Below are 57671 nucleotides of genomic sequence, written 5' to 3' on the forward strand. Positions count from 1 at the left end.
GCAGTTTCGTACAAATCGTACAAGAGGAGTCAGACAGTGGGCCAGGTCAGCGCGAGCAGTTCGATCACCGTCGCAGCCACACCGGAGAAGGCGCTCGCGGCTTTGACGGACTACGAGACGGTGCGTCCGCGCATCCTCTCGGAGCAGTACCTGGACTACCGCGTCCTCGAGGGCGGGCAGGGCGACGGCACCGTCGCGCAGTGGACGCTGAAGGCCACCGAGAAGCGGTCCCGCGACATCAAGGCGACGGTCACCGTGGCGGGCAACACGATCACCGAGACGGACGCGAACTCGTCGCTCGTCACCACCTGGGTCGTCGCGCCGAGCGGCAGCGGGTCGACGGTCACCACGACCACCGAGTGGAAGGGTGCGGGCGGCATCGGCGGCTTCTTCGAGAAGACGTTCGCCCCGCTGGGTCTGAAGAAGATCCAGGGGCAGGTGCTGGCGAACCTCGAGCGCGAACTCGGCTGACCCGGTCCCGTTCGCTCCGGCGCCGTCGACGGGATTCGCACGACGGCGTCGGCGCCGGACCGCGCTGACGGTCACGGTCTACGCTGGCAGGGGAAACAGCAGAAAGGACCACGTCAGTGCAACCAGGTGGACAACCCGACATGTCGCAGCTCCTCGCGCAGGCGCAGCAGATGCAGCAGCAGCTGATGGCCGCGCAGCAGGAGATGGCCGAGGCCGAGGTCACCGGGCAGGCCGGTGGCGGACTCGTGACCGCGACGGTCAAGGGGACAGGTGAAGTGGTCGGTCTGAAGATCGATCCGAAGGTCGTCGATCCCGACGACGTGGAGACTCTGCAGGACCTCGTGATCGGTGCGATCGAGGACGCGTCGAGCAAGGCACAGGAGATCGCGGCGCAGAAGCTCGGTCCGCTCGCGGGTGGATTCGGTGGGGGCGGCCTGCCTGGCCTCCCCGGTTTCTAGAGGCGCGGCGTGTACGAAGGTCCGGTTCAGGATCTGATCGACGAGCTGGGCAAGCTGCCCGGCGTCGGGCCGAAGAGCGCGCAGCGCATCGCGTTCCACCTGCTCAGTGTCGAGCCGCCGGAGATCGACCGGCTCAAGAACGCGCTGCAGCGGGTGCGTGACGGCGTCCAGTTCTGCGTGGTGTGCGGCACGGTGTCCGACAAGGAGCACTGCCGCATCTGCGCCGATCCGCGCCGCGACCGCACGGTGATCTGTGTGGTCGAGGAGCCGAAGGACGTCCAGGCCGTGGAGCGCACCCGCGAGTTCAAGGGCCGCTATCACGTTCTGGGCGGCGCGCTGGATCCGCTGTCCGGGGTGGGCCCCGACCAGCTGCGGATCCGGGAGTTGCTCGCGCGCATCGGTAATCAGGAGGACGGCGTCGACGTCTCCGAGGTGATCATCGCGACCGATCCCAACACCGAGGGCGAGGCCACCGCGACGTATCTGGTGCGGATGCTTCGGGACTTCCCCGGTCTCACGGTCAGCCGGCTCGCGTCGGGTCTGCCGATGGGCGGCGACCTCGAGTTCGCCGACGAGCTCACGCTGGGCCGGGCGTTGTCGGGGAGGCGCACGCTGTGACGTCGGATCCGGGCACCGCGGCGCCGGTGAAGCGGACGGCCGAACAGTCGCGGTCGCTGATCGTCGACGCTGCGGGCCGGGCGTTCGCGACGCGTCCGTATCGGGAGATCACGCTCAAGGACATCGCCGAGGACGCGGGGGTCAGCGCACCGCTGATCATCAAGTACTTCGGGTCGAAGGAGCAGCTGTTCGACGCCCTCGTCGACTTCCGTGCCGCCGCGGAGCTGCTGTTCAGCGGTCCGCTGGACGGTCTCGGTGAGCGGATGGTGTCGATGTTCGCGCGGCCGCTCGAGCCGTACAAGCCGTTGTCGCTGAGCATCCTGTTCATGAGCGGGCCGAGCGAGGAGGCCAGCCGGAAGCTGCGGGCCAATTATTCGACGCAGATGATCGACACGCTGGCCGAACGACTGCCCGGGTCGGGTGGCCGGCTGCGCGCGGAACTGGTGATGTCGATGCTGACGGGTCTCGCCGTCATGCGCCGCAAGATGATGCAGGAGCATGCGACGGGCACCCCGGACGAGGTCGTGGCGCAGTACGCCCCGCTGGTGCAGGAGTTGCTCGACGGCTGAGGGCGGATTGTCGGGCTTGCGGGGTAAATGGTTGTTCACCTAATGTGGTGAACAACCATTTACCAGCTGCGCGAGGGGTGACATTTGACGATCTCGTTGCCGCGCCCGCTCTCGGCGCTCGCGGATCACCCGGGCGCGCAACCCGCATCGGCCAACGGATCGCGTTACCTCTTCCCGATTCTCGCGTTCGCGGGCGTGTTCCAGGCCGTCCTGCAGACGGTCATGGTGCCCCTCCTGCCCAGCATGCCGACGTTCACCGGCGCGAGTCAGACGTCGGTGTCCTGGCTGATCACCACCACCCTCCTGGTCGGCGCGGTGGTCACCCCGATCTTCGGCAGGCTCGCCGACATGTTCGGCAAGAAGCGGATGCTTCTCGTCGCCTTCGCGTTCATGACGATCGGCGCGTTGATCTGCGCCGTGACGTCCGACATCGCCTTCCTGATCTTCGCGCGGGGACTGCAGGGGGCGGGCGCCGCCGTCATCCCGGTCGGAATCTCGATCCTCCGCGACGAACTGCCGCGTGAGAAGGTCCACGGCGCCATTGCCATGATGAGTTCGACCCTCGGGATCGGCACCGCGCTCGGACTGCCGTTCGCGGCGGCCGTCGCCGAGTACTCCAACTGGCACGTGCTCTTCTGGGTCATCGCGGGAATCGGGCTCGCGGTCACCGTGGCCGCGGTGCTGTTCATCCGCGAGTCCGAGGTGCGGTCGGGCGGGCGGTTCGACGGGGTCGGCGCCGTCGGCCTCACCGCCGCGCTCGTCTGCCTGCTCGTCCCGATCACCCAGGGCAGCTCGTGGGGCTGGGGAAGTCCCGCGGTGCTCGGCATGTTCGGGTCCGCGGTGTTCCTGTTCGCGCTGTGGGGATATCAGCAGCTACGCAACCGGAACCCGCTCGTGGACCTGCGGGTGTCGGCGCGACGGTCGGTGCTGCTGCCCCACGTCACGGCGCTGCTCGTCGGCTTCGCGTTCTACGGAAACGCCCTCATCACCACGCAGCTGCTTCAGGCGCCCCGTGGCGACGCCGGCTACGGCCTGACCATCCTCCAGGCCGCGGTGTGCCAGCTCCCGACGAGCCTGTCGATGATTGTGTTCGCGCAGGTCGGCGCCCGGGTGTCCGAGCGCTACGGGTCCAAGGTGACGATCCTGTCGGGCGCGATCTGCCTGGTCCTCGGCTACGCACTGCACACCGTGCCGCACAAGGAGCTGTGGCTGGTGATCGCGGCTCTCGGGGTCGCGGCCACCGGCACGGCGCTGGTGTACAGCACGCTGCCGATGCTGATCGTCCGTGCCGTGCCGTCCACGCAGATGGCCGCGGCCAACGGCGTCAACGTGTTGCTGCGGACGATGGGCACGACCATGTGCAGTGCGGTCGTCGCGACGGTCCTGGCGGCGAGCATGGTGGGCGGGGTCGCATCCGCCGCCGGATTCTCGATCGCCTACGGGGTGTGCGCCGTGATCGCGGTCCTGGTGTTCGCGGTATCCCTGACCCTGCCCGGGCACGATCGGACGAAGAAAAGTCCGGTGGAACCCCTTGTGACGTAGATCACTCGCGTGTATCGTCAGTGATGCGGATCGAGGAAATGTACCTGTGAGCAGAGAAAACTCGAGAAGCAGAGATCCGGCCGAGAATGCAGAAGCATTCCCGGCCGAACCCCTGTCTGGGGTCTTTACTCCTCCATCGATTCCGCGATCTCCTTGATGGCGGCCAAACGACGGTCCCACTCGGCCCCGATCCGCTCCAGCGTCCGCGCCGTCTTGTTCAGTTCGGCGCCCAGCGCGCGGTAGCGGATCTCGCGGCCCACCTTCACCGACTCGACCAGCCCGCACGCCTGTAGCGCGGTCAGGTGCTTCGCGATGGCCTGCCGCGACACCGGAAGTCGCGTGGCCAGCGACGACGCCGACTGGTCTGATCGCCCCAGTTCGGTCAGGATCTCCCAGCGGGTCTCGTCGGACAGCGCCGCGAACACCGAGGCCAGTTCGGCATACGTGCCCACCGTCATGCCTTCACGCCGTGCAGGTACGCGACCAGTTCGTCGAGTTCGGCATGCCAGCCCTGGACGTTGGCCTCGCGGGCCCGCTTCTGGTCGGCAACGTCGCGGTCGAGGTCGTCGAATCCGGTTTCGACGACGGTCAGTTCGGTGCCGGCGGCGTGCTCGGACAGCGTGAACCGCACCAGAGTCGAGTTGCCGATCACCGGGTCGGCGTCGATGTCGGCGGCCCAGCGGAAGCCGAACGCGTTCGGTTCGTCGACCTCCGTGACGACGGCGCGGGCGGTGCCGTGCTCGTCCCACGTGAAGGCGGCCTCGCCGCCGACGCTGAGATCGAGCGATGTGCGCTGCCCGAACCACTGACTGATCTTGTCGGGATCCGTGATCGCCGCCCACACCGCCGATCTCGGGGCGTTCACGACAACGGTCCGGGTGATGCTGCTCGATGCGTCCATGACGGCCACCTTCCTCGCGGGTTATTCTGCAACTCCATGGTTGCACATGTCGCTCGCTTTGTGCAACTGCCAGGTTGCACTGATGCGTGAGTGGCAAAGCGTGCCCCAGGACGCTTTGCCACTCACCTGGTTTATGCACAGCCTGTGGATAACTGGGTCTGCGGGACCGATCCTTGTCGGAGCGGGCCGACACCGTTTCCGGCATGGAACACGACTCTTGGCAAGCACTTCTCGACGCCCAGGACGGCGTCGTCACCACGGCACAGCTACGGGCGCACGGCGTCAGTGCCACCGCACTCCGGCACCGGGTGGTCACCGGGCAATGGTTAAGGGTGTTTCCCCGGGTAATCGCGGTGACCAACGGCCCGCTCACACGCCCGATGGCCCTCTCCGCCGCGCTCCTCTACGGTGGCGGGCGCGCGATCCTCAGTCACCGGACCGCGGCCGAGGAGTGGGGGATGCTCCGCATCGACGACCCGTCCGCTCCCGTCCACATCACCGTGCCCTACAAGTGCTCGGCGGTGAACCAGGGGCCGACGGTACGTGCACCGGGCGGTCCACGCCCGACCTCCGCCGGCAACGCCGTCGTGCACGGCGGCGTCGTGGTCCATAGGTCCCGGGCGTTCGGGCACATCGCCGTCCCGTTCCGCCAACCCCGAACATCGAAGGCCGACACGGTGTTCGACCTCGCTGTGTCCGAGGCAACCCCGAAGGAAGCGGCCGCGCGATTGATCGAAGCGGCCACCAACGGCAAGGTCCACGTCGACGCCCTCCGTCGGAAACTCGAGCTGCGGCGCCCGTACCGGCACGCGACGGACATCGCCGACGCCGTGACGCTGCTCGGCGACGGCGTCCAATCCGTCCTCGAACACCGATATGCGCTCGACGTCGAGAGGTCGCACGGACTGCCGACGGGGAAACGCCAGATGCCGCACGTCGTGGACGGCCGGATTCTGTACGAGGACGTCGACTACAGCCCGACGGGAGTCCCGCTGATCGTCCGGCTCGACGGGCAGCAGTACCACAGCGGCCGGCAGTCCCGCTTCCGTGACCGTCGACGTGACAATGCCGCGGAACTCGCCGATCGTCCGCGGTTGGTCTACGGGTGGGACGAGACCACCCGCGACCCGTGCGGGGTGTTCGAGGAGGTGCGCCGGGTGCTGGTCCGTGAGGGCTGGGCCGACACGACGCACCGCTGTCCCGCCTGCCCACGTGAGTGAAAAAGAGTGTCCGGGGACGCTTTCCCACTCACCTGCGCAGGTGAGTGGAAAAGCGTGCGGGACCACGCTTTGGCGCTCACCTAGACGCGCAGGCGCTCCCGGCGCAGCTGCTCGACCTCGGGCAGGTCGAGGGGCGCGAGTTCGTCGACGCCCAGCGCCCGCTTCAGCAGCAGGTCGGCGAGTTCGGGGTTGCGGGCGAGCGCGGGTCCGTGCATGTACGTGCCGATCACGGAACCCTGCACGACGCCTTCGAGCCCGTCCCCGACACCGTTGCCGACGCCGTGCGTGACCCGGGCGAGACCGCGGGCTCCGGCGCCGAGTGTGGTTCCGCCGCGGTGGTTTTCGAACCCCGTCAGCGGCTGCGTCAACCCGTCGATCTGCGGGGCCGTGATCACCTCGCCGATGGACCGCGTCGCCTGCGGGGACGTGGTGACGTCGAGCATCGACACACCGTCGACGCGTTCGCCGCTCGACGTCTCGTACCAGTTGCCGAGCACCTGGATGGCGGCACAGATCGCCAGGACGGGGGCGCCGCGTTCGGCGGCCTTCTGCAGTCCGGGGTACTTGGCGAGGTGCCGGGTGGCGAGGCGCTGCGCCGAGTCCTCGGCGCCGCCGAGCGTGTACACGTCGAGGGACTCCGGGACCGGGTCGTTCAGCGTGATCTCGACGATCTCCGCGTCGTAGCCGCGCATCCGCAGTCGCTGCCGGAGGATCAGGGCGTTGCCGCCGTCGCCGTAGGTGCCCATCACGTCGGGCAGCACCAGGCCGATGCGGACGGTCGAGTCAGGCATTGCGCGCCTCCTTCGCGATGGCGGTGTTGAGGTCGCGGAACGCGGTGTAGTTGGCGAGTACCTCGACGCGTCCGGGCGGGCAGGACGCGATGGCCCGCAACGGGTTCGGGTCAAGGGTGTGCTCGACTCCGGCGTACGTGAGGCGGACGGCCAGGTCGGTGCCGCGTTCGCCGGCCGCCACCACCTTGACGCCCTCGAAGTGCTCGAACCGCACGTCCCACAGCCAGGACAGGTCCTCGCCGTCGGGGACCTGCCCGTTGACGGCGATCACGAGGCCGTCGACGGTGGGGTCGATCATCGACAGCGCTTCCTGCCAGCCGGCGGGGTTCTTGGCGAGCAGCATGTGCACGGAGTGCGAACCGACCTCGACGGTGCTGTAGCGGCCCGCGACCTCCTGCACGGTGGCCGCGGCGGCGACCGCGTCCTCCGCCTTGGCGCCCATCGCGACGGCCGCCGCGACGGCCTGCGCGGCGTTGCCGCGGTTGGCGCGCCCGGGTAGGGCGAGCGTCATCGGGATCTTCAGACCGTCGGGCCCGTACAGGTTTTCGTCGTCCAGCCACCAGTCGGGGGTGGGGCGCGCGAAGTCGGAGCCGGTGCTGCGCCAGTGGGAGCCCTCCCAGACGATGGGTTCGCCGGTGCGCGGACAGCTGGCGGCGTCGCTGGCCCAGCCGCCGCCCGCGGCGACCCAGACGACGTTCTTCGCGTCGTAGGCGACCGAGGTGACGAGGACGTCGTCGCAGTTGGCGATCACGACGGACTCCGGGTGCGCGGCGACGCAGGCGCGGAGTTTGCGTTCGATCATGTTGATCTCGCCGACGCGGTCGAGCTGATCGCGGCTGAGATTGAGCAGAACGAGGGCTTCGGGGTTGACGGCGTCGCTGACGTGCGGGACGTGCAGTTCGTCGACCTCGAGGGCGGCGAGGGGCGCGTGGACGCGGGTGCTGAGCGCGGCGACGATGCCGGCGTCCATGTTGGCGCCGTCCGCCTGCGTCGCGACCTCACCGAGCGTGGAGAGCGCCGCCGCTGTCATCCGGGTGGTGGTGGACTTGCCGTTGGTGCCGGTGATCACCGCGGTGCGCCGGTGGGCGCCGAGCTGTTCCATCAGGGTCGGGTCGATCTTGAGGGCGATCAGTCCGCCGATCATCGAGCCCTTGCCGCGCCCGGCCTTCTGCGACGCCCACGAGGCCGCGGCCGCTGCGCGCAGGGCGACCTTGCCGCGCGTCGTGATCCCAGTTCCAGTACTCACTCCGCGAGTTTTGCACAGGGTCCGGTCAGACGCCGACTCGCGCGGGGGCACGTGAGTGCGAAAGTGTGCTCGGACGCACTTTGCCACTCACCTGGGTGGCGGTGGCACCGGCGATGACGACGGCCCCGCCGATCAGCGATAGGACGCTCGGCTCCTCGTGCAGCACCAGCCAGGACGCCCCGATCCCGACGATCGGGACCAGCAGGGAGAACGGCGCGACCATCCCGGCGGGGTAGCGGCTGAGCAGCGCCGTCCACAGACCCGAGCCCGCGACCGTGCCGAGGATCACGATGTAGGCGAGGCCCGCGAGCGCCAGCGGGCCGGCGCCGTGCAGCGAGGACGTCAGGGAGTCCCAGCCGGCCGACGGGCCCTCCACACCGAGCGACAGCGCCAGCATCGGCAGCGGTGGGATGACGCACATCCACAGCATCAGACGCATCGGCTGATCCGACGCGGCCTTGCGATTGCCGATGTTGCCCAGCGCCCACGACAGTCCCGCGAGCAGGGTCAGGGCCACCGGCAGCAGCGCGGCGTGCTGGGCGCGGTCCCAGCCGATGAGGGTCATCCCGGCGATCGCCACGAGCAGCCCGCCCACCTGCGTCGGCCGCAGCCGCTCCCGCAGCGCGGCCGCGCCGAGGACCACCGTGAACGGCGCCGAGGACTGCAGCACCAGCGACGCCAGCCCGGTCGGCATCCCGACGTGCATGGCCCAGAACAGGAACGCGAACTGGCCGACGCCGAATCCGAGGCCGTACACGAGCAGCCATTTCAGCGGGACCTGCGGACGGGGAACGAACAGGATCACCGGGATCGCGATGACGAAGAATCGCAGGGCCGCGAAGAAGAACGGCGGGAAGTGGTCGAGGCCGGCGCGGATGGCGAGGAAGTTGAGCCCCCACAGGACGACGACGGTGAGTCCGAGCAGCCGGTCGCGGGAGGTCATGCATTCCATCGTGAGGGCGGGAAACAATCAGGACAAGCGCATTAAAGTGCACCATCGATGTAGTTTTGCTACATGGATGCGACCCGGTTGCGCGTGCTCCGCGAGCTCGCGGACCGCGGGACGGTGGCGGCGACCGCGCAGGCGTTGTCGATGACGCCGTCGGCGGTGTCGCAGCAGCTCAAGATCCTCTCGCGGGAGGCCGGGGTGACGCTGCTCGAACCGGCAGGCCGCCGGCTGCGGCTCACCGATGCCGGTCAGGCCCTCGTCGTCCGCGCCGACGACGTCGTGGCCGCCCTGGACCGCGCGGCGGCGGAGATGAGCGCCTACCGCGGTTCGCCGCGCGGCCGGGTGCGGGTGGCGCTGTTCCCGTCCGGCGCCGCGCTGCTGCTGCCCGGACTACTGGACGCGCTCGCGGGAAGCGGGGTGGATGTGCAGGCGCGGGACGAGGACCTGCCCGCGGCCGCGGTGCCCGCACTGCTCGCCGATTACGACGTGGTGCTGACCCACCGCGACGAGCGGGCCCCGGACACGTCGTCGCCGCGGGTGACGGCCGAGCCGCTGATGCGCGAGCCCATCGACCTCATCCTGCCGCCCGGCCATCCGCTCGCCGGACAGGACGCGGTCCGGCCGGACCAGCTGGCGGACGAGCGGTGGATCAGTGTGCGCGGCGGATTTCCCGTCGACGACGTGCTGATGTCGGTGGCCGCCGCGACCGGTGTGCAGCCGCACGTGGCGATGCGCATCAACGACTTCCGGGTCATCGAGGAACTCGTCGCCGGCGGTCACGGCGTGGCCCTGCTGGCCCGGCACGCGGTGACCAGCCGCGCGGTGGTCCAGCTTCCCCTGGCCGGGGTGCGCGCCGCCCGCATCTACGAACTGGCGCGCAGACCCGCAGCCGACGACGTTCCCGCCGTCGCCACCGTGCTGCAGGCGTTCCGGGACGTCGCGGCCCGGATCGCGGAGTGAAGGGACCGGAAACGGAAGAAGGCCCGCCGGGCAGGCGGGCCTTCATCGGGGCGGGCGCTCAGCTGCTCAGCGCCTTCGCCTTCAGCGTGTCGTATTCCGCCTGCGTGATGGTGCCCGCGTCGAGGAGGGCCTTCGCGTCCGCGATCTGCTCGGCCGAGGACTTGCCCGCGACGGAACGGATGTAGCTGTCCTGCGCCTGCTTCGCCTCCTGCGCGGCCGCCATCGACCGCTCGGCCATGCTCTTGCTCCGGGTGATGAGGTACACGAGCGCGGTCAGCAGCGGGACGAAGAACAGGAAGACGATCCAGATCGCCTTCACCCAGCCCGACGTCTTATGGTCGCGGAACAGGTCGGTGATGATGGAGAACAACAGGATCAGGTAGGCCACGAAGCCGAAGGTGACGATGATCACCCAGAGAAAGTCCCAGAAAGAGTCCATAGCAGCGCTCCATTCACAGTCGAATTCACTCTGCGCTGACTATCGCACCGGGTCGGGGCGCCCGCGTCATCCGAAACAGGTGAAATGCGGGCCGACCTGACGCCACGCCCGCGAACGCCGAACGGCCGCGACACCGGTAGGTGCCGCGGCCGTTCGGGTGGGGACTACTTGCCGGCTTCGACCGCCCGGCGCATGCCGCGCTCGACCGCACCGATGATGTACGGACGCAGCTCCACGGCGGGGATGACGGCGTCGACGGAGCCGACCCGCTGTGCCCGCTGGATGTTGTGCACGGCCTCGAACTCGGCCGCGACCTCACCGAGCTTCTCGTTCCGCACCGCAGCCTGCTGGGCCGCCAGCTCCACCCGCAGGTGAGCCTGCTGGGCGTCGTTCTGGGCGCCCGCCAGGTTGGCCTCGAGCTCCCGGATCGACGGGTCCGCCGCCACCCGCGAGTTGACCTCACGGGTGAAGACGACGGCCGCGGCGGGGGCGCCACCGAGGACCGAGGCGAACGAGCCCTCGACCGCCAGCACCTCCATGTTGTCGTTCAGTGCTCCGGAGAACACCACGAACGCGCCACCGTGGTAGCGGGAGACGACGCAGAACACGATCGGGCCGTCGAAATTGACGATGGCGCGGCCGATCTCGGCGCCGTACTCGAGCTGGATGTGCCGCAGCGAGTCCGGGGAACCGTCGAATCCGGACAGGTTGGCCAGCACCACGAGCGGCCGGCTGCCGCTGGCGGCGTTGATCGCGCGGGCCGTCTTCTTCGACGACTGCGGGAACAGCGTGCCCGCGGTCCACTGGTCGGGACCGTTGGCCGGCGACCATCCCTTACGGGCGATGGCCCGCGACTCGATGCCGATGACGCTCACCGGGTATCCGCCGAGGTGTGCGTCGAACACGACGGACGTGTCGGCGTCCGCCATGTCGGCCCACCGCTCCAGCACCGTGTGGTCCTGGTCGACGAGTGAACGCATCACCGTGCGAATGTCGAACGGCTTCTTGCGTTCCGGGTTCGTCTCCGCGGAGAAGATGTCGCCGACCGTGGTGAAGTCGCTGGACGGGTGGATGTGCGGGAAGGACCGCACGTCGCGCCCGATCGGGTCGCTGGTCTGCGCCCGACGCGGGAAGCGTTCTCCGGCAACGACGTACGCGTGGTCGTAGTGCGCGAACAGGATCTCGCACGCGGCGGGCAGGTTCGGCGCCCAGTACTGCGCCTCACCGTTGGGGCCCATCACGCGGTCGTAACCACCGATGCCGAAGTTGTCCTCGGCCGAGACGCCACCCGAGTAGTCGAGCGAGTTCTTGCCGGTGAGCACCATGGCGCTGTCGGGCGTCATGACGAGGATGCCCTTGGTGTGCATCAGCATCGTGGCTTCGGCGTTCCAGTACGGCTGCGCACCGACGTTGATGCCGGCCACGATCACGTTGACCTCGCCACCGTCCTGCGTGAACGTGATGAGGCGACGCAGGCCGCGGGACACCCAGTCCATGTTCTCGGTGCCGCTGTCCATGGAGATCGTCGCGCCGGACGACAGCGCGAACCACTCGACGGGAACACCCAGCTTCTCGGCCAGGTCGACACCGGCGACGAGGCGGGCGCACTCGGCCTCCGCGACGGTGCCCAGTGCCTTCGTCGGGTCACCGAACAGCGCGACGCGGGTCATGCCCTCGGGGTGCCGGTCGGTGCGGGCCGTGACCAGACCGACGACGAGGCCGGCCTTGTTCTGGCCGTACGGACGCTCCACGGGCACCAACTGGCCCGACTCGTCCAGGTCGTGCTCGACGAAGCTGCCGTCGCGACCGGTGAGCAGCGGGATCAGCTCGTACGGGTAGACGGTGCCGCGGGCACGGGAGCTGCGGACCTTCTGCGTGTACGCGTCGAGCGGCTGCAGCGGCTCGGTCGGCGGTTCGGTGACCTTGACGACCACACCGGCGCCGGTGCGGTAGGAGAAGCGCAGAGCCTTCTCCCGCGACTCCGTGCCGGGCTCGCCCTGGAGGCGGGCGATCACGGTGATCTCCTCGAGTCCGGCACCCGCGGTGAGCGGTGCCGCGACCCGGGCGAACGCCTCGAGATCCTCGACGGGAACGTCGATCTTCGGCCACACGTACAGCACGACGCGGTTGGCGTCGAGCTTGCGCTTGCTGCCGCGCGTGGCCTGCGCCCGGCGGATGCCGTCGAGGCACGACTGCAGCACGCGTTCCGCGGCGGGAACACCGATGACCTGGCCGTCCTCGTTGCGGACCGGCGTGATGTCGCGGACCTCGGCGAGCGCGATGAGGCGTTCGTCGGTGGGGTTGTCGCGCGAGACCAGGTTGAACAGGAACGTCTCGGCGGCCGCGGGGAGGCGGGTGCCGTCGAAGTTCTTCAGACGCCACAGGTCGAGTCGCTGGCCGGTGAGCGGGTGCATGTCCCGGATCAGCTTCTCCTCCGCGAGGACACCAGCGTCCGGGCGGTAGGTGAACTTGCGGACGTCGACGTCGGTTCCGCCGAAGACGGACACCGTGACGCGGCGGCAGGTCGCGGCCAGCGGCAGCGCCGTCAGCGCCTTCCGCAGGTCCTCGGACATGGTGTCCGGGTCGGCGGGCGGCGCGGTCCACGACAGGTAGAGGTCGAGGACGAGGTTCTCGGGGTTCTCCGAGGCGACGGCACCGATCTCGTCGAGCGCGCCGGGCAGTTCGGCGTACTCGCCGACGGCGGAGACCAGGTTCAGGCGCTCGCCGAGCAGGTCGAAGTTGCCGGTGACGAAACGGCGTCCGTTGCGTTCGAAGGCGGTGACGTCCTCGAGCGTGCGGATGTCGTAGTAGCGCCGGGTGACGACCTCGAGCAGCGGGCCGACGGTCGTGCTCTTGCGTGCGATCCGCTGTCCGAGGAGCTCGGTCAGCGACTGCGGGGTGGCGACCAGGGCCTCGAGGCGTTCCTGGTAGTCGCCGGCGCCGGGGTTCTCGGCGAGGTACTCGAGGCTGCCGCGGACACCGTCGTACACCTGCTCGCGGGCCTTGCGGATCTGCGGCTCGTCGAAGAACCGGAACCGCACGTTGCGGGCAACGTTGCCGATCACCGGGTAACGGACCTGGGTGGCGGTGATGAGCCGGTCCAGGACCTCGCCGAGTCCGCTGGGTGCGCGGCCGGGAGCGTTGCCCTCGTTCAGCCACCGGTCGAGCAGGGCGGCGATGACGGGAACCTGGTTGTCCATGCGCTGCTGCGCGAGGAACAGGCGGTAGACCGCCTCCTCCAGCTCGCCGTTGCGCTCGAGGTCGGTGACGTCGTAGTGACGCAGCGCCCGCGACAGCCGGGTCGTGAACGACTCCGGCAGGCCTTCGAGTTCGACGTCGAGGGTGTGCAGGTAGGTGTGGAAGTGCTCGCGCGGGCTGTGGACGCGCTCGTCAGCGTCCTCCTCGGCTGCGGTGGGACGGTTACGTCCGATCTCGCAGATGTCGGCGAACGTGTTCAGCAGGGCGAGTTCCGCCTGCACCAGATCCGCGTCGCCCGCGATGTCGGCGCGAAGCTTCTCGTAGTCGGCGAGGAGCACGCCTGCCCGCTTCGCGCTGACGTCGTACCCGGTGAGCAGCGCGGCGAGCGCGTCGATCTGCTCGAGGGCGTCGGTGCGGACGTCGCCCTTCGAGGCGGGGACGGCGACCACGAATTCGACGCGCGGCGACTTCGGAGCGGTGGACTCCTCCGCGGTCTCCTCGACGCGCAGCAGTGCGGTGCCGGCGTCGACCTGGGAGTTGACCATCGCGAGAACTTCGCGGACCCGGCCTGCGACGGGCGCACGGACGGCGGTCTCCATCTTCATGCTCTCGAGGACGACCAGCGTGTCGCCTACCTCGACCTCGTCGCCGACGGACACGGGCACCGCGACCACGACTGCGGGAGCGGGTGCGCGGACGACACCGGCCTCGTCCTGGCTGATCTGGTGGCTGATGCCGTCGACCTCGACGAGGTACTGGGCGCGGCCGGCGACCGACACCACGTGGTGGCGGCGGGTGCCGACGACGAGGCGGCTCTCGAATTCGCTGAGCCGATCGACCTCGACCTCGACGTCGGGGCTGTCGCCGTCGACACGGTAGGTGTGGGCGCCGACCTGCGTGACGGTGAGGCCGTAGGCCTGGCCCTGGTAGCTGAGCTCGACCTTGCGGCCGATGGCGTGACCGGCGCGGGGGCGGCCACCGCGAGCGGACGACAGGAACGCCTCCCGCTCGAGCTTCTCCTCGGCGTCGTAGACGTCGATGGCGGCGGCGATCAGTGCGACATCGGCCACCTTGGTGGGCGTCGTGACGCTACCGACGCCGGTGCGGTCGAGCCAGCCGGTGTCCGCGGACGCGGAGATGACCTCGTCGCGGTCGAGCAGTTCGAGGAGGAACGACTTCGTGGTGGTGCCGCCCTGCAGGACGACGGTGGTCTCGCGCAGTGCGGTGCGCAGACGCGCGAGGGCCTCGGAGCGGTCGCGACCCCAGGCGATGACCTTGGCGACCATCGAGTCGTAGTCGGGCGGGATGACGTCGCCCTGGGCGATGCCGGTGTCGACGCGGAGACCGCTGCCGAGCGGGAACTTGAGCAGCTGCACGGCGCCGGGTGCGGGAGCGAAGCCGTTGGCGGCGTCCTCCGCGTTGAGGCGGGCCTCGACGGCGTGACCGAACTCGGGCGGGCAGTCGCCGACGAGCGGCTCACCGCTGGCGACGAGGATCTGCAGCTTCACCAGGTCGATGCCCGTGGTGGCCTCGGTGATGGGGTGCTCCACCTGCAGGCGGGTGTTGACCTCGAGGAACGTGAACGTCTTCTGCTCGGGCTGGTACAGGTACTCGACCGTGCCGGCGCCGCGGTAGCCGGCGGCGCGCACGAGCTCGGCGGAGACGGTGCGCAAGTGGTTCGACTGCTCGGTGGTGAGGAGCGGGGAGCTGGACTCCTCGATGACCTTCTGGTTCTTGCGCTGGATGGAGCAGTCGCGCACACCGGGAGCCCAGACGTTGCCGAAGTTGTCGGCAATGACCTGTACCTCGACGTGGCGTGCGTCGGTGACCAGCCGCTCGATGAACACGACGGGGTCGCCGAAGGACCGCTGGGCCTCACCCTGGGTGCGTTCGAGCGCGAGTTCGAGTTCGTCTTCCGACCACACCTTGCGGATACCGCGGCCACCGCCGCCGGAGCGGGCCTTGATGATGAGCGGGTAGCCGATGGCCTGGGCGTGACGGCGGGCGTCGGCGCGGGTGGCGACGGGGCCACCGCTCCACGGTGCGACCGGGACCTCCACCTTCTCGGCGAGGAGCTTGGCCTCGACCTTGTCGCCCAGCAGGCGCATCGATTCGGCGGGCGGGCCGATGAACGTGATGCCGAGCTGCTCGCAGACCTCGACGAACGCGGGATCCTCGGCGACGAAGCCCCAGCCGACCCACACGGCGTCGGCCTTGCTCTCGCGCAGCGCGCGGGCCAGCTCGGCGTGGTCGAGGTAGGCGGTGCCGGTCTTGACTGTGCGCAAGCACACACCTTCGTCGGCCTGCCGGACGAACATCGCGCGACGTTCCGCCTCGGTGTGCAGGGCGATCGTGCGGATGCCGTAGTTGTGCTCGGCGTTCAGTTCGCGCACCGCGCGAATCAGGCGGACGGCCGCCTCGCCGCGGTTCACTATCGCTATTCGCTTGAACATCTGTTATCGCTCCGTTTCCGTAAAACTCATTGATCCGCAGAGTGTTTCGATGGCCAAGGCCATGTCCGCCGAGGACTGGGTGCCGCCTTCGCGGACACGTGCACCCCTGCACAACCCACTTGACTACCTCCAGGGGCGCCCCGAACGCGATCGTCGGACCTGCGTCGTTGCAGGGCCGATGCTCGGGGAATGCGAGCATAACGTCGAAAATATGTACCCGCGCGTAACTTCTGCGGGGCCCCGATCGGCTTGTCAAGTCTTCAAGGACTTGCGTGTCGACCCTACGAGAGAGTAAGAAGGCCGGAATTCCGTCGAACTGGGCGTCCTTCGGCGAGTTGTCTGCAACCCGTTGTCACAGAGTCGGTTTCGTCCGGTTTTTCGAGATGTTCTCGCAGACGGGAACTTTCACACGGAAGTTACTGAGGGTTCACCTTCGGTTCGACGGCCGCGGGTTCGGTCGCGTGCGCCACCGCGCCCCGCAGGCCCACGTGCGCCTCGCGGTGCATCCGGTCGACCATGTGCGGATAGTGCAGTTCGAACGCCGGCCGCTCGGAGCGGATGCGCGGCAACTCCGTGAAGTTGTGCCGCGGCGGCGGGCAGCTGGTCGCCCACTCGAGGGAATTGCCGAAACCCCACGGGTCGTCCACCGTCACCACCTCGCCGTACCGGTAGCTCTTGAAGACGTTCCAGACGAACGGCACCGTCGACGCGCCGAGGACGAACGCGAACACCGTGGACACCGAGTTGAGGACGGTGAAGCCGTCCGAGGGCAGGTAGTCGGCGTAGCGGCGCGGCATCCCCTCCGCGCCGAGCCAGTGCTGGACGAGGAACGTGCCGTGGAACCCGGTGAACGTCGTCCAGAAGTGCCACTTGCCGAGGCGTTCGTCGAGCATGCGTCCGGTCATCTTCGGGAACCAGAAGTAGATGCCGGCGTAGGTGGCGAAGACGATCGTGCCGAACAGCACGTAGTGGAAGTGGGCGATGACGAAGTAGCTGTCCGTGACGTGGAAGTCCAGCGGCGGGCTCGCGAGGATGACGCCGGTGAGGCCGCCGAAGATGAACGTGATGAGGAAGCCGAGCGAGAACAGCATGGGGGTCTCGAACGTCAGCTGACCCTTCCACATGGTGCCGACCCAGTTGAAGATCTTCACCCCGGTGGGCACCGCGATCAGGAACGTCATGAACGAGAAGAACGGCAGCAGCACCGCGCCGGTCGCGTACATGTGGTGCGCCCACACGGCGATCGACAGGGCCGCGATGGCGATCGTCGCGTAGACGAGCCCGTTGTACCCGAACACCGGCTTGCGGCTGAACACCGGGAAGACCTCCGTGACGATGCCGAAGAACGGCAGCGCCACGATGTACACCTCCGGGTGGCCGAAGAACCAGAACAGGTGCTGCCACAGCAGCACGCCGCCGGTCGCCGGGTCGTACAGGTTCCCGCCCAGGTGCCGGTCGACGAACAGACCCATCAGCGCGGCCGTGAGGATCGGGAACGCGACCAGGATCAGGATGCTGGTGACGAAGATGTTCCACGTGAAGATCGGCATCCGGAACATCGTCATGCCCGGCGCCCGCAGGCAGATGACGGTGGTGATCATGTTGACCCCGCCGAGGATGGTGCCGAGGCCGGACAGCGCCAGCCCCATGATCCACAGGTCGGCGCCGACGCCTGGCGAGTGCAGCGCGCTCGTCAGCGGCGAGTACGCCGTCCAGCCGAAGTCCGCGGCACCGCCCGGGGTGACGAAGCCCGCGATCGCGATGGTCCCGCCGAACAGGAACGCCCAGTAACTGAATGCGTTGAGGCGGGGAAACGCGACGTCGGGAGCACCGATCTGCAGCGGCAGGATGTAGTTGGCGAACCCGAACACGATCGGCGTCGCATACAGCAGCAGCATGATCGTGCCGTGCATCGTGAACAGCTGGTTGTACTGCTCGTTCGACAGGAACTGCAGACCCGGGACGGCCAGTTCGCCGCGGATCAGCAGCGCCATCAGACCGCCGGCCATGAAGAAGGCGAACGACGTGATCAGGTACAGAATCCCCAGGTCCTTGGGATCCGTCGTCGTGATCATCTTGTAGAAGAAGCTGCCCTTGGCGCGGCGCCGGGCCGGATACGGACGGACCGGACGATGCTGTTGAAATGCCAGATTCACGACGCCCCCCGAGGGGTCCGAGGCGGTTCGGGTCCGGTGTGGACTCCGTTACCAGGGTAGTCACCCGGTGCCCGGAGAGCGCCATTTTCCGAGGGCCTGAAAATGAGCGGCCCCGGAAACGACGCTGCCGCAGGTGCACGTGATGCGCGCCTGCGGCAGCGGTGGTGCGGCAGCGGTCAGTGCGCCCGGTTGACCGCCGAGACGACGGCGCGCAGCGACGCGGTGGTGATCGACGTCGCGATGCCGACACCCCAGACCACGGTGTTCCGACCGTCGGGAGCGGTCACCGCGCACTCGACGTACGCGGCCGCCTGGGCGTCGTCGCCCGCCGACATGGCGTGCTCCGAGTAGTCGAGGACGCGCACGTCGAAGTCGATCGTGGCGAGCGCGTCGACGAACGCGGCGAGCGGGCCGTTGCCCGAACCCGAGATCTCGTGCTCCTTGCCGTCGACCTTCACCGTCGCGGTGATGGAGTCGGTGCCGCCGTCCTCCTCGGCCGCGGTGACCTTCTGCTTCATCCGCTCGAGCGGCGTGATCGGAGCCAGGTACTCCTCGTGGAAGACGTCCCACATCTCCTTGGGCGACACCTCCCCGCCCTCGCCGTCGGTGATCCGCTGGACGGCCTGCGAGAACTCGATCTGCAGGCGACGCGGCAGCACCAGCCCGTGATCGGCCTTCATGATGTACGCGACGCCGCCCTTGCCGGACTGCGAGTTCACGCGGATCACGGCCTCGTACGTGCGGCCCACGTCCTTCGGGTCGATCGGCAGGTAGGGGACCGCCCACAGGATGTCGTCGACGTCCGCGTCCTGCGAGTCGGCGTCGAACTTCATCGCGTCGAGACCCTTGTTGATCGCGTCCTGGTGGCTGCCGGAGAACGCGGTGTACACGAGGTCGCCGCCGTACGGGTGGCGCTCGTGGACGGGCAGCTGGTTGCAGTACTCGACGGTGCGGCGGATCTCGTCGATGTTCGAGAAGTCGATCTGCGGGTCGACGCCCCGGGTGAACATGTTGAGTCCGAGCGTGACCAGGCAGACGTTGCCGGTGCGCTCGCCGTTACCGAACAGGCAGCCCTCGATGCGGTCGGCCCCGGCCTGGTAACCCAGTTCGGCGGCGGCCACGCCGGTGCCGCGGTCGTTGTGCGGGTGCAGCGACAGGATGACCGAGTCGCGGCGGGCCAGGTTGCGGTGCATCCACTCGATGGAGTCGGCGTACACGTTCGGCGTCGCCATCTCCACGGTGGCGGGCAGGTTCAGGATCACCGGGTTCTGCGGCGTCGGCTGCAGCACCTCGGTGACGGCGTCGCACACCTCCTTGGCGTACTCGAGTTCCGTGCCGGTGTACGACTCGGGGGAGTACTCCCAGCGCCACTGCGTGTCCGGGTAGTTCTTCGCCTCTTCGAGGGCCAGGGTCGCCGCGTCCGTCGCGATCTTCTTGATCACCTCGCGGTCGGCCTTGAACACCACCCGGCGCTGCAGGACGGACGTCGAATTGTAGAAGTGGACGATCACCTTGTTCGCGCCCTCACAGGCCTCGAACGTGCGCTTGATCAGCTCCGGCCGGGACTGCGTGAGCACCTGAATGGTGACGTCGTCCGGAATCGCGCCGTCTTCGATGATCTCGCGGACGAAGTCGAAATCCGTCTGGCTCGCCGACGGGAAGCCGACCTCGATCTCCTTGTACCCCATCCGCACCAGCAGTTCGAACATGCGGCGCTTGCGGGCGGGGCTCATCGGGTCGATCAGTGCCTGGTTGCCGTCACGGAGATCGACGGCGCACCACTGCGGGGCGCGGTCGATGATCTTGTCGGGCCACGTGCGATCCGGCAGCGACACCGGCTCCACTTCCTCGGAGAAGGAGCGGTAGCGGAACGTCGGCATCGACGAATTCTTCTGCGTGTTCCATTCCGGCTGATCGGAGGGAGCAGGCTTGGACGGCGGCGTGATGGTGCGCGATCCGGAGGTAAAGGCGTCAGCGGGGGACATGGGATTGATCTCCAGGTTCGATGTGGACTTTCTGAGTCCAACGGCTGTGTCGACCGGCGCACGCGAAACCCCGCGACGGGAAGCCAGTCTGGATCAGACCCCGTCGCGGCAACCAAGGAGGAGTGCGCGCTGCATACTCAGCACTGTACTCCGGGCACCATCGTTCGCGTGCCGGGGTTCGAAGTCCGAGTGAGGAGAGAGCGGTGGGCCGCAGCGCGACGGTGGTATCACCGCTGGTGGCCGCCACTTTTGCGATGCTGCTGGTGTCGTGTTCCGGCGTCGTCGCGGGGGCGCCGAGCGTCGCCGGGACAGGCGAGCCGATCTACGGCCTGCCGGTCAGCGAGCACACCCGCGCGGAGTTGGCCGTCGCCGCCGCGGCCCGCGACCTCGCCCCGTGCGGACTGCTCGACCGCGATCTGATCGCGTCGTTCGGGCAGGTCACCGCGTACGGGCCCGTCGGCGACCTGTCGACCTGCCACGCCGAACTGGTGCCTGCCCGCGGCACACCCGCCAACCCCGTCTGGGTCGAGGTGACGGTGGGTGAACGCGAACCCACGGAGCGCACCGGTGCGGGGGAGGCGACGTCGGGAATCGAGGTGCGTCCCGCTGCCGGCGCACTCCCGGGCACGTGCACCCTGTACTTCTCGCTGCCGCCGGTCCCGGGCGCGGCGGACGACGCGCCGGGGCGCTGGGGGCACGTGGCGTATCTCGACGGGGCGGGCGGGACGGGCGACTCCGCGGCGGGCGACGACTGCGCCGAGGCGCGTACGGTGCTCGGCTCGGTCGTGGGCAGGCTGGGGTCCCCGGTGTCTGGTCCGTCGGATATTACTCTCGCGCAACAGGATCCGTGCCGGGTGGTCGAGAAGCTGCCCGGACGGGGCGTCGAGACGTTCACCCCCGGCAGCCGCCCCTACGAATGCCTCCTGACACTCCGCGGCGGCGCCGAGGCGTCCGTGCAACTGGCGCTGTCGCCGGAACCGTCGCAGGCCGGCGGACCCGAAACGGTCGAACTCGACGACAAGCCGTTCACCTACTTCCGGGACGCGATCGAATGCCACTACTACTTCTATCCGGGGGCCGTGTTCGACACGAACGTGCCGTCGAGCCCGGTGAGCGAACGGGACAAAATCGGCAACCGGCTGACGGCGTCCGTCGCGGCGTCCGCACCTAGCTGCGACGACGCGGAAACGCTGGTGCTCGCCGCGACCGAAGTGTTCGACTACTGAGATGAACACACAGGTCGATGTCGCCCGGGCCTATCTGGACGCGTTGCTCAGCCACGACGGCAACTCGGTGCCCATCGAACCCCGGGCCGTGCGGTACGAGATGGGGCTGAAGACGGCATTCTCCGGAAATCACCTGCGCCGAAGCCTGTCCGGCGGCCCCCAGTACCGGGTGATCCGGTCGATCCGCGACTGCGTGTGGACGGTCGACGGCGACGACGTCACCGTCGACTACCTCCTGGACGCCGGACTCCTCGGCCGCACCCTCGCGACGGTCCGGGTAGTCGAGACGTTCCGGATCCCGCCACACGACCTGCGCATCCACCGCATCGACGCGAAGATCCGGCGACCCTGACCGGTCGCACCCTGAGCGGTTGTCGCGCTGGGACTTCCGGTACGTGAGTGGCAAAGTGTGCTCGCGCGCGCTTTGCCGCTCACGTACCCGTCAGGCGAGCGTCTCGTGCGCTGCGGGAACGGAACCCAGGCGACCGGCCTGGAAGTCCTCGAACGCCTGCAGCACCTCGGCCTTGGTGTTCATGACGAACGGTCCGGCCATCGCGACGGGCTCGCGGATCGGCTTGCCGCCGAGGACGAACACCTCGAACGACTTGGTCCGCGAATCCTGCGTGTCGGCCGCGGCGATCGTCAGGGTGTCACCGCGTCCGAAGACGGCCGTCTGACCCATGCGGATCGGACGGCGCTCCGACCCGACGAGCCCCTCGCCCGCGAGGACGTAGGCGAGCGCGTTGAACTCGGGGTTCCACGGCAGCGTCAGGCTCGCGCCCGGCGCGACCGTCGCGTGGACGAGGCTGATCGGCGTGTAGGTGGAACCGGGACCGTGGTGACCGTCCACGTCGCCGGCGATCACGCGAACGAGAGCGCCGCCGTCGGACGAGGACAGCAGGGCCACCTTCGCGCCGGTGATGTCCTGGTAGCGGGGTGCGGCCATCTTGTTGTCGCGCGGCAGGTTCACCCACAGTTGGACGCCGTGGAACAGGCCACCGCTCGTCACCAGATGCTCGGGCGGGGTCTCGATGTGCAGGATGCCGCCACCCGCGGTCATCCACTGGGTGTCGCCGCCACCGATGGTTCCGCCGCCGCCGTTGGAATCCTGGTGCTCCATGATGCCGTCGATCATGTAGGTGACGGTCTCGAAGCCGCGGTGCGGATGCCACGGGGTGCCCTTGGGTTCACCGGGTGCGTAGTCGACCTCGCCCATCTGGTCCATGTGGATGAACGGGTCGAGGGCCGGCAGGTCGATGCCGGCGAACGCGCGGCGCACCGGGAACCCTTCACCCTCGTACCCGACGGGTGCGGTGGTGAGCGAACGGACCGGGCGGTCGACGGCGCCGGGGGCAGGTGCGTCGATACGCGGCAGGGCAAGGATGTTGTCGACCGTCACGGCTGGCATGGGGTGTCTCCTCGTACTCAGGTAATTGATTGTTCAACTACTGCATGGTGTGTAACACCCGCTGCGTCCAGGTATTCCCACAGGGCGGCTCCGCCGCCCGTGCGTGGCCGGCGAGCGCAGAGACTCGTTAACCACGCACGGGCGCGAAGCGCCTAGTTGAGGACGTTCTCGTGGTCCGGGCAGTACCGCGTGATCGCGCCGATGATGTACGGGTAGACGCCGTCGTTGGTGAGCATCGGCGTCCACTCCTCACGCACCTGGTCGAGCGGTTTGCCCGCGTCGAGGGCGGTGCAGATCTCGCCGGCCTGATGGACCGCCAGGTCGTCGTCGGTGACGGTCTGGTTGTTCGCGCGCAGGTAGGCCAGATAGTCGGCGGCCGTCTGCGGGTCGTCGGCGACCGCGAACACTCGGCTGCCGGGCGCGGTGGCGGCGGTCGTCCGCGCCGCCACGGACGCCGAGGCGGACGTGGTCTCGGATGCTGCGGTGTCGGTGTCGCCACCACCGCAGGCGGTGAGGAGTGCCGCGGAGCAGACGGTGAGGGCGGTCAGAGCAAGGGTGCGGCGCATGGGGCGTGTGATTCCTTTCGAGGCCTGTGACGGCGACGATCGTATCGCCTGCGGTGCCGGTGTTCCCGGTGGCGATCACCCACGCTGTTCCCGCTCAGAGACCGCGATCGATCAGGTCCAGGATCTCCTCACTCGTCGCGGCATGAATCTTGTCGACCGCGGCGGCATGCGCGTCGTCGGACGTTCCGACCTCGGCGAGGAGGCTTCCGAGGCGGTGCGCGATGGCCGACCGCGCCTCGGCGTCGTCGCCGAGTTCGGCGATGGTGGCGCGAAGCCGGTCGACGTCGGCGAGCGCCACCGACATCGGATCCGGAACGAGTTCCGAGCGCAGGAACTCGGCGACGGCCCGCGGACTCGGGTGGTCGAACACCATGGTCGGCGGCAACCGCAGCCCTGTAGCGGCGCCGAGATGGTTGCGGAGCGCGACGGCCGCGAGTGAATCGAAGCCGAGTTCCTTGAACGCCTGGTCGGGGTCCACGGAGTCCGACGCGTCGTAGCCGAGCACGGTGGCGGCCCCGCCCCGCACGAGGTCGAGCATCAGGTGCCGCTGTTCGGGGATCGACAGGTCGGCGAGTCGCTGCGACCAGTCCGACGGCCCCGACCCGTTCGGCCCGGTCATGACCGAGTCCGATCCCGCGGCGTGGGGGCGCGACTCCCGGATCAGGCCCCGCAGCGGTGGGGGAACGTACGGTGCGGCCGAACCGGAGTGGTCGAACCGCGCGGCCGCGACGGTGGGGGCACCGGCGGCCAGCGCGCTGTCGAACAGCGCCAGGCCGTCGGCTGCGGGCATGGGAACCATCCCGCTGAGGCGGGCGCGGGCGAGGTCGATGGCACCGAGGTTGTCGGTCATGGCGCTGGGTGTCGCCCACATGCCCCACGCGATCGAGAGTCCGGGCAGCCCGAGGGCGTGCCGGTGGTGGGCGAGGGCGTCGAGGAACATGTTCGCGGCCGCATAGTTCGCCTGCCCGGGAGCGCCGAGGACGCCGGCGAGTGAGGAGAACACGACGAACGCCCGCAGGTCGCTGTCCGCGGTCAACCGGTGCAGGTGCCAGGCCGCGTCGACCTTCGGCCGCAGGACCGTGTCGAGTCGCTCGGGCGTCAGCGACGCCAGGGTGCCGTCGTCGATCACTCCTGCCGCGTGGATCACCGCCGTCAGTGGATGCTCGGACGGTATTCCCGCCAGCAACCCGGCGACTGCCGACTCGCCCGCGGTGTCGCAGGCGACGATGCTCACCTCGGCGCCCAGATCGCCCAGTTCGCGGCGCAACCGGTCGCTGCCCTCGGCGCCGGGTCCGCGCCTGCTGGTCAGCAGCAGGTGTCGTACCCCGTGCTCGGTCACCAGGTGGTGGGCGACCAGAGACCCGACCGTGCCGGTGCCGCCGGTGACCAGCACCGTGCCGCCGGGATCGAACGGGGTCGGTTCGTCGACGGCGGGCATGCGCCGCAACCGCGGTGCACAGAGGGTGCCGTTCCGGGCCGCCACCTGCGGTTCCCCGCTCGCCAGTGCCGACGTGATCGCGGCCTCGGCGTCCGATGCGTCGTCGAGGTCGATCAGCACGAACCGGTCCGGGTTCTCGTTCTGGGCGGAGCCCACCAGGCCCCACACGGCCGCGGCCGCGAGGTCGGGGCGAGCGTCGTGGTCCTGCCCGTCGTCGGTGACCATGGCGTTGCGGGTCACGATCACGAGCGGGTTGTCGGCGAACGTGTCGTCGTCCTGCCACTCCTGCAGCAGTCGCAGCACCCGCGCGCACAGTTCGTGGGTCGCGTCCGGACCGTGGTCGCCGTCGGTCGCGCACCCGACCAGCACCGTCCACGGACGCCGGTCGTCTTCGTCCGGCCCGGACTCCATCGCCGTCCGCAACGCCTCCAGGTCGGGACACCCCGGGAACGTCGAACCGGTGCCCGGGTCGCCGAACCCGTCGGCGCCGAGGACGACCACCGGTCCGCGAGGCTCGGACGGCGCGACCTCCACCCGGATCCAGGCGGTCCGGTGCAGTCGCAGCGACGCCGGACGACCCCCGTCGTCCGCCCGCTGCACCACGCGCAGCGCATCGACGGTCAGCACCGGTTCACCGGCGGGGTCGACGGCGGCGACGCGGTGCCTCCCGTCGTCGCCGGGCGTGAACCGGGCGGTCACCGCGTCGGCACCGACGGTGTGCAGACGGATTCCAGACCACGTCAGGGGCCAGCCGTCCCACCCGAGGAGGGGTTCGATCGCGGCCTGCAGCAGCACCGGGTGGATGCCGAACCCACTCGTGTCGACGCCGTCCCCGAGCCGCACCTCGGTCTCGGTGTCGCCCGGATCCTGTTGCGGCACTTGGGCCGACGAGCCGGCGACGTCGTCGATTGTCGCCGACGCGTTCCGAACCCAGCTGTCCGGGCTGTCGGGGTCACCCGACTTCGACGAGACGGTGACGCTGCGAGCCCCGGTGGTGCCCGGCGGCGACACGAGCACCCGGATCGAGGCCAGCCCCGACGTCGGGAGGACGAGCGGGTGGTGCAGGGTGAGTTCGTCGATGTGGTCGAGACCGACGTGGTGGGCCGCGTGCAGGGCGAGCTCGACCGGCACCGCGGGCAGCACGGTCTTCGCGTCGCCGTGGTCGGGTACCGGGGTGTCGCCGTCGTCGACCGACGGTGACACGAGCCAGGGATCCCGGTGCAGCGACAGTTGTCCCGTGAACAGGGTCGCATCGTCGTCGAGGGTCACCGCGGCACCGAGCAGCGGATGATCGGACGGGGTCAGCCCCAGTTCGGTCGGATCGCCGGTGTTCCGGACGGCCGCCGTCGGCCAGTAGGAGCGGCGCTGGAATGCGTACGTGGGCAGGGCCACGCGGCGGCGGCCGGGCAGCACCCGATCCCAGTCGACGGTTGCGCCTTGCACGTAGGCGGCGGCGACCGCCTCGATGATCCCGTGCGCCTCGTTCTCGCGCCCGGGCAGTGTGGCGATCGTGTTCGGGACGACCTCGGCGGCGAGTGCCGCCAGGGTCGCGCCGGGACCGACCTCGACGAGGCGGGTGACGCCGAGTTCGTCGAGGGCGCGAATGCCGTCGTGGAACCGCACCGTGTGCCGGATGTGCCGGGTCCAGTACTCCGGGGACACGAGTTCCTCGGCGGCGGCGACGCGTCCGGTGACGTTGGAGACGACCGGGATCTTCGGCGGCTGCGCCGTCAGCTTGGACAGCACGGCGGTGAACTGGTCGAGGATGGGATCCATCAGGGTCGAGTGGAAGGCCCGTTCGACCCGCAGGCTCGTGGTCTTCAGTCCGGCGGCGGACAGTTCGGCGGCGACGGCGTGCACGTCGCGTTCGCCGCCGGCGAGGACGACGGATTCGGCGCCGTTGACGGCCGCGAGATCGACGCGGCCGTCGATCCGCGGCAGGATGTCCTCCTCGCGTGCCCGGACGGCGATCATCAGACCCGGTTTGGTGGACTGCATCAACCGTCCCCGGTCACCGACCAGGGCAGCCGCATCGGGCAGGCTGAAGACACCCGCGACGTGGGCCGCGGTGATCTCGCCGATCGAATGGCCGATCAGGTAGTCGGGGGTGATGCCCCACTCCCGCAGCAGCCGATACAGCGCGACCTCGATCGCGAACAGGGCCGGCTGGGTGTATTCGGTGCTGTCGAGCTTCGCGCCGTCGTCCTCGTCCCAGATGACCTGCCGTACCGGCGTTTCCACATGCTCGTCGAGGACGGAGCAGACCTCGTCCAGTGCCGTCGCGAACACCGGGTAGGTGTCGTAGAGGCCGCGGCCCATGCCGATGCGCTGCGCGCCCTGGCCGGTGAACATGAACGCCGTCTTGCCGCGGGCGCTCGTCCCGGTGACGACGTTGCCGCCGGGACGCTCCGTGACGATGCGGGCGAGGCCGTCGCGCAGGTCGTCCAGCGTTTGCCCGATCACCGCGGCGCGGTGCGTGAAACCGGATCGGGTGGTGGCCAGCGAGTAGGCGAGGTCGGCCGGGTCCGGGAGTTCGGTCTCGCTCGTGTCGAGGAATTCCGCCAACCGGGTGGCCTGCGCGCGCAGTGCGTCGCCGGTCTTCCCTGAGAGCACCCACACCAGTGGCGACGCCGACGGCGGCGAGGCCTCCGGCACCACGTCCTCGGGTGGCTGTTCGAGGATCATGTGCGAATTGGTGCCGCTGATCCCGAAGGACGACACGGCCGCCCGCCGGGGCCGCCCGGTTTCCGGCCACGCAACCGATTCGCCGAGCAGCGACACCTCGCCCGCGGTCCAGTCGACGTGCCGGGTGGGGACGTCGCCGTGCAGGCTCGGGGGCAGCACCCCGTGCCGCATCGCCATCACCATCTTGATCACGCCGGCGACGCCCGCCGCCGCCTGGGAATGGCCGATGTTCGACTTGACGGAACCGAGCCAGAGCGGCCTGCCCTCCCGGCCCTGCCCGTACGCGGCGAGCAGCGCCTGCGCCTCGATCGGGTCGCCGAGCGTCGTGCCGGTGCCGTGCGCCTCCACGGCGTCGATGTCGGTGGGGCCGAGCGCGGCGTCGGCCAGAGCCTGGCGGATGACGCGTTCCTGGGACGGCCCGTTCGGGGCGGTCAACCCGTTGGACGCCCCGTCCTGGTTGACCGCGGATCCGCGGACGATCGCCAGCACCCGGTGCCCGTTGCGCCGGGCGTCGCTGAGCCGTTCCAGCACCACCATTCCCGCGCCCTCGCTGAGCCCGGTGCCGTCGGCCCGGTCGGAGAACGGCTTGCAGCGTCCGTCCGAGGCGAGCCCGCGCTGGCGGCTGAACTCGACCAGCACACCGGGTGTGGCCATCACCGTCGCCCCGCCGGCCAGCGCCAGCGCGCATTCACCGTCGCGCAGCGCCCGCGCCGCGAGATGCATGGCCACCAGCGACGACGAGCACGCCGTGTCCACCGTGACCGCGGGACCGGTGAAGCCGAGCGTGTAGGAGATCCGGCCGGACGCCACGCTGTTGCTGGTCCCGGTCATCAGATAGCCCTCGGCGTCGACGTTGCGCTGCGCCATCAGGTGGAAGCCGTAGTCGCCGCCCATCAGCCCGACGAACACACCGGTGTCGGTGAGCCCGGGCGCGGTCGGCTGGATCCCGGCCTCTTCCAGGGCTTCCCAGGCGCTCTCGAGGAGCAGCCGGTGCTGTGGGTCCATCGCGATCGCCTCGCGCGGGCTGATTCCGAAGAATGCGGCGTCGAATTCGTCTGCGTCGTAGAGGAACCCGCCCTCCTTCATGTACGTGGTGCCGGGCCGGTTCGGGTCGGGGTCGTACACCTCGTCGAGATTCCAGCCCCGGTTGTGGGGATACGCGCCCACCGCGTTGTGGCCGTCGCGGACGAGTCGCCACAGGTCCTCCGGGCTGTACACCTTGCCCGGGTAGCGGCACGCCATCCCGACGATCACGATCGGGTCGTCGTCCCGCCGGGCCCGCGTCGGGCCTGCCGGCTGCGGAGCCGCCTCGTCCCCGAGCAGGCGGGACACCAGTTCCTGGGTGAGCGCGTCCGCGGTGGGATGGTCGAACACCACCGTCGCGGCCAGACGCACACCGGTGGCGGTCGCCAGCTGATTGCGCAGTTGCACCGCGGTCAGCGAGTCGAAACCGAGTTGCTTGAAGGCACGTTCCGGGTCGATCGCCTCCTTGCCTTCGTGACCCAGCACGGCCGCCACGTGGGTGGTGACGATGTCGAGCACCCGGCTGTGCCGCTCTCCGGGGTCCAGTGCCCGCAACTCCTCGGCCAGGCCGGTCGGGGAATCGGCGGCAGCGGCGCGGCGACGACGGACCCCGAGCACCCGGCGCAGGATCGGCGGCAGCGACTCGCCCTCGGACCGGGAGGCGCGCGTCGACAGCCGGACCGGCACGATCAACGGACGATTCACGGCGAGTGCGGCGTCGAACAGCGCCAGCCCCGCCTCCGGGCTGATGGTGTCGATGCCGTTGCGCTGCAACCTGTCCAGATCGGCCGCATTCAGATGGGACGTCATCCCGCTGGGCCGGTCCCACAGCCCCCAGGCCATGGATGTCGCGGGCAGCCCGCGGGCACGGCGGTGCTGTGCGAGTGCGTCGAGGAAGACGTTCGCCGCCGCATAGTTCGCCTGTCCCGCGCCGCCGAGCACGCCCGCCGCCGAGGAGAACAGCACGAACGCCGACAGGTCGCGGTCCCGCGTGAGGTCGTGCAGATGCCAGGCGCCGTCCACCTTGGGGCGCAGAACCGCGTGCAACTGCTCCGCGCTCAGGGTGGCGGCGGTGGCGTCCTCGAGCACGCCGGCGGCGTGGATCACGCCGGACAGGTCGGGAATGCCGGCGAGCAGCGCGGCCACCGCGTCGCGGTCGGCCACGTCGCACGAGACAGCGTCGACTTCCGTTCCCGACTCGGCGAACTCGGCCCGCAGTTCGTCTTCGGCCTCGGCGTCGAGCGCGCGCCGGCCGGTCAGCACCAGCCGCCGCACCCCGTGCTGCGCGACGAGGTGCCGGGCGATCAGCCTGCCGATGGTGCCGGTGCCGCCCGTGATCAGGACGGTGCCGTCCGGGCCGAACGTGGCGGGGCCCGCGTCGGGCGCGGCCGTCGCGGGGGTCACCGCCGCGAGCATCGGCGCCAGCAACACCCCGTCCCGGACCGCCAGCTGAGGTTCGTTGCAGGCCAGGGCCATGGACAGCAGCGCGGGATCGGAGAGTTCACCGGCCGCCGCGTCCAGGTCGACCAGGGTGATGCGGTCCGGGTGCTCGTTCTGCACCGCGCCGATCAGCCCCCACGCGGGCGCGGCGGACACGTCGTCGACCGGGTCGTCGTCCCGGACCGCCACCGCGAGCCGCGTCGTGACCAGCAGGCGGGTCTCGGCCAGGCGATCGTCGCCGAGCCAGGACCGGACCGCCTGCAGCGTCGACTCCGCGGCGGCGTGCGACCGGGCCGGCACGTCCGCCTCGTCGCCCGGTGCGCGGTCGAGCCACAGCACGCGACCGTCCGGGTCGCCGCCCGCCAGCGCCTCGTCGAGCGGCAGCAGGTCCGCCGGCGAAGTGCTGGACGCACCCACCGGCATCCACTCCACCCGGTACAGGCTGTCGCGGACCCGGGCGGCGGGCACACCCGCCTCGCCGAGCGGCCGCAGCGCCAGCGACTCGGCGGTCAACACCGGTCTGCCTGCCGCGTCGTACGCGGAGACCCGGTACCGCTCGGGCCCGGTCGTGGTGACGTGCACGCGCAGGGCGGTGGCGCCCACGGCGTGCAGTTGCACCTTGTCCCAGGCGAACGGCAGCCGGATGCCGGTGTCCGCGGCTCCGAGCGCAATCAGGTGCAGCGCCGCATCGAGTACCGCCGGATGGATCCCGTACCCCGCGACCGCGGCGGCCGGATCCTCTCCGCTCAGCCGGACCTCGCCGTACAGGTCGTCGCCGCGGCGCCACGCCGCCTTCAGGCCCCGGAAGGCCGGGCCGTACTCGTAGCCGGCGTCGTCGAGCACGTCGTACAGGCCCCGCACGTCGATCGGCGTGACCTCCGCGGGCGGCCACTGCTGTTCGAGGGAGTCGGCGGTGTCCGCGGCGACCGTGAGCGTGCCGGTGGCGTGCCGGGTCCACGGCGTGTCCGGCGCGGCATCCGCGGGCCGGGAGTGCACCGACACCGTGGATCGGCCCGTCTCGCCGTCGGCGAGCACGCTCACCTGCAATGCCACCTCGCCCTCCGCGGGAATCACCAGGGGTGCCTCGATGGCGAGTTCCTCGAGCCGGCCGCACCCGACGCGGTTCCCCGCGTGCAGGGCGAGTTCCACGAAAGCCGTGCCCGGCAGGATGACGGTGCCGTCGACGCCGTGGTCGCTCAGCCAGGGAAGTCGTTGGGGCGACAGCAGTCCCGTGAACACGGCGCCCCGGCCGTCGCCGAGTTCGACCGACGCGGCGAGCATCGGATGCCCGCCCGACTCCATGCCCGTGGACGCGAAGTCGCCCTGCGGAACCGGGCTCTCCAGCCAGTAGCGGCGATGCTGGAAGGCGTACGTGGGGAGGTCCACCCACCGCTGCCGGTCGTCGTGCCGGGCCCAGCTCACCCGGTCCCACTCGACGTGCAGTCCGTGGACCTGCGCCTCGGCGAGCGCGGCGGTGAACTGCCGGAGCCCCGCGCGGTCGCGGCGGATGGTGCCGATGGCGCGGCCGGCGACGCCCGCCGAGTCGAGGGTTTCCTGCAACGCCACTGTGAGGACGGGGTGGCTGCACGACTCGACGAACAACCGGTACCCGTCCGCGGCCAGTGATCTCGTCGCCTGCTCGAACCGGACGGTCCGGCGCAGATTGCGGTACCAGTAGTCGGCGTCCAGCGCGGTGCCGTCCAGCACGCCACCGGTCACCGACGAGTAGAACGGAATCCGCGACCGGCGGGGGGTGATCGACGCGAGGACGTCGAGAATCGGCTCACGCAGTACGGACACGTCCGCGCAGTGCGAGGCGTATTCCACCGCGATCCGCCTGGCCTGGACGCCGTCGCTCTGCAACTGTGCGATCAGCAGGTCGAGGGCGTCGACGGGGCCGGAGATCACCGTCGCGGACGGACCGTTGATCGCCGCGACCTCGACGGCCCCGGCCCAGGGCTGAATCTTCTCCCGCACGAGGTCCGCGGGCAGCGTCACCGACGCCATCCCGCCGCCCCGCCGGGCCGACGCGCCGATCACCCGGCTGCGGGCCGCCACGACGAGCGCCGCGTCGGAAAGACTCAGCGCCCCCGAGACGTACGCGGCCGCGATCTCGCCCTGCGAATGCCCGACCACCGCCGCCGGTTCGACGCCGTGGGAACGCCACAGCCCGGCGAGCCCGACCATCATCGCGAACAGCGCCGGTTGCACCACGTCGACCCGGTCGAGCGCGGCAGGATCGCGGTCGCGCAGCACGTCCAGCAGCGAGAAGTTCGTGTACGGAGCCAGCGCTTCGGCGCACTCCCGCACGGTGTCGGCGAACACCGGTGACGTGTCCAGCAGTTCGGTGGCCATGCCCACCCACTGCGAACCCTGGCCGGGGAAGACGAACACCGGCCGGTCGCCGGCCTCCAGCGCCACACCGGTGACCACGTCGGCGCTGGGCGCGCCGCGGCTGAGCGCGTCGAGACCGTTCAGCAGGGCGTGGGGCTGTGCGCCGATCACGGCGGCGCGATGGTCGAACGTGGCCCGGGAACCCAGCAGGGCGCCTGCCACCGCGGCGGGCGTCAGGTCGGGGTGGCCGCTGACGTACTCGCGGAGCCGCTCGGCCTGCGCGCGCAGTGCGGGCTCGGTGTGTCCCGACACGAACCAGGCGACGACTTCGTCAGGTGGACGGGGTGGTTCGCCGAGTGAAGGCTCGACCGGCGGCGCCTCTTCCAGCACGACGTGGGCGTTGGTGCCGCTGATGCCGAACGACGAGACCGCGGCCCGGCGGGGACGGTCGGATTCGGGCCACTCCCGGTTCTCGGTGAGCAGCGACACCGCACCGGCAGACCAGTCGACGTGCGGAGTCGGCCGGTCCACGTGCAGAGTCTTCGGCAGGACACCGTGCCGCATCGCCATGATCATCTTGATCACCCCGGCGACGCCCGCGGCCGCCTGGGTGTGCCCGAGATTCGACTTCACCGAGCCGAGCCACAACGGACGGTCGGCGGGGCGCTCGCGGCCGTAAGCGGCCAGGAGGGCGGACGCCTCGATCGGGTCACCCAGTTTCGTGCCCGTGCCGTGCGCCTCGACCACGTCGACGTCGCCGGGTCCGAGCCCCGCATTCGCCAGCGCCTGCGCGATCACCCGCTCCTGAGCCTGCCGGTTCGGCGCGGTCAGGCCGTTGCTGGCGCCGTCCTGGTTCACCGCGCTGCCCCGGATGACGGCCAGGATCCGGCGGCCCTTGCGCTCCGCGTCGGACAGTCGCTCCAGCGCGACCATCCCCGCGCCCTCGCCCCACGCCGTGCCGTCCGCCGCGGCGGAGAACGCCTTGCACCGCCCGTCGCGGGCCAGCCCGCGCTGACGGCTGAACTCTACGAACACCGCGGGGGTCGCCATGACGGTCGCTCCGCCCGCCAGCGCCAGTTCGCACTCACCGCTGCGCAGCGCCTGCATGGCGAGGTGGATGGACACCAACGACGACGAGCACGCGGTGTCGACCGTGATCGCGGGTCCGTTGAGGCCGAAGCTGTACGCCACCCGGCCGGACGCGACGCTCATCGCGTTGCCGGTGATGAAGTAACCCTCCAGATCCTCGGGCGGCATGCCGCCCGCCCGCGCCGCGTAGTCGATGCCGGACAGCCCGGTGAAGACGCCGACCTGCCTGCCGTGCACCGACCGCGGGTCGATGCCGGCATGCTCGAACGTCTCCCAGCTCGTCTCGAGGAGAAGCCGCTGCTGCGGATCCATCGCCAGCGCCTCGCGCGGCGAGATGCCGAAGACCTCGGGGTCGAACCCGGCGGGGTCGTCGAGGAAACTGCCCTGCACCGTGTACGTCTTACCGGCCTGCTCGGCCTTCGGGTCGTAGAGATCCGCCAGGCCCCAGCCGCGGTCCTCGGGGAACCCGGCGACGGTGTCCGAACCCGACTCGACCAGCCGCCACAGGTCCCGCGGCGATCGCACACCGCCGGGGAACCTGCAGCCCATGCCGATGACGGCGATCGGTTCGCGGCTCACGCCCTCGACCTCACGGAGCTTCTCCCGCGCCTGATAGAGGTCCGCGGTGACGCGCTTCAGATAGTCGAGAAGCTTCGCCTGATCGGCCATACGAGGTCCTATCCGAGATCCGCCATACGTAGCGCGGAAACCTCGATTGTATCCGCCGTCACGATGCGGATGGAGCGGTCTGAGCTTCGCGCCGACGACCGATCCACCTGGTCAGCTCGGCACGCCAAGGGGATACCCACCGTCGCTCCGGTGTATGCCGATTCCGGCTGTTCGGCTTCCCGGCGACCACCGCTGTCGGTAGTGTTGCGACTCCGAGCAGGATCCGTATCGAGGAGGTGAGTCCCGTGTCCGTTCGTTCAGGTCGGGTGCTCTCACTTCGCGACCGCGCGGTCGTACCGACATAAGGTGACCGGGAGAGCGCCCATCGGCATTCCGAAAGGCTCTCCCATGCCAGTGTCTCTCTCCCCGTCCCTCGAGTTCGTCCTCGTCACGAGGCTGCGCGCCGCCGGCTGTGTGTTCGCCGAGGACGAGGCGCGCCTGATCGTCGCCGCCGCCCGGACGTCGGACGAACTCGCCTCGATGCTGGACCGCCGCGTCGCAGGCGTCCCGCTCGAACACGTCCTCGGCTGGGCCGAATTCTGCGGGCTCCGGATCGAGGTCGATCCGCGGGTGTTCGTGCCGCGGCGTCGCACCGCGTTCCTCGTCGAGCAGGCCGCCGCCCTCGCGTGCCCGCACGCGGTCGTGGTCGACCTGTGCTGCGGTTCGGGAGCGGTGGGCGCCGCGCTCGCCGACACCCTCGACGGCGTCGAGTTGTACGCGGTCGACATCGACCCTGCCGCGGTCCGGTGCGCGCGACGCAACCTCGCCGAACCGGCCCGGGTGTTCGAGGGCGACCTGTACGCACCGTTGCCGACCGCGCTGAGGGGACGCATCGACGTCCTGGTGGCCAACGCCCCCTACGTGCCCACCGACGCGATCAGGTTGATGCCGCCGGAGGCCCGGTTCCACGAGCCGCGGGTCTCACTGGACGGCGGCGCCGACGGACTCGACATCCAGCGGCGCGTCACCGCCGGGGCGCGCGACTGGCTCGCGCCGGGCGGCCATCTGCTGATCGAGACCAGCGAGAGTCAGGCCCCGCTTACCGCCGAGGCGTTCGCGGCGGCCGGGCTCACCACCCGGATCGAGACGTCCGGCGAGGTGGGCGCCACCGTCGTCGTCGGCGCCAATCCCAGGTGAGCGACCACCCCCAGGTGAGCGACCCCCAGGTGAGTGGCAAAGCGTCCCGGGGCACACTTTGTCACTCACGTGGGGAGTCGATCCGCACACGTGAGATGCACCTCATCGACTGCTTCGAGTGACGCGACCGCTCGTAGGGTGAGTGGTCGTGTCGGTAGGTGCGCAGGATCAGGGAACCGGATCGCGGGATCACGGTGTGCCGATCCCTGCGCCGGCCCCGGCACGGTCGCTGCTTCTCGGGGTGCCCAAGCTGGGTCGACGCTGGCCGGGCGTGGTCCGCGCCGGCGTGGCCGTGGGCCTGCCCGCGCTGGCGGGGGTCGCGCTCGGACATTCGGCTGTCGCGGCGACCGCCACCCTGGGTGCGTTCGCCGTCGTCTACGGCGAGGGCCGGGCGTACCGGGTGCGGTGGCGGGTGGTGTCGATCGCCGCCGCCGTGATGGTGCTCCTGGCCGGCGTCGGCGCCGCGGTCGGCGCATTCGTGCACGACGCGACGGCGGCGGGCGGGTCCGCGTTGTGGGGGATGGCGCTCGTCCTCGCGATGACCGTGGTCGTCGCCGTCTGCGCGTTCGTCGTCGACGGACTGCGACTCGGCGCGCCGGGCGCCTTCCTTCCGCTGCTCACCGTGGAGATCTCGTCCGCGCTGCCTGCGCTCGGTGTCTCCGTGGCGGAGGTGACGGCCTGGGCGGCGGCCGGGGCGGTGTCGGCGTTGCTCGTGTCGATGTCGGGGCGGATCGTTCGTCCCCGCACCCCCGAGCGTGCCGCGGTCGCGACTGCGGTCGCCGCAGTCGACACCGCACTCTCCGACGGGTCCTCGCCCGGTTCCCGGCGGGACGCGGTGCGGTCGCTGCACGCCGCCTGGCAATGCCTCCACGACGCCGCCCTCGTCGGCGGTGATCACCCGCTGACCCGCACGTTGCGCGCGGCGCACCTGCGCTGTGCGGCGACGGTGGACGGTGTCGACGCGGACCACGCGTCGGATGTCGACGACCTGCGGCCGCAGGTCCCGCTGCCGCGGCCGTCGATCCGCTATCGGCTCGGCCGGGCTTCGCATCTGCGGGGCCGGTCCTGGACGATCGTCGCGCGACTGCTGGTCGCGTGCCCCGCGGCCGGTCTCCTCGCGCTGGGGTTCGGTGTCGGCAGGCCCGACTGGGCGGTGATCACCGCGGCGATGATCCTGCACCAGGGACCGGACCGGGTGCTGGGGACGTACCGCGGGCTGCACCGGTTCTTCGGAACGGTGCTCGGACTGGTGGTGCTCGCCGTGCTGTCGTCGCTCGACCTGTCGGCGGCGGTGCTGGTCCTCGTGGTGGCGGGTCTGATGGCGGGGATCGAGGCGTTCCTCGTCCGCAATTACGGGCTGGCGATGGTGTTCATCACCCCGCTCGCCCTGGTGCTCGGTAGCCGCGGCACGCACGTGGACCTGATGACCGTGTCCCGCGACCGGCTCGTCGAGACCGTGCTCGGTGTCGCGGTGGCGCTGGTGGTGTTGTGGACCGTGCTCCCTGGTTCGTACCGGCGGATCCTGAGCGACGCGGACGAGCAGGTGGCCGCGACGATCGGGCGACTCGGCGACGCCCGGGAACCGGGTGCCGTCGCCGAACTCTGCCGGGACCTCGAGTTCGATCTGCACGCATCGACGACCGCCGCGATCACCGCCGCCCACACCGACCCGGCGTGGACCCGCGACCGGTGGCGCGAGCACCACCATCTGCACGAGCTCGGGTACCGAATCCTCAACCGGCACTTCGGACCTCGTCTTTAGCCGGTCGTCGCCGGATTCCCGCTGTTAGGGTTCGGTGATGGGTCCTGTGACGGGAATCGGAACAGTATTTCGGGCCTCGTTGGCCGCGGCTCTCTGCGTCGGGGTGCTGGCCGCGTGCTCGTCGGACGAGGAACCGCAGAGCGATCCGGCGGCCACGTGCGCGGATGTTCCCAACGGCACCCCGGTCTCCAAGGCGCCGCCACCGCCCGGCCCGGCGCCGACCACCCAGAACCTTGCGACCAACCCCGAGATCGCCACCGTGTACCGCTCCGGGATGACGCCCGTGACCACCGCGTCGTATGCGGTCTCCACCGCCAATCCGGTGTCGACGCAGGCCGCGTGCGAGGTGCTGCGGGACGGCGGGACGGCCGCCGACGCGCTGATCGTGGCCCAGACCGTTCTCGGTCTCGTCGAACCGCAGTCCTCCGGAATCGGCGGCGGCGCGTTCCTGCTCTATTACGACGCCGGGCAGAACAGTGTCGAGGCGTACGACGGGCGCGAGGTCGCGCCGATGGCCGCGACGGAGAACTACCTCCGCTGGATCAGCGACACCGACCGCACCGAGCCCAAGCCCGGCGCCCGCGCGAGCGGACGGTCCATCGGGGTGCCCGGCGTCCTGCGGATGCTCGAGATGGCGCACCGCGACCACGGGCGGGACGCGTGGCGGGAACTGTTCGACCCGGCCATCTCCCTCGCCGACCAGGGGCTGGAGATCAGCCCGCGGATGGCCGGGCAGATCGCCGCGTCCGCGCCCGACCTGGCCGTCGACGAGCCGTCGAAGGCGTACTTCCTGAACCCCGACGGCAGCCCGAAGCCGGCCGGGACGAAGCTGACGAACCCGGCCATGGCCAAGACGCTCGGAGCGATCGCCGCGGGCGGCGCCGACGCCTTCTACACAGGGGCGATCGCCCAGGGCATCGTCGACGCGACGGCGACCGCGTCGGGCGGCCGCACACCCGGCCAGATGACCCTCGACGACCTCGCCAACTACCAGGCGAAGAAGCGGACACCGCTGTGCACGCCGTACCGCGACCACGAGATCTGCGGCATGCCGAACCCGTCGTCCGGCGGCACCGCGGTCGCGGCGACGCTCGGCATCCTGGAGAACTTCGACCTGTCGCAGTACGGGCCGACGAACCTCGACGACAACGGCGGAAAGCCGACGGCGGAGGCCGTGCACCTCATCTCCGAGGCCGAGCGCCTGGCGTACGCCGACCGGGACAAATACGTCGCGGACTCCGATTTCGTTCCGCTGCCCGGCAATTCCCTCGACACACTGCTGAACGAGGACTACCTGAAGCAGCGGGCCGGCCTCATCGACCCGGGCAAGAGCATGGGCACCGCGCAACCCGGCAACTTCGGGCCCGTTCCGCTCGGTGTGCAGCCGCAGGACAAGGAACACGGCACCAGCCACATCTCGATCGCCGACCAATACGGCAACGTCGCATCGATGACGACGACGGTGGAATCGGCGTTCGGCTCGTTCCACATGACGGACGGCTTCGTGCTCAACAATCAGCTCACCGACTTCTCGGCCCAGCCGGTCGGCCCCGACGGGGCGCCCCTCGCCAACCGCGTCGAACCGGGTAAGCGGCCGCGGAGTTCGATGGCACCGACACTCGTCTTCGACCGCGGCAGCGACGGCTCACGCGGCGACGTCCAGTTCGCGACCGGGTCGCCGGGCGGTTCGGTGATCATCCAGTTCGTCGTGAAAACGCTCGTGGGAATGCTGGATTGGGGCCTGAACCCGCAGCAGGCCGTGTCGGCGGTCGACTTCGGGGCGGCCAACACCCCAGTCACCGGCGTCGGCGGAGAGCATCCGAACATCGACGCGGTCGACGACGGCGCCGCCGACCCGTTGATCGTGCAACTGCGGGCGATGGGTCACCAGGTGTCGGTCGCACCGCAGTCCAGCGGGCTCAGTGCGCTGCAGCGTCAGGACTCGGGGTGGGTCGGCGGCGCGGACCCGCGGCGGGAGGGCGCGGTGATGGGTGACGGCACCGGCTGAACCGCGAATGCGGTGTGAAGAAGAGGGGATAGTCCATCCGATGGTTCAGACCCCGACCGGCGGGGAACCCATCGACCATGGCGAACAACGATGTGAACGATCCCCCGGACGGCACCTGGGCGTTCTTCGACCATACCGAGGGTGCCACAGGGAAATAGAGGCACATCGTGCTCGTCAGCGACCCACGGAAAGTGGGGGTCGAAGAGGAATTCCATCTCATCGATCGCAAGACCCGGCGCCTGACCACCCGCGCGCCGGAGTTGCTGGCACGACTTCCCGACGACGTGTACGTCGACGAACTCCAGCAGTGCGTCGTCGAGGTGAACAGCGGTGTGTACGCCGACCTCGACGGCCTGCGCAGCGATCTGGAGCGGCACCGAACGGTGCTGATCGACGCGGCCGAGGGACTCGGGATCGGGGTGGCGGCCGCGGGTTCGATGCCGCTGGCGCTGCCCGCCGAGATGCACGTGACGGGGACGCAGCGCTACCGGCGGATGCTCGCGGACTACCAGGTGCTCGCCCGTGAGCAGCTGATCTGCGGCACCCAGGTTCACGTCGACCTGCCCGACCGTGACGAGGCCGTGCAGGTCGCGCACCGTGTCGCCCCGCACATGCCCGTCCTCCTGGCGCTCAGCGCAAGTTCCCCGTTCCGGTCGGACGGTGCGGACACCGGCTATGCCAGCGCGCGGACGCTTCTGTGGTTGCGCTGGCCCAGCACCGGTCCGGCCGCGCCGGTCTCCTCTGCGGTCGAGTACGGCGCCCTGATCGACGACCTGGTCGCGAGCGGGGTGATCAGCGACCCGGGCATGGCGTATTTCGACGTCCGGCCGTCGGTGAAGCTTCCGACCCTGGAGTTGCGGGTGTGCGACAGCTGCCCGCGGCTGGACACGGTCGTGCTCGTCGCCGCACTGTTCCGGGCGCTCGTGGAACGCGAGGTGGAGGGTCTGCGCGCCGGGACGAAGGGCGTCGAGGTGGTTCCGACCCTGACGCGGGCGGCGTTGTGGCGGGCGGCGCGGTCGGGGTTGGAGGGGGAGTTGGTCGACGTGCGGTTTCCGCAGGCGCGTCCCGCGTCGGACCTCGTCGGCGACTTCGTGAACTCCCTGCGACCGCAGCTCGAGCAGGCAGGCGACTGGGACACCGTGCTGGAGTTGTCCGCCGAAGCGTCCGCCCACGGGAGTTCCGCGGCCCGGCAACGTCATGCGCTCGCTCGCCGAGGCCGGCTCACCGACGTCGTCGACCTGCTGCTCGCGGAGACGGCGGGCCGCACCGAGCACCTCCCCGAGGTGGAGGTCCCGCCCGCGCCGCCCAAGACGGACCCGACCTCGATGGGTGGTCGCCGGACCCGGCGGTATTGGAGCGCCAGGCTGTGGGATCGCGCCGACACCGCCGACATGACGTGGACGGAGTCGACGGAGCTCGACGAGAAGAAGCTGATCGAGTGGCGCCGGGATCTGCACGCGCATCCGGAGCTGTCGTTCGAGGAACGCCGGACCACCGGAATCGTGCGCAACCACCTCGTCGGTCTCGGCCTCGAACCCGTCGTGTTGCCCGGCGGCACCGGCCTGTGGTGCGATCTCGGTCCGGAGACGGGCGACTGCGTCGCATTGCGCGCCGACCTCGACGCACTGCCGGTCGCCGAGACGACGGGTCTCCCGTTCGAGTCGACGGTCCCCGGGGTGTCGCACGCCTGCGGTCACGACGCGCACACCGCGATGCTGATGGGGGCGGCGTCGGTCCTCGTGAAGTACCCGCCGCCGACCCGGGTGCGGCTCATCTTCCAGCCCGCCGAGGAGACGACACCCGGCGGCTCCGTCGACACGATCGCCGCGGGCGCACTCGACGGGGTGTCGAAGATCTTCGCACTGCACTGCGACCCGCACCTCGAAGTCGGCAAGCTGGCCACCCGGACCGGGCCGATCACCTCGTCCAACGACTCCGTCACCGTGCGGTTGTGGTCGTCGGGCGGGCACACCGCCCGGCCGCACCTGACCGGCGATCTGATCCACGCCGCCGCCGTCCTGGTGACGGGACTCGCGTCCGTGCTCGACCGCCGCATCGACGCCCGCACCGCGACCGTCCTCACGTGGGGCAAGGTGGCCGCGGGGCAGGCCGCGAACTCCGTGCCCGAGTCGGGTGAACTGGTCGGCACCCTGCGCAGTGCGTCCCGCGAGACGTGGGCCTTGCTCGAACCGCTGGTCACGGACGCGATCTGCCACCTGCTCGCACCGTACAACGTGCGGTACGAGCTCTCCTACCGGCAAGGTGTCCCGCCCGTCGTCAACGATCCCGACTGCACCGCCGACCTGCGTGAGGCGATCGAATCGGTCGTCGGCTTCGACCACCTGGGCGAGGCCCATCAGTCCAGCGGCGGCGAGGACTTCGCCTGGTACCTCGAGAAGGTCCCGGGCGCGATGGCCAGGCTCGGCGTGTGGGACGGCACCGGCACACCCCAGGAGCTGCACCAGCCGGGTTTCAACCTCGACGAACGCGCCATGGTGCACGGGGTCCGGACGCTGGTCGCGCTCACCCGGCTCGAAGACGAGTCGGAGTGAACGGTCAGGCCGGTTTGCCGGCGGCCTCCGCCAGTTTCGGCACGAGGGCGTCGACGGCGTAAGGGAGGCTGAGGACGGTGCCCCAGGTGAGAGCGCCGGAGACGGTGGGGTCGTCGACGAACACGGCCCGTCCGGCCTTCGCCACCGGCAGCGACTGATAGACGGGGTCCGCGGTGATCTGCGCTTCGGCGCCGGGGCTGCTGCCCACGTTCAAGACGAGGACGTCGACGTCGAGGATGTTCAGCTGTTCCTTGCTGATGGTGAACGCGTCCTGGTCGCCCGCGAGCTGGGTGATCTGCTCCGGGACGACGAACCCGAGCGATGTCATCAGGCGTGAGCGGGGGTCGTTCGGGGAGCGGACGTAGAACGAGCCGGCGTCGCCCAGTTCGGCCACCGCGACCGTCTTGCCCTCGAATTCGGGGTGGGCGGCGCGCTGTTGCGCGACCAGGTCGTCGACGTCGGCGACGAGTTGATCCGCCTTCCGGTCCTCGCCGAGGGTGGTGCCGACGATGCGGACGGCGTCCTGCCACGGCATGCCGAAATCGGGGTAGTCCGGAGATGTCGTGACGGTGGGCGCGATGGCCGAAAGTCGCTGATACGCGTCGTCGTCGACGTCGATGTACAGCGCGAGGATCAGGTCGGGGCCGAGTTTCGCGATCTCCTCGTACGCGAAGTTGGCCTCACCGGTGAACTGTCCGCGGTTGAAGACTTCGGGGTGCGCACCGCCGAGCGCGTCCTGGGCCCAGGGCCAGGTGGCGTCCGGATAGTCGCCGTACCAGTCGGTGACGCCGACCGGCGTCCGTCCGAACGCGAGGAGCGTGTCCTGGTCGGAGTAGCCGACGGTGACGATCCGCTGGGGGTCGCCCGGGACTTCGGTCGTTCCCTTCTTGTGCGTCACCGTCCGGGTGTCGCCTTCGGAGCCGGCTTCGGTGCCGGACGAGCACGCTGCGGCGACGGCGGCCATGCCGACCCCGGCGCTCACGGTCAGGAACTTGCGACGGTTGAGCGTTCGCATCCACTACCTCACCTGTAGGTGAGGCTAACCTACAGGGAGTGGGTGGGGCTGTGCATCTGTGGCGGAAACGGGGGAGTCGGCTCGGGAATCGGCGGACCAGGGGGCGGCGTCGGCCCCGGCGGACCAGGCTGCGGTCCCGGCTCGGGCGGTGCGGGTTCCGGACCCGGCTCCGGCGGAAACGGGTGGGGTGGTGTCGGCGTCGGCGGCACCGGAGGAGGGCCCGGTGACGGCGGCACCGGCTCCGGGTCGGGCACGGGATTGCCGTGCTCGTCGCGCGCACTCGTCATCGACAGACCACCTTCCGATCGGCTGATTGAGTGGTACCCGGAACGGGCATCCCGCAATCACAGGGCAGCTGTGGCCGCCCGGGAACAAAATGCGGGATCGGTGCGTTGTCTAGCAACCGTGCCCCGCAAGTGTGGAATTTCACGACACGGGGAACATGAGCCAAAGGGAGGAAGTCATGGCAACCGACTACGACGCACCACGGGTTACCGTCGACGACGAACTCGCCGCGGACTCGCTCGAAGAACTGAAGACACGGAGGAACGACTCGCAGTCGTCCGTCGTCGACGTCGAGGAGACCGACACGGCGGAGTCCTTCGAACTGCCCGGCGCCGACCTGTCCGGTGAGGAACTCACGGTCCGGGTCGTCCCGAAGAGGGCCGACGAATTCACCTGTAGCAGTTGCTTCCTGGTCCATCATCGTTCGCGTCTCGCGTCCGAAGAGGGCGGGCAGCTGATCTGCCGCGACTGCGCATAGGAGGCCCGCGTGGCCGACGTCAGCAGAACGTTCACCGTCGCCTCACCGCTCGGGGAAGTCGTCGCATACCTGCGTGACTTCGCGAACACCACGGCCTGGGATCCCGGGACCGAGAAGTGCGAGCAGACCACGCCCGGTCCGGTGGCGGTGGGCACGGAATGGCGCAACGTGTCCTCGTTCTTCGGGCGCACCACCGAACTCACCTACCGCATGACCCGCGACGACCCCGATCACGTCGTCTTCGAGGGTCGCAACGGAGCCGCGGTCACGTCGGACGACCTGTCGTTCGAGAAGGTGCACGACGCCTCGACGTCGATCACCTACCGCGCGCATCTCGAATTCACCGGCCTGGCGCGCTTCGCCGACCCCGCCGCCCGCCTCGCGTTCGAGGTACTCGCGGGCAAGACCGTCAAACAGATGACCGGGGTCCTCGAGGCGAGGTAACAATCTGCCGCACACCGTGTCTGGCCGCACACCGTGTCTGGACGCACACAGTGTGCGGGCGCCCCGCACGATGCGAGGCGCCCGCGTTGTGTCGGGACCGATCAGCTGAGGTGATGCACCTCCTGCAGCCCGTAGACCGGTGTCGGGATCTCCTCGTGCCGCGCTTTGAGCTGCAGGGCGAGGTACAGCGAGTAGTGCCGCGACTGGTGCAGGTTGCCGCCGTGGAACCACAGCGCTTCCTGCTGGGTGGGCTTCCACATGTTGCGCTGTTCGCCCTCCCACGGCCCGGGGTCCTTGGTGGTGTCGGAGCCGAGACCCCAGCACTTTCCGACCTTGTCGGCCACTTCCTGGCCCATGAGGTCGGCGGCCCAGCCGTTCATCGACCCGTAGCCGGTGGCGTAGACGACGAGGTCGGCAGGCAACTCGGTGCCGTCGGTGAGAACCACGGCGTCCTCGCTGAGATGGTCGACCTGTCCGGACACGAGGTGGATGCTGCCGTCCGCGACGAGTTCGGACGCGCCGACGTCGATGTAGTAGCCGGACCCGCGGCGCAGGTACTTCATGAACAGACCGGAACCGTCGTCACCGAAATCGAGCTTGAAACCGGCCTTTTCGAGTCGCTCGTAGAAGTCTTTGTCCCGTTCGGCGATCTTCTGATAGATCGGGATCTGGAATTCGTGCATGATCTTGTACGGCAGCGACGCGAACGTGAGGTCGGCCTTCTCCGTCGTCATGCCCGCCGCGAGCGCGCGCTCCGAGTAGAGGTCGCCGAGGCCGAGGTCCATCAGCGAATCCGACTTCACGATGTGCGTGGACGACCGCTGCAGCATCGTCACGTCGGCGCCGGTCTCGAAGAGCGCCTTGCAGATGTCGTGCGCCGAGTTGTTGGCTCCGACGACGACGACGCGCTTCCCGGCGTAGGCGTCCGGACCGGGGTGCCGGCTCGAGTGGTGCTGCTCACCGCGGAAGACGTCCTGGCCGGGGAACGTCGGAACGTTCGGTTTGCCCGACATGCCGGTGGCGAGCACCAACTGCTTCGGGTGGAGCACCACCTCTTCGCCGTCGCGGTCGAGGACGACGGTCCACTCCTTCGTTTCTTCGTCGAACCTCGCGGACGTGCAGGTGGTGGACGCCCAGTACGGAATCTCCATCACCTTCGTGTACATCTCGAGCCAGTCGCCGATCTTGTCCTTCGGGGCGAACACCGGCCAGTTGTCCGGGAACTGCATGTACGGCAGGTGGTCGTACCAGACCGGGTCGTGCAGGCACAGCGACTTGTACCGGTTGCGCCACTGGTCGCCGGGGCGTTCGTTCTTGTCGACGACGATGGCCGGCACCCCGAGTTGGCGCAGCCGTGCGCCGAGCGCGATGCCGCCCTGGCCGCCGCCGATCACGAGAACGTACGGCTGCCGGGTGTAGCCGAGTTCCCGCTCCTCGATCTCCCGCTTCTCCGCCCAGCTCTGGGTGTCGCCGCCGGAGCCGTGGACCGCGCCCTTGACGCGGTTCCGTCCCCGGCGTTCCTCGTGGCCCTTCAACTCCTGCATGGTGGTGAGGAACGTCCACGCCTCGTCGTCCTTCAGCCGCAGGTGCCCCTTGCCCCGGCCCGTCGCCGTCTCGAATTCGATCCACGCGGACGTGACGCCGTCCGCCTCGTCCGGGGTCTCGGTGGTGCGGAAGTTCGTCGGGTCGGTGTCGTCGAGGCGTGCGTGCAGCATCGCGGCGACGGCGTCGCGCCCCTCCACGGTCTTGAGGTTCCAGGTGAACGCCACCAGGTCCCGCCAGAAACTGTCGACGGCGAACATGCCCGCGGCGCGATCGACGTCGCGCGTGGCGAGAGCGGATTCGAAGCTCGCCAACCACAGGTCGACGCGTTCCTGGGGGGTCAGGGTCGTCTGCACCTCAGTCGGCTGGACCGTCTGTGTCATGTACCTCTCCTTCGCTCGGTATGTGACATACAGCACACGCCGGTCGGAGCTGAGCGGCAAGCGTTGCATCGTGTTGCAATCGCCCCCGTGAGTACTTGCCAACCGCTGGCGGTTAACAAGTACTCACGGCTGATGTCGAAAACCGGGCCCGCCGTTCGACGTACCGTGTGAGTCCGGGCAGAGGCCGGGACCGACCACAATCGAGGAGGAAATCATGCGGGTCATGGTGATGATCGAGGGTGCCGGAGCCGACGAAGACAAGATCGCCCCGACGGAGGCGATGCTCGCCGCGATGAGCGCGTACAACGAGGACTTGGTGAACGCCGGGATCATGCTCGACGGGCAGGGTCTGAAGCCGACCAGCGCCGGGGCGCGGGTGGTGTTCGAGGGCGGCACGACGTCGGTGGTCGACGGCCCGTTCACGGAGTCGAAGGAGATCGTCGCGGGTTTCTGGATCTGGGAGGTGCGGTCTCTCGAGGAGGCGATCGAGTGGGTGAAGAAGTGCCCCGCCGACCCCGGCACCGGAATACGACAGCTGATCGAGGTGCGGCCGATCTTCGAGTCGGACGACTTCGGGGACGAGTTCACGCCGGAGTTGCGGGAGCGGGAAGAGGCGCTCGCGGCGCGGATCCGCGAGCAGCACCCCGACCGCTGACATGGACGCGCGGCGCACGGTCGAGGCGGTGTGGCGGATGGAGTCGCCGCGGCTCATCGCGTCCCTCACCCGTCTCGTCCGTGATGTCGGCACGGCCGAGGAGATCGCGCAGGACGCGTTCGTGCTGGCGCTGGAGCAGTGGCCGCGGGACGGCGTCCCGGACAATCCGGGTGCGTGGCTGACGGCGACGGCCAAACACAAGGCGATCGATCGGATTCGCCGTGAGCGGTCGCAGCAGTCGAAGTACACGCAGATCGCCGTGGACCCCTCGGCGCAGCAGCCGAGCGCGATGCCCGCGCCGGACGCGGTCGAGGGTGTGGAGGACGATCTGCTGGCGCTGGTGTTCGTGGCGTGTCACCCGGTGCTTCCCCGGGAGTCGCGGGTGGCGTTGACACTCCGGCTGGTGGGTGGTCTCCGGACGGACGAGATCGCGCGGGCGTTCCTGGTGCCGTCGGCGACGATGGGACAGCGGATCAGCAGGGCCAAGCGGACGCTGTCGGAGGCGAAGGTGCCGTTCGAGGTGCCGGCGCGCGAGGAACTTCCGGCGCGACTGTCGGCGGTGCTCGAGGTGGTCTACCTGGTGTTCAACGAGGGCTACGCCGCCACGTCGGGTGAGGACTGGATACGACGTGACCTCGCCGCCGAGGCGATGCGGCTCGCCCGTGTCCTCGCCGGACTGCTACCCCGTGAGCCCGAGGTGCACGGACTGGTGGCGCTGACCGAGTTGCAGGCGTCGCGGTTCGCCGCTCGGCTGGGCCCGGGCGGTGAACCGATCCTGTTGCAGGATCAGGACCGGTCGCGGTGGGACCGCATCCTGTTGAAGCACGGTAATGCCGCGCTGGAGCGGGCCGTCGCGCTGGGCCGCCCGCTCGGTCCCTATTCGTTGCAGGCCGCGATCGCCGGATGTCACGCCCGGGCGCCTCGTTTCGAGGACACGGACTGGGAGGCGATCGTCGCCCTGTACGACGCGCTGGCGCAGGTGGCGCCGTCGCCGGTGGTGGAACTCAATCGCGCGGTGGCGCTGCTGCATTCGGACGGCCCGGACGCGGCGCTGGCCGCCCTCGACGCGGTGCGGGACGATCCCCGGCTGGCCCGCCTCCATCTGTACGGCGCGGTGCGAGGCGAAGTTCTCGAACGCCTCGGCCGCTACGAGGAGGCAGCCCGGACGCTCGAGGACGCCGCGGCCACCGCACCCACCCGGCGGGAACGCAACCTGCTCATGGCACGGGCCGCCGCCGCGTCCGCGCGCACCGAAGCGTGAGGCGGCCGGGTGGTCGCGGAGCGGATCAGCGCCCCGGACGGGACTGCTTGTGGTCGCCGAACGGCTCGTCGCGTTCGCGGACGGCCTCACGGAATCCGGCGGTGGCCGAGCGCAATTGGAACGCATACCCCTCGCGGGTGTGCCGGGACATCCCGTCGAAGACGGTGCCCACCATCGTCGAGTTGGCGACGCCCTGCGCGAGCAGCGCGCTGTTCAGCGCGAGTTTGACCATCATCAGCTGGTTGATCGGCATCTGCGCGATCCGCTCGACGAGGTCCTCGGTGCGGCGGTCGAGTTCGTCCGCGGGCGCCGACTCCACGGCGAGACCCCACTCGGCCGCCTGCCGTCCGGTGATGCAGTCGCCGGTGAGGAGGAGTCGTTTCGCCCGCTGGTCGCCGAGGCGGTGCGCCCACATGCCGGCGGCCGGCACACCCCACACCCGGGTCGGGGGATAGCCGATCTTCGTGTCGTCCGCGGCGACGATCTGGTCGCAGTACAGCGCGATGTCGGTGCCGCCCGCCACGCAGAATCCGTGGATCTTCGCGACGGTCGGCTTGTTCGCGTGCAGCAGGCTCGCGAAGCCACGGTTGAACCGGCTCATCATCGCGTAGTCGGCCATCGGATCCCAGTTGGCGAACGGATTGTGGTTGCGTGCCTGCACGATCGGATCGAGGACGGTGCCCGTCGTCTCGCCCGGTCGTTCGCCGCTGCCGCCGCTGTTCTCCGCGAAGACGCCCAGGTCGTATCCGCCGCAAAATCCTTTACCGCGCCCCGACAGCAGGATCACGTGCACGCGCGGGTCGAGGTCGGCGCGTTCCACGGTGGCGGCGAGCTCCACGGGAGTGTCGGCGGTGATCGCGTTGCCGTGCTCCGGCCGGTCGAACGTGATCCGGGCGATGCGTCCGGTCACCTCGTAGCTGAGGGTCCGGTACTCCGGCTCGTCGGCCCGGTCCGGTTCACGACCCGCGAACAGGGAGTCTGCGCCCTCGTCCCAGCCGTCGCGCCAGGCCGCCGGGCGGGTGCCGGCGTGGTCGGTCATGACCCCACCTTGGGGGTGGCGCGGTCGATGATGGCGGCGGTGTCGACGCCGGTCGGCAGTGTGCCGAACACGGTGCCCCAGTCGCCGGACAGCCGGCTGACGCAGAACGCGTCGGCCACCGCCGGGTGCCCGTGGCGGACGAGCAGCGAACCCTGGAGGGCGACCGCCATGTCGCCGACGATTCGCCGCGCCCGGTGCTCGAGCGTGTCGAGGTCGCCGAAACTCGCCTTCAGATCCGTGACGGCGGCGTCGAGTCGCGCGTCGGCGCCGGCGGTCGCGCCGAGTTCGTCGAAGAACACCTGAAGCGTCTCCGGCTGTTTGGCCATCGCGCGCAGGGTGTCCAGGGCGGCGACGTTGCCGGAGCCCTCCCACACCGACAGCAGGGGCGCCTCCCGGTACAGTCGCGGCATCCGGGATTCCTCCACGTACCCGTTGCCGCCCAGGCATTCCAGGGCCTCGGCGGCATGGATCGGCCCGCGCTTGCAGACGAAATACTTGCTGACCGACAGCGAGATGCGGCGGAGCGTGTTCGCGTGCTCGTCGCCCGCGGTCGCCCGGTCGGTCAGCGCGGCCAGCCACAGGGCGACGGTCGTAGCCGCCTCCGACTCGACGGCGAGGTCGGCGAGCACGTTCCGCATCAGCGGCTGATCCACCAGGTGGGCGCCGAACGCGCTCCGGTGCACGGCGTGATGTGCGGCCTGCGCCGTGCCGACCCGCATGCCGGTGGACGTGCCGATGGTGCAGTCGAGGCGGGTCATGTTGACCATCTCGATGATCGTCGGAACCCCGCGACCTTCCTCGCCGACGAGCCAGGCAACGGCCTCGTCGTACTCGACCTCGCTGCTGGCGTTGGAGTGGTTGCCGAGCTTGTCCTTGAGGCGCTGCAGGTGCATTCGGTTGCGGGTCCCGTCCGGCAGGACTCTGGGCAGGAAGAAGCACGACAGTCCGCCGGGTGCCTGGGCGAGCACCAGGAACACGTCGGACATCGGCGCCGACGTGAACCACTTGTGCCCGGTCAGCAGGTAGCTGCCATCGGACTGCGGCACGGCCCGGGTGGTGCCCGCGCGGACGTCGGAGCCGCCCTGCTTCTCCGTCATCGACATCCCGGCGATCAGCCCGGCCTTCGTCAGCGGAGGATGCAGCGCGGGATCGTAGACCCGGGCGGTGAGCAACGGTTCGTATCGTTCCGCCAGCTCACGGTTGTGCCGGAGGGCGGGGACGACGGCATACGTCATGGAGATCGGGCAGCCGTGGCCGGCGTCGACCTGGCCCCACACCGCCATCTTCGCGGCCCGTACCAGGTGGGCGCGCGGGTGCGGGTCGGCCCACGGTGCGCCGTGCAGGCCCATCTCGACGGCGGTGGTCATCAGCTGGTGGTAGGCCGGGTCGTACTCGACCTCGTCGATTCGGTGGCCGTAGCGGTCGTGGGTGCGCAGGACGGGAGGGTGCGCCTCGGCGAGGTCGCCCCAGCGCTGCGCCTCCTCGCTCCCGGCGAGGCGTCCGACGTCGTGCAATTCTTCGAGCGCGTCGTGGGCGCCTTCGCGTTGCAGCGCTTCGAGGATCGGTGCGTAATCGGCGGCGTCGAAATTGATCAGCGGCGGCACCTGGTTGACGACCTCGTGTGTGGCACTCATGTCGGGCTCCCGAGGGATCGAAGGGTGAACGTGAGCAGGGCGGGGATGATCGCGGCGTCGGCGGCGCCGCGGGCGAGGGGCAGGATCAGTGCTTCGCCGATGGCGCCGACGATGCAGGCGGCCGTGACCGACGCGTCCTGGTCCGGGATCTCCCCGGCCTCGACGGCGCCGGCGATCGCCACCGCGAGGGCGTCGCGGAACGATTCGCGGAACAGCAGGCGCTCCGTGTCGACCTGCGGGTCGACGGGTTCCACGAGCAGTGCGTACGCCAGGGTGGGTGCGCGCAGCGCGCGTTCGGCGAACGTGGCGACGGAGGCGGAAACGGCGGCGACGCAACGACCCTCGTCGGCACGGGCGGTGTTACCGGATTCGACGGCGGCGCTCACCTCGCGACTGCAGACGATGCGGAACACTTCCGCGAACAGTTCGCCCTTGTTCGAGAAGTGCCGGTAGACGGTGCCGGTGCCGACGCCGGCCTCCGCGGCGACCGCGGAGATCGAGCATCCGGCGTAACCGTCGCGGGCGATCAGCCCGATCGCGGAGTCGATGAGGGTGGTGCGGAGAGCGTCCAGGCGTTCCTGGACGGCGGGTGTGCGCCGGTAGGCCATACCCAAGAAGTGAACACCCGTTCCGTTCTTGCGTCAAGGGTGCTAGCGTCGGCTACACCGGCGAGGAAAGGCGCATGCGATGACTTCCGATTTGGTACTCGTCCGCAAGGACGGCCCGGTCACGACGATCAGCCTGAATCGGCCCGAAGTCCGCAACGCGGTCGACCGGCCCACCGCCGAGGCGCTCGCCGACGCCTTCCGCGCCTTCGACGCTGACGAGGCCGCGTCCGTCGCGGTGCTGCACGGCGAGGGCGGAACATTTTGCGGGGGAGCGGATCTCAAGGCGATCAGTTCCGGGACCGGGAATCGGGTGGCGCCCGACGGCGACGCACCGATGGGCATCTCCCGAATGCGGTTGTCGAAACCGGTGATCGCCGCGATCGACGGGCACGCGGTGGCAGGCGGACTCGAACTCGCGTTGTGGGCCGACCTGCGGGTCGCCGGTGCGGACGCCGTCCTCGGAGTGTTCTGCCGACGCTGGGGCGTGCCGCTCATCGACGGCGGCACCGTCCGCCTGCCGCGGCTCATCGGGGAGAGCCGCGCGATGGACCTCGTCCTCACCGGGCGGCCCGTCGACGCCGACGAGGCCCTGAGCATGGGGCTGATCAACCGGAAGGTCGCGGCGGGGGAGGCACTCACCGCAGCCCGGCAACTGGCCACCGAGATCGCCGGCCTGCCCCAGATGTGCCTGCGGCAGGACCGGTTGTCGCTGCTGGAGCAGTCGGGGCTCACCGAGGATCAGGCCCTGCTGAACGAATTCCGGCACGGCGCAATCTCGCTGGCCAACGGAATGATCGAGGGCGCCGCGCGCTTCGCCGCCGGGGCAGGCAGGCACGGGGATGCTGCGCCCGTGAGTACTTCTTAACCGCCCGTGGTTAACAAGTACTCACGGGCGGTGGCATGGAGCGCATACCTGCTCGCGCTGACCGTCACGATCTTCACGCTGGGGCTGCCCACCGACCGCATCTACCAGGCGACGTGGATCGTCGCGGGCCTGATCGCGTTCACGATCGACCGGCCGTGGCGGGACCATGTGCGGGTCGTGTGGGACTGGTTGCCGCTCATCGCTGCCCTCGTCGTCTACGACCTCAGCCGGGGTGTCGCCCACCACCTCGGGATGCCCGTGCGGGCGCAGGAACTGGTGACCGTGGAGAGCTGGCTCTTCGGTGGCACGATTCCCACCGTGTGGTTGCAGGAGACTCTGCTGCCTCCGACGGGTGAGCTGCCGTGGTGGACTCTGCTCACGGGGATCGTCTACACCAGTCACTTCCTCGTGCCGTGGGTGCTCGCGGCCGTCTTCTACGTGTATTCGCGCGACGTGTGGTCGGGGTACATGCGTCGGGTGCTGCTGTTGTCGTACCTCGGGCTGGTCACGTACATTCTGCTTCCGTCCGTGCCGCCGTGGCTGGCCGCCGAGGGGGACGTGATCTCCGGCAGCGTGGGTCGCGTCGCGGGCTTCGGATTCGGTGTCGTTCCCATGGATGTCAGCACGCGGTGGCTGGAGGCGCAGAGCAATCCGGTCGCCGCGCTGCCGTCGCTGCACGCCGCGTTCGCGCTGCTGGTGGCGGTCGCGTTGTGGCCGTTCGCGAAGAATCTGTGGTCGCGCGTGCTGCTGGCGGCGTACCCGGTCGCCATGGCGTTCGTCCTGGTCTACGGCGGCGAGCACTACGTCGTGGACGTGCTGGCGGGATGGGCGTATCTGGGGCTGGCGATCCTCCTGGCGCGGGCGTGGGAGTCCCACACGACGACGTTGCCTGGCCGAGATCTCACCGTCGGCCACCCGAGGCGTCGCTGGTGACCGACACCTCGTCGAGCGTGGTGCGGAGGAACGGCAGGATGCGCTTGACGATCGCCTCGTTGTACACGACCGGTTGCTGGTTCGGGTTCGCGTGGCCGGTTCCGTCGAGTTTCGCCACCAGCAGTGCGCCGTCGGTCCCACCGGACTGTTCGACGAGGATCTTCTGCGTGTAGTCGACGTCGACCACCGGATCCTTCCAGCCCGCGCGGGGACGCACGAAGACGATCCCCGGTCGCGGTTTGTCGTCCGACTCCACCGCCAGCGACTTCAGGTTGTCGATGGCGCCGGACGCGACGATCGTCTTGAACTGCGATTCGATCAGCCCGTTGCTCGCGACGTCCTCCGACAGGACCTTCTCGGTGAGGACCTCGTCGAGGACGTCGCGGAATTCGTCGACGTCGACGTGCGGATACCAGTCCGACTTCGTGTCGAGGAATCTGCTCTGCCGGGCCGCGGTCTCCACCAGCACGCGCATGGTCCGGCTCTCCCGCGCGCCGGGCAGCCAGCCGATCCACCGCAGCATGTCTTCGCCGCTGTCCCGGCTCCCGGCCCGGACGGCGTGCAGGTCCACCGGGGTGCAGTCGAGCACCACGCCGATGAGGTTGGCGTCGGTGTCCTCATAGATGTGCTGTGCCACCTCCAGCGCGACGACGCCGCCCATGCTGTGCCCGGACAGGACGACGTTGTCGATCCCTTCGTCGGCTGCGCGGGCGGCGATCAGTTCGCTGATCACCTTGGTGTCGATACCGCCGTTGTCGTACTGGACCGCCCAGACCCGCCCGATGCCGCCGTACGAGGACAGTGTCCTGGCCGTGTCGGTGGCGTCCTTGTTGCCGAGGCCGACGAGGTCGACGACGGCGGTGTCGTGGTCGGTGGGCGACTGCGCGTCGTACACCTCGTGGATCTGCGGCTGGGTCAGTGCGAGCCGCTGGCGTTCGGGTTGGACGTCGTGGACCCAGTACTGGCCGCCGGCAAGGAGCAGGGGAACGGTCCCGAGCGCGACCGCGGCGAGGAAGCGCCTGGTGCGACCGAATTTCTGCCACCGGTGACCGAGCCGTGTCGCGTGCAGTCGCGCCTTGCGGCGGTCGTTGCTCCAGTCGGCCACGGTGGACGGATGGCGTGTCACTCTCTCCGGCATCTACTCCGAGGGTACGCGTGGCGGCTCCGCCGCCCGTGAGTACTTGTCAACCGCCCGACGTTGACAAGTACTCACGGCGGAAGCGGCTGGAATCCGGGCAGAGCGCGGCGACCGGGGCGACGTCGGACGCGTAGTCGACGTCGCGGAGCGTCGGCAGCGACAGCACCTCGGCGCCGGCCGCGAGCAGTGCCGCCCGGGTGAGGCGCCCGGTGTCCGGACTCGACGTGGGAACGGAGAGTATCGCCCGCGCCGAAACCGCATCGGGCACACCGAGAATCCACCACCCGCCGTCCTCCGCGAGCCCGAGGGCGCATCGGCCCCGCCGCTCGGTGAGGAGGTCCGCCGAGTCGGCGAGCAGTCCCGCCGTCACTTGTGGTGTGTCCATTCCGATCTGGAGAATCGGCAGTCCGAAATGGCCGAACGTGTCGGCGTGGGCGTTCACCAACCGCTCCGCGAAACTCTCACCCCGCTGCGGCACCACGGTGAAACTGCTCAGCGTCGCGGCGATGTCGCTGCCCCGGACCGCGCGGGCGAGGTCGCCGGTCATCGCCACCACCCGCTGCGCCACCCCGGCCCCGGCGACGGCGTCGAGCGTGTCCAGCAGCGAGGCGGCGGCGAGGCCGGCGGCCCTTGTGTCGCCGACGTCCCGCGCCAGCCGGGTTTTCGCGAAGCCGGGCACTGGAGCCTTCGCGACGACGAGGACGGCGACGTCGAGGGTCACCCGATCACCTTCCAGAAGTCGTGGACGGCGACGACGGTGCCCTTCAGCGAACCCGACACCTTCGACGTGCCCGCGGTGCGCGGGCGATACGTGACGTCCTGCTCCACGACCCGCCAGTGGGCGCGGCCCGCGAGCACGAGAAGCTGCAGTGGGTAGCCGGACCTGCGGTCGTCGACCCCCAGATCGAGAAGGTCCTGCCTGCGTACGGCTCTCATCGCACCGAGGTCGTGGATCGGCAGCCCGTACCGGCGCCGGAGCCGGGCAGCGAGGACGGCGTTGCCGATCCTGCTGTGCAGCGGCCACGTTCCCCGTCGCCGCCCTACGGCGAGGTCGGCGCCCGAGTCCAGGGCGGCGACCAGCCGGGGGAGTTCACCCGGATCCATCGAGCCGTCGCCGTCCAGCACGCAGACCGCCATGGTCTGCGCCGCCAGCACCCCGGCGTGCACGGCCGAACCGTATCCCGGGACGGGCTCCCGCACCACCGACGCTCCGTGTGCCACCGCGACCGCGGCGGTGTCGTCGGTGGAGTTGTTGTCCACCACCACTGTCCGGTAATCGGGCGGCACCGCGGCCAGTACTCCGGGCAGGGAACCGGCCTCGTTCATGCACGGGATCACGACGGTGACGTCCCGCGGAGAGATCGGCGCGCGCTCAGACACGGGGAGGTCCCGCCGGCGCGGCATCCCTCAGGGGTGCATACGCGAACGCCGCGATCCCCTCGGCGGGCAGGATCTGCGCCCGGAACCCCAGCCGCTCCCGGGCCAGCCGGGGGTCGGCGACGATGTGCCGCACGTCGCCGGGACGGTACTCGCCGGTGACGACGGGTTCGGACCCTCCGTACGAACGCGCGAGCGTCGCGGCCACCTCGCCGATCGTGATCGGTTGTCCCGAACACACATTGAACGCCGAGAAACCCGGCAACGCCGCCTCGATCGCGGCCACGTTCGCCGCCGCGACGTCGTGGACGTGCACGAAATCCCGCGTCTGCCTGCCGTCCTCGAACACGCGCGGAGGGTCGCCGTTCTCGAGGGCGGAGCGGAACATCGCGGCCACCCCGGAGTACGGGGTGTTGCGCGGCATGTGGTCGCCGTACACGTTGTGGTAGCGCAGCGCCGTCACGGAACTGCCGGTGGCCAGTGCCCAGGCGAGGGCGTAGTGCTCCTGGGCCACCTTGGCCGCGGCGTAGAGACTCCGCGGCCGCAGCGGCGAATTCTCCTCCACGAGCGCCCACTCCAGGGGCTCACCCGTGCCGGGGTCCGTCTCGTCGAAGATCCCCGCCTCGAGGTCCTCGGCCCGCCGGGGTGCCGGCTCCACGAACTCGCCCCGGCTGTTGCGATACCGGCCCGCCCCGTAGACGACCATCGACGACGCGAGTATCAGCCGCCGGCAACCCGACTCGTGCATCGCGGCGAGCAGCGTCGCCGTGCCGAGATCGTTGTGACTGGCATAGGCCGGGGCGTCGCTCACATCCACGCCGGCGCCGACGACGGCAGCCTGATGACACACCACGTCCACACCCCTCAGCAATTCGGTCAGGGCTGGCAGGTCGCGCACGTCGGCACGCCGCACACCGTCCGGGGGTTCGGCGCCGGCGCCGTGCGCGGACGGAAGCAGTGCGTCGACGGCGACGACGTCGTGACCGGCCCCGGTCAGTGCGGTGCGGACGTGGCCGCCGATGAATCCGGCTGCGCCCGTGAGCAGTACGCGTGTTGCCGTCATGGCAACTCGATCGGCAGGATCACACCCTCGTGGACCCGGCAGGCGTCGCAGGGTCCGTCGGGGGCGGCGGCGATCGCGGACCGGACCAACGTCTTCAGTGAACCGAGGTTGCGCTGGAACTCGGCGAACACGTCCACGGCCCGCACCCCGTCGCCGGTCTCGATTCCCGCATCGAGATCGGTGACCAAAGCGATGGTGGCATAGCACATCTCGAGCTCCCGGGCGAGTACCGCCTCGGGATGGCCCGTCATGTTGACGAGGGTCCAGCCCTGCCGGGCGAACCACAGGCTCTCGGCCCGGGTCGAGAACCGTGGTCCCTCGACCACCACCAGCACACCGCCCTCGACGGTGCCCGGCCGGGCGGCGGCCTTGCGCAGGTCGGCGCAGTACGGGTCGGCGAACTGGACGTGCACGCCGCCGCCGTCGAAGTACGTCTGCGCGCGGCCGCTGGTGCGGTCGACCAGCTGGTCCGGCACGACCATCGTGCCCGGTCCCAGGTCCGGGGTGAGGCTGCCGGCGGCGCAGGGTGCGAACACCCGCTGCACGCCCAGCGTGCGCAGCGCCCACAGGTTCGCGCGGTACGGGATGGTGTGGGGAGCGAATTCGTGCCTTGCTCCGTGGCGGGGGAGGAACGCCACCGTCCTGCCGTCCACGTCGCCGACCGTGATCGGGGCGCTGGGGCGGCCGTGCGGAGTGTCGATCGTGACTTCCATGGCTCCCTCGTCGAAGAACGAGTAGAAGCCGCTTCCCCCGATCACGGCGACGTCCGCGCGGACCGGGTCGTGTGAACTCGTTGCGGTCATACGCTCTATCCTCCGTCGTTATGCTGGGCGCGAGTGCGACTTTCGTCGAAGGAGATGACGTCATCGGATCCCCACAGCGCACCGGCGAGCGGAATTTCCTCTACCGCGACTTCGCCGGCGCCGGGCTCGCCCTGGTCCTCGTGGTGGTTGCGTTCGTCGTCCCGTACCTGGGGAACGAGACGATCACCCCCATCGTCAACCGGACGGTGGAGAGTGTGCGGGATTTCGCGGACGCCGCGCCGCTGTTCGGGTTCCGCGACGTGCATTTCGGGTGGGGCAGCCCGGTCGCCGTCGTCGTCGCGGCGGCGGTCGTGGTGTGGGGCCGCGGGCTGGCGCAGACGCTGTCGTGGCGGCGCCTCACGGTCGGGGTGTGGCTCGGGTCCGCCCTGTGGGCGATGGCGCTCGCACTGGTCGACGGCTGGCAGCGCGGGTTCGTCGACCGCCTGACCTCCACCGACGAGTACCTGCACGACGTCCCCGCTGTCACGGACATCCCGGCGACGCTGCGGGGCTTCGCCGACCGGATCCTGGACCTGCAGCCCGATTCGTGGACCACCCACGTGTCGGGGCACCCGCCCGGTGCGCTCTTGACCTTCATCTGGCTCGACCGGATCGGACTCGACGGCGGCGCGTGGGCGTCCACGCTGTGCGTCACGGTCGGGTCGAGTGCCGGCGCCGCCGTGATCGTCGCCGTCCGGGCGCTCGGTGACGAGGCGACGGCCCGGCGCGCGGCCCCGTTCCTCGTGCTCGCACCCGCCGCGATCTGGGTGGCGGTGTCGGCGGACGCGCTGTTCGCCGGCGTGGTGGCGTGGGGGATCGCCCTGCTGGCGCTGTCGGCGACCCGCGCCGTTCCGG

At 69.9% G+C, this 57671-nt stretch carries 42 protein-coding genes (1 of these 42 running past the window's edge); 20 read left to right on the forward strand and 22 right to left on the reverse strand.

Annotated elements, in window-relative coordinates; genetic code table 11:
- Positions 1-36: 36 nt before the first annotated feature.
- From CJ179_RS22110 to CJ179_RS22130, 5 genes are all read left to right on the forward strand, one after another.
- Complete coding sequence (locus CJ179_RS22110) at positions 37-471, forward strand: SRPBCC family protein (RefSeq protein WP_072938224.1); 435 nt, start codon at positions 37-39, stop codon at positions 469-471.
- A gap of 140 nt (positions 472-611) precedes the next feature.
- Positions 612-929 carry a YbaB/EbfC family nucleoid-associated protein gene (locus CJ179_RS22115; RefSeq protein WP_218028832.1) on the forward strand — a complete coding sequence of 106 codons (318 nt, stop codon included), beginning with the start codon at positions 612-614 and terminating at the stop codon, positions 927-929.
- 9 nt (positions 930-938) lie between these two features.
- Positions 939-1547 (forward strand): recombination mediator RecR, encoded by a 609-nt coding sequence (recR, locus tag CJ179_RS22120; protein WP_005248644.1) that lies wholly within the window; start codon positions 939-941, stop codon positions 1545-1547.
- Positions 1544-2116, forward strand: coding sequence for a TetR/AcrR family transcriptional regulator (locus tag CJ179_RS22125; protein WP_072938221.1), 573 nt, complete (start codon positions 1544-1546; stop codon positions 2114-2116). Before recR ends, CJ179_RS22125 begins: the two co-directional genes overlap by 4 nt.
- A gap of 84 nt (positions 2117-2200) precedes the next feature.
- Positions 2201-3658, forward strand: coding sequence for an MFS transporter (locus CJ179_RS22130; RefSeq protein WP_095862911.1), 1458 nt, complete (start codon positions 2201-2203; stop codon positions 3656-3658).
- 125 nt (positions 3659-3783) lie between these two features.
- Here CJ179_RS22130 and CJ179_RS22135 read toward each other — a convergent pair whose 3' ends face one another.
- Together CJ179_RS22135 and CJ179_RS22140 are read right to left on the reverse strand one after the other, a co-directional pair.
- Positions 3784-4116 (reverse strand): helix-turn-helix transcriptional regulator, encoded by a 333-nt coding sequence (locus CJ179_RS22135; protein ID WP_072938215.1) that lies wholly within the window; start codon positions 4114-4116, stop codon positions 3784-3786.
- Positions 4113-4559: an SRPBCC family protein gene (locus CJ179_RS22140; RefSeq protein WP_072938213.1), complete on the reverse strand. Its 447-nt coding sequence runs from the start codon at positions 4557-4559 to the stop codon at positions 4113-4115. Before CJ179_RS22140 ends, CJ179_RS22135 begins: the two co-directional genes overlap by 4 nt.
- A gap of 203 nt (positions 4560-4762) precedes the next feature.
- Between CJ179_RS22140 and CJ179_RS22145 the strand changes: the two genes are divergently transcribed.
- Positions 4763-5779, forward strand: coding sequence for a type IV toxin-antitoxin system AbiEi family antitoxin domain-containing protein (locus CJ179_RS22145; RefSeq protein WP_095862912.1), 1017 nt, complete (start codon positions 4763-4765; stop codon positions 5777-5779).
- A gap of 80 nt (positions 5780-5859) precedes the next feature.
- Here the strand turns inward: CJ179_RS22145 and CJ179_RS22150 are convergent, their stop codons facing one another.
- The 3 genes from CJ179_RS22150 to CJ179_RS22160 are packed head-to-tail and all read right to left on the reverse strand — an operon-like array spanning position 5860 to position 8759.
- Positions 5860-6570: a type 1 glutamine amidotransferase gene (locus CJ179_RS22150; protein ID WP_072938210.1), complete on the reverse strand. Its 711-nt coding sequence runs from the start codon at positions 6568-6570 to the stop codon at positions 5860-5862.
- A complete protein-coding gene (locus tag CJ179_RS22155; protein ID WP_072938465.1) occupies positions 6563-7816 on the reverse strand; it encodes a MurT ligase domain-containing protein in 1254 nt (417 codons plus the stop codon). Before CJ179_RS22155 ends, CJ179_RS22150 begins: the two co-directional genes overlap by 8 nt.
- Before the next feature lie 25 nt (positions 7817-7841).
- Positions 7842-8759, reverse strand: a complete 918-nt coding sequence (locus tag CJ179_RS22160) for an EamA family transporter (protein WP_095862913.1) — start codon at positions 8757-8759, stop codon at positions 7842-7844.
- A 72-nt stretch (positions 8760-8831) separates the two neighbouring features.
- Here CJ179_RS22160 and CJ179_RS22165 point away from each other — a divergent pair, with 72 nt between their 5' ends.
- Entirely contained in the window at positions 8832-9725 is an 894-nt protein-coding gene (locus tag CJ179_RS22165) for a LysR family transcriptional regulator (RefSeq protein ID WP_095862914.1), read from the forward strand.
- Between the two features lie 58 nt (positions 9726-9783).
- Here CJ179_RS22165 and CJ179_RS22170 read toward each other — a convergent pair whose 3' ends face one another.
- The 4 genes from CJ179_RS22170 to leuA all read right to left on the reverse strand — a co-directional run bounded on the left by CJ179_RS22170 (position 9784) and on the right by leuA (position 19956).
- Positions 9784-10164 carry an SHOCT domain-containing protein gene (locus tag CJ179_RS22170; RefSeq protein WP_072938202.1) on the reverse strand — a complete coding sequence of 127 codons (381 nt, stop codon included), beginning with the start codon at positions 10162-10164 and terminating at the stop codon, positions 9784-9786.
- 164 nt (positions 10165-10328) lie between these two features.
- Positions 10329-15815, reverse strand: coding sequence for a biotin carboxylase N-terminal domain-containing protein (locus tag CJ179_RS22175; protein ID WP_095862915.1), 5487 nt, complete (start codon positions 15813-15815; stop codon positions 10329-10331).
- 416 nt (positions 15816-16231) lie between these two features.
- Entirely contained in the window at positions 16232-17971 is a 1740-nt protein-coding gene (ctaD, locus tag CJ179_RS22185) for a cytochrome c oxidase subunit I (RefSeq protein WP_095862917.1), read from the reverse strand.
- Positions 17972-18147: 176 nt separating this feature from the next.
- Positions 18148-19956, reverse strand: a complete 1809-nt coding sequence (gene leuA, locus CJ179_RS22190; protein ID WP_095862918.1) for a 2-isopropylmalate synthase — start codon at positions 19954-19956, stop codon at positions 18148-18150.
- Between the two features lie 203 nt (positions 19957-20159).
- Here leuA and CJ179_RS22195 point away from each other — a divergent pair, with 203 nt between their 5' ends.
- Positions 20160-21182, forward strand: a complete 1023-nt coding sequence (locus tag CJ179_RS22195; protein ID WP_095862919.1) for a hypothetical protein — start codon at positions 20160-20162, stop codon at positions 21180-21182.
- Position 21183: 1 nt separating this feature from the next.
- Positions 21184-21534, forward strand: coding sequence for a hypothetical protein (locus CJ179_RS22200; protein WP_072938185.1), 351 nt, complete (start codon positions 21184-21186; stop codon positions 21532-21534).
- Between the two features lie 90 nt (positions 21535-21624).
- Here the strand turns inward: CJ179_RS22200 and CJ179_RS22205 are convergent, their stop codons facing one another.
- The 3 genes from CJ179_RS22205 to CJ179_RS22215 form a co-directional block, all read right to left on the reverse strand.
- Positions 21625-22590 carry a pirin family protein gene (locus tag CJ179_RS22205; RefSeq protein WP_095862920.1) on the reverse strand — a complete coding sequence of 322 codons (966 nt, stop codon included), beginning with the start codon at positions 22588-22590 and terminating at the stop codon, positions 21625-21627.
- Between the two features lie 152 nt (positions 22591-22742).
- The gene (locus CJ179_RS22210) at positions 22743-23156 is read right to left on the reverse strand and encodes a DUF732 domain-containing protein (protein WP_072938179.1); all 414 of its coding nucleotides are present in this window, start codon (positions 23154-23156) and stop codon (positions 22743-22745) included.
- 94 nt (positions 23157-23250) lie between these two features.
- Complete coding sequence (locus tag CJ179_RS22215; protein WP_095862921.1) at positions 23251-33834, reverse strand: type I polyketide synthase; 10584 nt, start codon at positions 33832-33834, stop codon at positions 23251-23253.
- Between the two features lie 348 nt (positions 33835-34182).
- Between CJ179_RS22215 and CJ179_RS22220 the strand changes: the two genes are divergently transcribed.
- The 4 genes from CJ179_RS22220 to CJ179_RS22235 all read left to right on the forward strand — a co-directional run bounded on the left by CJ179_RS22220 (position 34183) and on the right by CJ179_RS22235 (position 41293).
- Positions 34183-34971: a putative protein N(5)-glutamine methyltransferase gene (locus CJ179_RS22220; RefSeq protein ID WP_072938174.1), complete on the forward strand. Its 789-nt coding sequence runs from the start codon at positions 34183-34185 to the stop codon at positions 34969-34971.
- A gap of 196 nt (positions 34972-35167) precedes the next feature.
- On the forward strand, positions 35168-36733 hold the full coding sequence (locus CJ179_RS22225; protein WP_257015702.1) for an FUSC family protein: 1566 nt from the start codon (positions 35168-35170) through the stop codon (positions 36731-36733).
- 37 nt (positions 36734-36770) lie between these two features.
- Positions 36771-38741 carry a gamma-glutamyltransferase gene (gene ggt / locus CJ179_RS22230; RefSeq protein WP_095862922.1) on the forward strand — a complete coding sequence of 657 codons (1971 nt, stop codon included), beginning with the start codon at positions 36771-36773 and terminating at the stop codon, positions 38739-38741.
- Positions 38742-38908: 167 nt separating this feature from the next.
- A complete protein-coding gene (locus CJ179_RS22235; protein ID WP_095862923.1) occupies positions 38909-41293 on the forward strand; it encodes a glutamate--cysteine ligase in 2385 nt (794 codons plus the stop codon).
- 4 nt (positions 41294-41297) lie between these two features.
- On the opposite strand, the gene CJ179_RS22240 is transcribed toward CJ179_RS22235, so the two are convergent.
- Positions 41298-42308: an iron-siderophore ABC transporter substrate-binding protein gene (locus tag CJ179_RS22240; protein WP_095862924.1), complete on the reverse strand. Its 1011-nt coding sequence runs from the start codon at positions 42306-42308 to the stop codon at positions 41298-41300.
- A 463-nt stretch (positions 42309-42771) separates the two neighbouring features.
- Here CJ179_RS22240 and CJ179_RS22250 point away from each other — a divergent pair, with 463 nt between their 5' ends.
- Both CJ179_RS22250 and CJ179_RS22255 read left to right on the forward strand, forming a co-directional pair.
- Entirely contained in the window at positions 42772-43071 is a 300-nt protein-coding gene (locus CJ179_RS22250) for a DUF4193 domain-containing protein (protein WP_005248611.1), read from the forward strand.
- 9 nt (positions 43072-43080) lie between these two features.
- The gene (locus tag CJ179_RS22255; RefSeq protein WP_072938160.1) at positions 43081-43515 is read left to right on the forward strand and encodes an SRPBCC family protein; all 435 of its coding nucleotides are present in this window, start codon (positions 43081-43083) and stop codon (positions 43513-43515) included.
- A gap of 101 nt (positions 43516-43616) precedes the next feature.
- On the opposite strand, the gene CJ179_RS22260 is transcribed toward CJ179_RS22255, so the two are convergent.
- Positions 43617-45440, reverse strand: coding sequence for an NAD(P)/FAD-dependent oxidoreductase (locus CJ179_RS22260; RefSeq protein ID WP_072938157.1), 1824 nt, complete (start codon positions 45438-45440; stop codon positions 43617-43619).
- A 214-nt stretch (positions 45441-45654) separates the two neighbouring features.
- Here CJ179_RS22260 and CJ179_RS22265 point away from each other — a divergent pair, with 214 nt between their 5' ends.
- On the forward strand, positions 45655-46095 hold the full coding sequence (locus CJ179_RS22265; protein WP_072938154.1) for a YciI family protein: 441 nt from the start codon (positions 45655-45657) through the stop codon (positions 46093-46095).
- A gap of 1 nt (position 46096) precedes the next feature.
- A complete protein-coding gene (locus tag CJ179_RS22270) occupies positions 46097-47356 on the forward strand; it encodes an RNA polymerase sigma factor (protein ID WP_095862925.1) in 1260 nt (419 codons plus the stop codon).
- A 25-nt stretch (positions 47357-47381) separates the two neighbouring features.
- Here the strand turns inward: CJ179_RS22270 and CJ179_RS22275 are convergent, their stop codons facing one another.
- Genes CJ179_RS22275 through CJ179_RS22285 form a run of 3 tightly spaced genes read right to left on the reverse strand, consistent with a single transcriptional unit; the run spans position 47382 to position 50637 of the window.
- Positions 47382-48395, reverse strand: coding sequence for a crotonase/enoyl-CoA hydratase family protein (locus CJ179_RS22275; protein WP_072938149.1), 1014 nt, complete (start codon positions 48393-48395; stop codon positions 47382-47384).
- The gene (locus CJ179_RS22280) at positions 48392-50029 is read right to left on the reverse strand and encodes an acyl-CoA dehydrogenase family protein (protein ID WP_072938147.1); all 1638 of its coding nucleotides are present in this window, start codon (positions 50027-50029) and stop codon (positions 48392-48394) included. Before CJ179_RS22280 ends, CJ179_RS22275 begins: the two co-directional genes overlap by 4 nt.
- A complete protein-coding gene (locus tag CJ179_RS22285) occupies positions 50026-50637 on the reverse strand; it encodes a TetR/AcrR family transcriptional regulator (RefSeq protein WP_072938145.1) in 612 nt (203 codons plus the stop codon). Before CJ179_RS22285 ends, CJ179_RS22280 begins: the two co-directional genes overlap by 4 nt.
- A 79-nt stretch (positions 50638-50716) precedes the next feature.
- On the opposite strand from CJ179_RS22285, the gene CJ179_RS22290 reads away from it, so the two are divergent.
- On the forward strand, positions 50717-51502 hold the full coding sequence (locus tag CJ179_RS22290) for a crotonase/enoyl-CoA hydratase family protein (RefSeq protein WP_072938143.1): 786 nt from the start codon (positions 50717-50719) through the stop codon (positions 51500-51502).
- Positions 51503-51508: 6 nt separating this feature from the next.
- On the forward strand, positions 51509-52435 hold the full coding sequence (locus tag CJ179_RS22295; protein WP_083395663.1) for a phosphatase PAP2 family protein: 927 nt from the start codon (positions 51509-51511) through the stop codon (positions 52433-52435).
- Here the strand turns inward: CJ179_RS22295 and CJ179_RS22300 are convergent.
- From CJ179_RS22300 to CJ179_RS22320, 5 genes are read right to left on the reverse strand one after another with little or no spacing between them, the layout of a single operon-like run.
- The gene (locus tag CJ179_RS22300) at positions 52404-53573 is read right to left on the reverse strand and encodes an alpha/beta fold hydrolase (RefSeq protein WP_072938139.1); all 1170 of its coding nucleotides are present in this window, start codon (positions 53571-53573) and stop codon (positions 52404-52406) included. The genes CJ179_RS22295 and CJ179_RS22300 overlap by 32 nt on opposite strands.
- Positions 53574-53619: 46 nt before the next feature.
- Entirely contained in the window at positions 53620-54294 is a 675-nt protein-coding gene (locus CJ179_RS22305) for a DUF2064 domain-containing protein (RefSeq protein ID WP_072938138.1), read from the reverse strand.
- Positions 54291-54953 carry a glycosyltransferase family 2 protein gene (locus CJ179_RS22310; protein WP_095863577.1) on the reverse strand — a complete coding sequence of 221 codons (663 nt, stop codon included), beginning with the start codon at positions 54951-54953 and terminating at the stop codon, positions 54291-54293. The genes CJ179_RS22305 and CJ179_RS22310 overlap by 4 nt, the downstream gene beginning before the upstream one ends.
- The gene (locus CJ179_RS22315; RefSeq protein WP_095862926.1) at positions 54946-56013 is read right to left on the reverse strand and encodes an NAD(P)-dependent oxidoreductase; all 1068 of its coding nucleotides are present in this window, start codon (positions 56011-56013) and stop codon (positions 54946-54948) included. Before CJ179_RS22315 ends, CJ179_RS22310 begins: the two co-directional genes overlap by 8 nt.
- Positions 56010-56816: an S-methyl-5'-thioadenosine phosphorylase gene (locus CJ179_RS22320; protein ID WP_072938133.1), complete on the reverse strand. Its 807-nt coding sequence runs from the start codon at positions 56814-56816 to the stop codon at positions 56010-56012. Before CJ179_RS22320 ends, CJ179_RS22315 begins: the two co-directional genes overlap by 4 nt.
- Before the next feature lie 20 nt (positions 56817-56836).
- Here CJ179_RS22320 and CJ179_RS22325 point away from each other — a divergent pair, with 20 nt between their 5' ends.
- Positions 56837-57671, forward strand: partial view of a hypothetical protein gene (locus tag CJ179_RS22325; protein ID WP_072938131.1) — the 5' portion only. 578 nt of this gene lie beyond the right edge of the window; the window shows 835 of its 1413 coding nt (coding positions 1-835); its start codon is at positions 56837-56839; its stop codon lies beyond the right edge, outside the window.

Origin of the sequence: Rhodococcus sp. ACS1 (assembly GCF_002300155.1) — a bacterium.
Taxonomy (GTDB): domain Bacteria; phylum Actinomycetota; class Actinomycetes; order Mycobacteriales; family Mycobacteriaceae; genus Rhodococcus_F; species Rhodococcus_F koreensis.

Excerpts from the sequence above, each read along its gene's own strand:
- CJ179_RS22270 (WP_095862925.1), top strand. The coding sequence starts at position 46,097 with ATGGACGCGCGGCGCACGGTCGAGGCGGTGTGGCGGATGGAGTCGCCG.
- CJ179_RS22145 (WP_095862912.1), top strand. The coding sequence starts at position 4,763 with ATGGAACACGACTCTTGGCAAGCACTTCTCGACGCCCAGGACGGCGTC.
- CJ179_RS22135 (WP_072938215.1), bottom strand. The coding sequence starts at position 4,116 with ATGACGGTGGGCACGTATGCCGAACTGGCCTCGGTGTTCGCGGCGCTG.
- CJ179_RS22200 (WP_072938185.1), top strand. The coding sequence starts at position 21,184 with ATGAACACACAGGTCGATGTCGCCCGGGCCTATCTGGACGCGTTGCTC.
- ggt (WP_095862922.1), top strand. The coding sequence starts at position 36,771 with ATGGGTCCTGTGACGGGAATCGGAACAGTATTTCGGGCCTCGTTGGCC.
- CJ179_RS22265 (WP_072938154.1), top strand. The coding sequence starts at position 45,655 with ATGCGGGTCATGGTGATGATCGAGGGTGCCGGAGCCGACGAAGACAAG.
- CJ179_RS22160 (WP_095862913.1), bottom strand. The coding sequence starts at position 8,759 with ATGACCTCCCGCGACCGGCTGCTCGGACTCACCGTCGTCGTCCTGTGG.
- CJ179_RS22320 (WP_072938133.1), bottom strand. The coding sequence starts at position 56,816 with ATGACCGCAACGAGTTCACACGACCCGGTCCGCGCGGACGTCGCCGTG.
- CJ179_RS22315 (WP_095862926.1), bottom strand. The coding sequence starts at position 56,013 with ATGACGGCAACACGCGTACTGCTCACGGGCGCAGCCGGATTCATCGGC.
- CJ179_RS22220 (WP_072938174.1), top strand. The coding sequence starts at position 34,183 with ATGCCAGTGTCTCTCTCCCCGTCCCTCGAGTTCGTCCTCGTCACGAGG.
- CJ179_RS22260 (WP_072938157.1), bottom strand. The coding sequence starts at position 45,440 with ATGACACAGACGGTCCAGCCGACTGAGGTGCAGACGACCCTGACCCCC.
- CJ179_RS22150 (WP_072938210.1), bottom strand. The coding sequence starts at position 6,570 with ATGCCTGACTCGACCGTCCGCATCGGCCTGGTGCTGCCCGACGTGATG.
- CJ179_RS22170 (WP_072938202.1), bottom strand. The coding sequence starts at position 10,164 with ATGGACTCTTTCTGGGACTTTCTCTGGGTGATCATCGTCACCTTCGGC.
- CJ179_RS22175 (WP_095862915.1), bottom strand. The coding sequence starts at position 15,815 with ATGTTCAAGCGAATAGCGATAGTGAACCGCGGCGAGGCGGCCGTCCGC.
- CJ179_RS22240 (WP_095862924.1), bottom strand. The coding sequence starts at position 42,308 with ATGCGAACGCTCAACCGTCGCAAGTTCCTGACCGTGAGCGCCGGGGTC.
- CJ179_RS22280 (WP_072938147.1), bottom strand. The coding sequence starts at position 50,029 with ATGAGTGCCACACACGAGGTCGTCAACCAGGTGCCGCCGCTGATCAAT.
- CJ179_RS22300 (WP_072938139.1), bottom strand. The coding sequence starts at position 53,573 with ATGCCGGAGAGAGTGACACGCCATCCGTCCACCGTGGCCGACTGGAGC.
- CJ179_RS22215 (WP_095862921.1), bottom strand. The coding sequence starts at position 33,834 with ATGGCCGATCAGGCGAAGCTTCTCGACTATCTGAAGCGCGTCACCGCG.
- CJ179_RS22115 (WP_218028832.1), top strand. The coding sequence starts at position 612 with ATGTCGCAGCTCCTCGCGCAGGCGCAGCAGATGCAGCAGCAGCTGATG.
- CJ179_RS22140 (WP_072938213.1), bottom strand. The coding sequence starts at position 4,559 with ATGGACGCATCGAGCAGCATCACCCGGACCGTTGTCGTGAACGCCCCG.
- CJ179_RS22210 (WP_072938179.1), bottom strand. The coding sequence starts at position 23,156 with ATGCGCCGCACCCTTGCTCTGACCGCCCTCACCGTCTGCTCCGCGGCA.
- CJ179_RS22290 (WP_072938143.1), top strand. The coding sequence starts at position 50,717 with ATGACTTCCGATTTGGTACTCGTCCGCAAGGACGGCCCGGTCACGACG.
- CJ179_RS22275 (WP_072938149.1), bottom strand. The coding sequence starts at position 48,395 with ATGACCGACCACGCCGGCACCCGCCCGGCGGCCTGGCGCGACGGCTGG.
- CJ179_RS22250 (WP_005248611.1), top strand. The coding sequence starts at position 42,772 with ATGGCAACCGACTACGACGCACCACGGGTTACCGTCGACGACGAACTC.
- CJ179_RS22165 (WP_095862914.1), top strand. The coding sequence starts at position 8,832 with ATGGATGCGACCCGGTTGCGCGTGCTCCGCGAGCTCGCGGACCGCGGG.
- CJ179_RS22285 (WP_072938145.1), bottom strand. The coding sequence starts at position 50,637 with ATGGCCTACCGGCGCACACCCGCCGTCCAGGAACGCCTGGACGCTCTC.
- leuA (WP_095862918.1), bottom strand. The coding sequence starts at position 19,956 with ATGTCCCCCGCTGACGCCTTTACCTCCGGATCGCGCACCATCACGCCG.
- CJ179_RS22205 (WP_095862920.1), bottom strand. The coding sequence starts at position 22,590 with ATGCCAGCCGTGACGGTCGACAACATCCTTGCCCTGCCGCGTATCGAC.